This is a genomic window from Fodinibius halophilus (assembly GCF_011059105.1).
GTDB classification, from domain to species: Bacteria; Bacteroidota; Rhodothermia; order Balneolales; family Balneolaceae; genus Fodinibius; species Fodinibius halophilus.
Map to the genome: position 1 here is coordinate 57,672 of NZ_JAALLS010000017.1, position 41,544 is coordinate 99,215.

35 protein-coding genes (1 of these 35 cut by a window edge) are annotated in these 41,544 nt (G+C 43.0%); 22 read left to right on the forward strand and 13 right to left on the reverse strand.

What is annotated here, in order from left to right; translation table 11 throughout:
• A protein-coding gene (locus G3569_RS12805; protein WP_165269755.1) for a DUF58 domain-containing protein crosses the window boundary here: on the forward strand, window positions 1-533 show its 3' portion. Its footprint begins 388 nt before the window's first position; 533 of the gene's 921 nt are visible here — the last part of the coding sequence; its start codon lies beyond the left edge, outside the window; the stop codon is at window positions 531-533.
• Window positions 534-1,342: 809 nt separating this feature from the next.
• On the opposite strand, the gene G3569_RS12810 is transcribed toward G3569_RS12805, so the two are convergent.
• On the reverse strand, window positions 1,343-2,137 hold the full coding sequence (locus G3569_RS12810; RefSeq protein WP_165269757.1) for an SDR family oxidoreductase: 795 nt from the start codon (window positions 2,135-2,137) through the stop codon (window positions 1,343-1,345).
• Between the two features lie 176 nt (window positions 2,138-2,313).
• Between G3569_RS12810 and G3569_RS18970 the strand changes: the two genes are divergently transcribed.
• From G3569_RS18970 to G3569_RS12865, 11 genes are all read left to right on the forward strand, one after another.
• A complete protein-coding gene (locus tag G3569_RS18970) occupies window positions 2,314-3,015 on the forward strand; it encodes a response regulator transcription factor (RefSeq protein ID WP_165269759.1) in 702 nt (233 codons plus the stop codon).
• A gap of 102 nt (window positions 3,016-3,117) precedes the next feature.
• Window positions 3,118-4,515 carry a sensor histidine kinase gene (locus G3569_RS12820; RefSeq protein WP_165269761.1) on the forward strand — a complete coding sequence of 466 codons (1,398 nt, stop codon included), beginning with the start codon at window positions 3,118-3,120 and terminating at the stop codon, window positions 4,513-4,515.
• Between the two features lie 161 nt (window positions 4,516-4,676).
• Window positions 4,677-5,798, forward strand: a complete 1,122-nt coding sequence (hemH, locus tag G3569_RS12825; protein WP_165269763.1) for a ferrochelatase — start codon at window positions 4,677-4,679, stop codon at window positions 5,796-5,798.
• Entirely contained in the window at window positions 5,799-7,064 is a 1,266-nt protein-coding gene (gene hemA / locus G3569_RS12830) for a glutamyl-tRNA reductase (RefSeq protein WP_165269765.1), read from the forward strand.
• Window positions 7,057-7,986 carry a hydroxymethylbilane synthase gene (gene hemC / locus G3569_RS12835; RefSeq protein ID WP_165269767.1) on the forward strand — a complete coding sequence of 310 codons (930 nt, stop codon included), beginning with the start codon at window positions 7,057-7,059 and terminating at the stop codon, window positions 7,984-7,986. Before hemA ends, hemC begins: the two co-directional genes overlap by 8 nt.
• A 74-nt stretch (window positions 7,987-8,060) precedes the next feature.
• Complete coding sequence (locus G3569_RS12840) at window positions 8,061-8,783, forward strand: uroporphyrinogen-III synthase (RefSeq protein ID WP_165269769.1); 723 nt, start codon at window positions 8,061-8,063, stop codon at window positions 8,781-8,783.
• A gap of 94 nt (window positions 8,784-8,877) precedes the next feature.
• A complete protein-coding gene (hemE, locus tag G3569_RS12845; RefSeq protein WP_165269771.1) occupies window positions 8,878-9,927 on the forward strand; it encodes a uroporphyrinogen decarboxylase in 1,050 nt (349 codons plus the stop codon).
• Window positions 9,928-9,988: 61 nt separating this feature from the next.
• Complete coding sequence (gene hemF / locus G3569_RS12850; protein ID WP_165269773.1) at window positions 9,989-11,326, forward strand: oxygen-dependent coproporphyrinogen oxidase; 1,338 nt, start codon at window positions 9,989-9,991, stop codon at window positions 11,324-11,326.
• Window positions 11,327-11,414: 88 nt separating this feature from the next.
• Window positions 11,415-12,410 carry a porphobilinogen synthase gene (gene hemB, locus G3569_RS12855; RefSeq protein WP_165269775.1) on the forward strand — a complete coding sequence of 332 codons (996 nt, stop codon included), beginning with the start codon at window positions 11,415-11,417 and terminating at the stop codon, window positions 12,408-12,410.
• A 74-nt stretch (window positions 12,411-12,484) separates the two neighbouring features.
• Window positions 12,485-13,780, forward strand: coding sequence for a glutamate-1-semialdehyde 2,1-aminomutase (gene hemL / locus G3569_RS12860; protein ID WP_165269777.1), 1,296 nt, complete (start codon window positions 12,485-12,487; stop codon window positions 13,778-13,780).
• A gap of 15 nt (window positions 13,781-13,795) precedes the next feature.
• Complete coding sequence (locus tag G3569_RS12865; protein ID WP_205720197.1) at window positions 13,796-14,107, forward strand: DUF6787 family protein; 312 nt, start codon at window positions 13,796-13,798, stop codon at window positions 14,105-14,107.
• A gap of 4 nt (window positions 14,108-14,111) precedes the next feature.
• Here G3569_RS12865 and G3569_RS12870 read toward each other — a convergent pair whose 3' ends face one another.
• From G3569_RS12870 to G3569_RS12885, 5 genes are all read right to left on the reverse strand, one after another.
• Window positions 14,112-14,477, reverse strand: coding sequence for an MmcQ/YjbR family DNA-binding protein (locus G3569_RS12870; RefSeq protein WP_165269781.1), 366 nt, complete (start codon window positions 14,475-14,477; stop codon window positions 14,112-14,114).
• Window positions 14,478-14,791: 314 nt separating this feature from the next.
• A complete protein-coding gene (locus tag G3569_RS12875; RefSeq protein ID WP_165269783.1) occupies window positions 14,792-15,166 on the reverse strand; it encodes a DUF423 domain-containing protein in 375 nt (124 codons plus the stop codon).
• Window positions 15,167-15,420: 254 nt separating this feature from the next.
• Window positions 15,421-15,657, reverse strand: coding sequence for a hypothetical protein (locus G3569_RS18430; RefSeq protein ID WP_205720198.1), 237 nt, complete (start codon window positions 15,655-15,657; stop codon window positions 15,421-15,423).
• 932 nt (window positions 15,658-16,589) lie between these two features.
• Window positions 16,590-17,237, reverse strand: a complete 648-nt coding sequence (locus G3569_RS12880) for a CDGSH iron-sulfur domain-containing protein (RefSeq protein ID WP_165269785.1) — start codon at window positions 17,235-17,237, stop codon at window positions 16,590-16,592.
• Between the two features lie 95 nt (window positions 17,238-17,332).
• On the reverse strand, window positions 17,333-18,148 hold the full coding sequence (locus G3569_RS12885; RefSeq protein WP_165269787.1) for an SDR family oxidoreductase: 816 nt from the start codon (window positions 18,146-18,148) through the stop codon (window positions 17,333-17,335).
• Window positions 18,149-18,302: 154 nt separating this feature from the next.
• On the opposite strand from G3569_RS12885, the gene G3569_RS12890 reads away from it, so the two are divergent.
• The 6 genes from G3569_RS12890 (at window position 18,303) to G3569_RS12915 (ending at window position 26,168) form a co-directional block, all read left to right on the forward strand.
• Entirely contained in the window at window positions 18,303-18,737 is a 435-nt protein-coding gene (locus tag G3569_RS12890) for a sll1863 family stress response protein (RefSeq protein ID WP_165269789.1), read from the forward strand.
• Between the two features lie 218 nt (window positions 18,738-18,955).
• On the forward strand, window positions 18,956-19,540 hold the full coding sequence (locus G3569_RS12895; protein WP_165269791.1) for an RNA polymerase sigma factor: 585 nt from the start codon (window positions 18,956-18,958) through the stop codon (window positions 19,538-19,540).
• 117 nt (window positions 19,541-19,657) lie between these two features.
• A complete protein-coding gene (locus G3569_RS12900; protein WP_165269793.1) occupies window positions 19,658-20,725 on the forward strand; it encodes a FecR family protein in 1,068 nt (355 codons plus the stop codon).
• A 62-nt stretch (window positions 20,726-20,787) separates the two neighbouring features.
• Window positions 20,788-24,147, forward strand: a complete 3,360-nt coding sequence (locus G3569_RS12905) for a SusC/RagA family TonB-linked outer membrane protein (protein ID WP_165269795.1) — start codon at window positions 20,788-20,790, stop codon at window positions 24,145-24,147.
• A 31-nt stretch (window positions 24,148-24,178) separates the two neighbouring features.
• Window positions 24,179-25,657 (forward strand): RagB/SusD family nutrient uptake outer membrane protein, encoded by a 1,479-nt coding sequence (locus G3569_RS12910; RefSeq protein ID WP_165269797.1) that lies wholly within the window; start codon window positions 24,179-24,181, stop codon window positions 25,655-25,657.
• Between the two features lie 25 nt (window positions 25,658-25,682).
• Window positions 25,683-26,168, forward strand: a complete 486-nt coding sequence (locus G3569_RS12915) for a DUF4843 domain-containing protein (RefSeq protein WP_165269799.1) — start codon at window positions 25,683-25,685, stop codon at window positions 26,166-26,168.
• A 108-nt stretch (window positions 26,169-26,276) separates the two neighbouring features.
• On the opposite strand, the gene pruA is transcribed toward G3569_RS12915, so the two are convergent.
• Window positions 26,277-27,908 carry an L-glutamate gamma-semialdehyde dehydrogenase gene (gene pruA, locus G3569_RS12920; RefSeq protein WP_165269801.1) on the reverse strand — a complete coding sequence of 544 codons (1,632 nt, stop codon included), beginning with the start codon at window positions 27,906-27,908 and terminating at the stop codon, window positions 26,277-26,279.
• Window positions 27,909-28,010: 102 nt separating this feature from the next.
• Window positions 28,011-29,381: a protoporphyrinogen oxidase gene (gene hemG, locus G3569_RS12925; protein WP_165269803.1), complete on the reverse strand. Its 1,371-nt coding sequence runs from the start codon at window positions 29,379-29,381 to the stop codon at window positions 28,011-28,013.
• Window positions 29,382-29,522: 141 nt separating this feature from the next.
• Between hemG and G3569_RS12930 the strand changes: the two genes are divergently transcribed.
• Window positions 29,523-30,578, forward strand: coding sequence for an iron ABC transporter substrate-binding protein (locus G3569_RS12930; protein ID WP_165269805.1), 1,056 nt, complete (start codon window positions 29,523-29,525; stop codon window positions 30,576-30,578).
• A gap of 487 nt (window positions 30,579-31,065) precedes the next feature.
• Here the strand turns inward: G3569_RS12930 and G3569_RS12935 are convergent, their stop codons facing one another.
• The 5 genes from G3569_RS12935 to G3569_RS12955 form a co-directional block, all read right to left on the reverse strand.
• A complete protein-coding gene (locus G3569_RS12935; protein ID WP_165269807.1) occupies window positions 31,066-33,549 on the reverse strand; it encodes a TonB-dependent receptor domain-containing protein in 2,484 nt (827 codons plus the stop codon).
• A 2-nt stretch (window positions 33,550-33,551) separates the two neighbouring features.
• Window positions 33,552-34,934, reverse strand: coding sequence for an HTTM domain-containing protein (locus G3569_RS12940; protein ID WP_165269809.1), 1,383 nt, complete (start codon window positions 34,932-34,934; stop codon window positions 33,552-33,554).
• Window positions 34,935-34,959: 25 nt separating this feature from the next.
• On the reverse strand, window positions 34,960-35,967 hold the full coding sequence (locus tag G3569_RS12945; RefSeq protein WP_165269811.1) for an imelysin family protein: 1,008 nt from the start codon (window positions 35,965-35,967) through the stop codon (window positions 34,960-34,962).
• A gap of 195 nt (window positions 35,968-36,162) precedes the next feature.
• Window positions 36,163-37,311 (reverse strand): DUF4856 domain-containing protein, encoded by a 1,149-nt coding sequence (locus tag G3569_RS12950; protein WP_165269813.1) that lies wholly within the window; start codon window positions 37,309-37,311, stop codon window positions 36,163-36,165.
• Window positions 37,312-37,460: 149 nt separating this feature from the next.
• Window positions 37,461-38,972: a hypothetical protein gene (locus tag G3569_RS12955; RefSeq protein WP_165269815.1), complete on the reverse strand. Its 1,512-nt coding sequence runs from the start codon at window positions 38,970-38,972 to the stop codon at window positions 37,461-37,463.
• Window positions 38,973-39,073: 101 nt separating this feature from the next.
• Here G3569_RS12955 and G3569_RS12960 point away from each other — a divergent pair, with 101 nt between their 5' ends.
• Genes G3569_RS12960 through G3569_RS12970 form a run of 3 tightly spaced genes read left to right on the forward strand, consistent with a single transcriptional unit; the run spans window position 39,074 to window position 41,380 of the window.
• Window positions 39,074-39,445, forward strand: a complete 372-nt coding sequence (locus tag G3569_RS12960; RefSeq protein ID WP_165269817.1) for a carboxymuconolactone decarboxylase family protein — start codon at window positions 39,074-39,076, stop codon at window positions 39,443-39,445.
• Window positions 39,446-39,460: 15 nt separating this feature from the next.
• Window positions 39,461-40,603 carry a ShlB/FhaC/HecB family hemolysin secretion/activation protein gene (locus G3569_RS18975; protein WP_165269819.1) on the forward strand — a complete coding sequence of 381 codons (1,143 nt, stop codon included), beginning with the start codon at window positions 39,461-39,463 and terminating at the stop codon, window positions 40,601-40,603.
• Window positions 40,604-40,633: 30 nt separating this feature from the next.
• The gene (locus G3569_RS12970) at window positions 40,634-41,380 is read left to right on the forward strand and encodes a uroporphyrinogen-III synthase (protein ID WP_165269821.1); all 747 of its coding nucleotides are present in this window, start codon (window positions 40,634-40,636) and stop codon (window positions 41,378-41,380) included.
• The last annotated feature ends 164 nt before the right edge of the window (window positions 41,381-41,544 follow it).

The following is a 41,544-nucleotide window of genomic DNA, read 5'->3' on the forward strand; positions in this document are numbered from 1 at the left end:
GTATTGAACATTTTATTCCGGCCAAGTCTTCCTATTCGCATCTGCGAATGTTGTTTTCGGAGTTTGAAAATTTGCTCCAGAAAGAAGAGGAGGGGGTAGAAGAGCATCGTAAGACCGCAACAGCCCAGATTATTCACGAGGTTGCTGAGCGTCTTAACCACCGAAGCCTGGTGGTAGTATTAACCGACCTCTTTGAAAATGTGGATAAACATGACCAGCTTATTTCATCGTTGAAGCACTTACGTCATCGCAAGCATGAAGTACTATTATTTAATGTGCTTGAGCAGAAGAGTGAGCGAGAGCTCGATTTTTCTGATCGACGTTTAATGATGCAGGATATGGAAACCGGCGCGCAGATGGAAGTAAAACCGGCACAGATCAGGGAGGAGTATAAAAGGAAAATCGAGGAGCTTACCCATCGATTTAAGATGGCATGCAGTGAATTTCAAATTGATTTCGATCAGCTAGATACGCAAAGTGAATTTGATCTGGCTCTGCTTTCATATCTAAATAAAAGAAAACGCCTGGGATGAGTTCATTGCTTTAGTTTAAGCACTTAAGTGCAGGATAAAGTCAGGTTAGGACATAGGCTTGCTCTCGAGCGAATTATCATATCTTTGTGTAGTTTCATCAATAAGATTAGCTAGCCGGCAGCTCGGTGTTTTAGTGATAGTTCTTAGCTTGTCATTATGGGTAGGTTGACCCACACCTGTCCTCTCCCTACTCGCCGCAGGGAGAGGGACGTCTGTCTGCATTCCGTGCTGGGCAAAAGCACATATCTTTTCGGGGAATCTCAGCCAAAATTCAAGCGCAAGACGTTTTTAAAAAGTCTCTTCCCCTACGGGTAGGGGAAGAACAAGAGGGGGTCAGAACCAACTCAATACTCCCAGTCTCACATCTCGGAGGCAAAAGAACAAGATGGGGTCCGAACCAACTCAATACTCCCAGTCTCACATCTCGGAGGCAAAAGAACAAGATGGGGTCAGAACCAACTCAATACTCACAGTCTCACATCTCGTAGGCAAAAGAACAAGATGGGGTCAGAAAATAACAAGCACCCGAACCTGCTAAATGTATAGCCCTTTCTTATCGCGCCCAGAATCCAACTTTTGATTATTGATATAAAAGGGAGCTTTGCAAAACTCGGTATGTCATCCTGAATTCAGTTCAGGATCTCGGTTTTAATGCTAATAACTGTATATGAGATGCTGATCCGCCAGCCGGCGGACAGCATGACAAGATGTGACTAGTTTCGCAAAGTCCCCAAATATTAAGTCGACATGTCTTAGTTCTTCCATTTCTCTTTGAAAACTACAGTGGATATTGGCGACCACTGTGATCACTATGTTACTTCCATTTGGCGAAGAATTTTATTGAAGATGGTGGGCACCAATCTCTTTAGATAGATTCCCCAAATTTCTTTGCCGCCGATATAGATCTCTTCCTTTTCGGCCTCAATTTTAGGAAGCAGCTTTTGGGCAAACTTTGTAGGTGACATGCCGTGCTGTTGTCCTTTACCCATCTGATTGTGCTTGCTGCCATCTCCCTCAAGTGCATTCTTGGTAACATCCGTTTTGATATAGCCCGGACAAACGAGAGAAACGCGGATGTTATCTTTATGCACTTCTTGGCGCAGGCTGTCAAAGTAGCCGTGCAGGGCATGTTTGGAAGCCGCATAGCTGGAGCGCAGACGGGTACCAAACTTTCCCATCACGCTGCTGGTAACAATGATATGACCTGTTTGGCGATCGATCATTGAGGGCAGTACGGTTTTGGTAAGCGCCACAGAGCCAAAAAAGTTAATCTCCATTACCTTTCTTGTGACCTCCATGTCAGTTTCTGTGACCTTTGAACGCTGGCTGATTCCACCATTGTTAAAGAGATAATCGATTTGTCCAAACGTATCGAGGGCTTGGCGGGCTTTCTCGGGAAGAGCCTCGGCTTCGGCAAGGTCTATGGGTAAAATATGGATATTCGAGGTATCGCCCCGGCAGTTGTCTTTGACGTTTTGTAGAACATTTTGCCGACGGGAGGATAAAATAAGCTTTGCTCCCTTTTCATGGAGAGCGTAAACCAGTGCTTCACCAATTCCCGATGAGGCCCCGGTAATCCATGCTACTTTGTTTTCAAAAGACATTTTAGTGTATGCAACTATAATTATGTGTTCTGTTTAAAATGCTGAATCCAAATCAGCATGACAAGGGCTTATTAAGTTCTGTTCAGATACTGTGTAAAGTTTCATATTTTATTGCGGACAACGATTTATTCATAACTCCTGTTTTGATCTCATTCTTCTAAGAAAAAAATATTATTGTGAAACCGAAGCACAGCATATTATTAGTTGAGGACGAAGAGGAATCGGCTGAGATGTTAGCCAATTTCCTTGAGATGAATGACTATGAAGTATTAGTAGCGCACGAAGGTAACAGAGCGCTAGAACTTATCGAAGAACATGCCGGTGAAATTCATTTGGCTATTCTTGATATTATGGTTCCCAATGTTGACGGTAAGGAAATTTGTCGACATATCCGAAAGCATCCGGTATTAAATGACATTCCGGTTATTTTTCTAACAGCCAAGGATGAGGAGCAGGATGAGATTGAGGGACTGGAGCTGGGAGCAGACGATTATATTCCCAAGCCGGCCAGTTTAAATTTGGTCAAAGCGCATGTCGAATCGTTGCTTCGCCGCCAAAATCCCCAAAAAGCTAACTGGCTGCAATATGGTGATACCTATCTGGACACCGATGCCAAAGAATTATATGTGGATGATGAGAAGATTGAGCTTACCTCTACGGAATACACCCTTATTGAGCTGTTCTATAAAAATCCCAAGCGTGTGTACACCCGCCAGGAGATTTTAGAGCATATCACTGAAGAAGATCGTTTTGTGTTTGATCGCACGGTAGATGTGCACGTAAAGAATTTAAGGCTCAAGATGGGAGATGCAGGAAAAGTAATTAAAACCTACCGTGGTATTGGTTATGGATTAAACCGTGAGATTGTAAAGGTATAGATGGGGCTGCCGGAAATCAGTTCCGGCTTATTCTTCTTCATAGCTGCTGAAGAGTTTTGTAATGAAAAGTAACTATTTAAATATGATGAACCCGGTATTTCAATGAGCATACGTTCGAAATTAGCATGGACTTTTATTTTGCTTCTGATTTTTGGAATCACTTCTATCAGCAGTTACTCTATTGTTTTTATCCGCGATTATTTACTTGAGGAGGGGCGCGAGGAGATGGAGCAGGATACGCGCTGGCTGTCGATCACGGTGGCAAATTTGGCCGAAAACGAAACTTTGGATAAGCGCCTTGCTTCTGCTGCCAAAACATCGGGTTACCAGCTGGCTGTATATGATTCTACGGGTACGCTACTGGATTCGTATAGTAATAATGACTCTGCTTTTAGTCCCGATCGCCAGCTGACGGCCGGCATCATGAAAAGCCTGGAAGCACGCGCAGCACTTCCGCTGTTACCTGCTGATGAAGAATCTGAAACCTTAACCAGCTATATCGCTATTCCGGCATCGGGGAGCTCAGTACAATACTTGCTTGCCAGCCAGCTTAAAGATCAAATATATGCCCCTATTAAAACCATTCGATGGATAATATATTATGGGATGTTTATCTCTATCGGCTTGGTGGTAATTGTAAGTCTTTGGATCTCGCGCTATTTGACGAAGCCGATAACGCAGATCAAAAATGCTGCCCAGGATATTGCCGACGGAAATGTAGATCGGCAGATCGATATTAAAAGGCGTGATGAATTTGGAACGCTGGCTGATTCATTAAATCAGATGGCTTCAAAGCTGCGGGCTGATACGCTGCAGATTAAGCAGTTTGCTGAAAAGCAGCGCCAGTTTTTTGCTGATATCACCCATGAGATTCGAAACCCCCTGCATACCATATCGGGGGCACTGGAAATGTTGCAGCTTCCCGATTTAGATCCTCAAAAGGAGAAGAAGTATATTCGATCTGCCAGGAGGCAAACAGATCGGATTTCTCATCTCTTTAAAAATTTGAAAAACCTACAGCGCTATGATTCGGATGAGTATTTCATAGAGAAGCAGGAGTTTGACTTGGCACCTATTGCTGAACATATGGAGGAGATCTATGATGAGCGTGCCGAAGTGAAAGGTATTGATTTGGAACTTGATCAACATTCGTGCACGGTTATCGGTGATCCGGCTAAGATAGAACAGGTGATCGATAACCTGATATCAAATGCACTGAAGTATACCAACGAGGGAACCGTACGACTACGGTACAAATCTGATAGCGAGAAGGTTAATATCGTTGTAGAAGATGATGGTATAGGCATCTCGGAAGAACATCTGAATAGGTTGTTTGATCGGTTTTACCGAACAGATAAGGCACGATCGCGTGACAAAGGAGGAACGGGGCTTGGCTTGGCCGTAGTAAAAAGTATTATGGACGGGCATGGAGCCGATATTAAGGTTGAAAGTGAAGTTGGTGAGGGTACACGATTTTCATTTGAGCTTCAGAAGGCTTAGTACTGCCAGTATGATAGACTCGTTCTAAATAAAATATGAGTCCTTTTCTTCAAATTCCCTTCATAAAGATTGAGTTTCTTTACCCTGATGAACAGGTGACTAGTATATCGCTTGAAGAAATTGATAATTGGCATTGGGTGCCAGAGTAAAAAAGAGTTAAAATGTCGACGGAAGAAAAACGTATTGGTGTAGTTTTAATGAATTTGGGCGGGCCAACGGCGGATTATGCCGTTCGTCCATTTTTGTATAATCTTTTTCGCGATGAGGATATCATAAAGCTGGGAGGCGGTAAATTCCAAGACTATTTTGCAAAGATTATATCCAAATTTCGTGCGCCAAGTGTTCAGGAAGATTATGAAGAAATTAATGGTTGTCCCAAAGGGTGCATGGGGAGCAAGCACTGCCTGAATCGCAAGAACAGCATCAAATCCACTTGTTGTTCTCCCATCAACAGTCTTACCGAAAAGCAGCGACGTGGTTTGGAGAAGCATTTGGGTAAGGTGATTCCGGATCATACCGTAAAGGTATATACCTGCATGCGCTATTGGCTGCCTTTTGCTGATACGACTATGGAAGACATGCAGGAAGACGGTATCACACACGCGGTAATGGTTCCGCTTTATCCTCAGTTTTCATGGACTACAACCGGCAGCAGTTACCGGGATTGGGAAACAAAGCGTGATGAGAAGTTTGGCCATGATACGCCCTGGAAAGAATTTCACGTGAAGAACTACCATCTGGATGAGAACTATCTGACTGCGATGAATGATCGCATCGATGAAGCTCTGGCTGAGATGGATGAAGAAACACGTAACAAAACACACTTCATCTTTAGTGCCCATGGTACTCCACTACTAGAGGTGCGAAGCGGAGATCCTTATACCAATGAGATCAACCAGACGATGGAAGCAATCATGGAGATGCGGGGATATGATTACGATTACTGGCTGGGATATCAGTCAAAGGTAGGCCCGCAGAAGTGGACCCAACCTAATACCGCTGAGCTGGTTGAGCGCCATATTGAGTATGGTATTAAGAACTTCTTGATGATCCCTATTGCTTTTGTTACTGACCATATTGAAACGCTGTATGAACTTGGTGTTGAACTGGTCGAAGATCTCGAAGAAGAGGGCTATGAGTTTGAAAACCTGAAAGTGATGCCGGGTATCAACGATCATCCCAAGTATATAGAGGCATTGGCCAGCCAGGTACTGGATAAGTTGGATCACGAGATTAGTGCCCAAAAACTGGAATCGGAATCTCAAAAAGTATCTGCCGAATAGATGTCAGTTGAAGCTCCCAAAATAACGGATTTTTGTGCAGTCGGTGTAAACCACTGGGAGGCGAGTATTGATGTACGCGAGCGTTTTAGTTTAAGCGATGCAAGAAAGAAGGATCTTATAGACGGAGCTCGTCGGGAAGGGATAGAAAGCTTTTTTGTGGTTTCTACCTGTAATAGAACCGAGATTTTTGCCCAAGATGTTACTGCCCAAGAGCTTATTCGCCTGTTGGTTACCTATTCGGACGGTACGCTTGAAGAATTTCATAATTACGGTTTCGAAAAAGAAGGACAGCATGCCGTTGAACACCTGTTCCAGGTAACGGTAGGACTCGACTCCCAAATTCTTGGTGATGTCCAGGTTGTTAATCAGGTGAAAGAAGGGTATGAGTTTGCCAGCGATCTTGATGCCGTGGGGGGAGAGCTCCATCGACTGATGCAGCACGTTTTTCGGGCTCATAAACGGTCCCGAAACGAAACCTCACTCGGAGAGGGAGCAGCAACTACGGCTTATGCAGCGGTAAAATTTGCGATCGAAACGTTTGATAAGCTCAAGAATAAAAATATCCTGCTTATTGGTACCGGAAAGATTGGCAAGGTGACTTGTAAAAATCTTATTAACTTGGGAGCCAAGAAGCTCACCCTTATAAATCGGACCCGGGATCGCGCTGAGTTCGTGGCCGACAAGTTCGACCTGAAGGTAGCGGATATGGAAGATATGCCTGAAGAGATTGCCGAGGCCGACTTGGTGATAGTAGCTACAGGGGCACAAGAGCCGGTGGTAACGCTGGATGATATGAAGCCGTCGGTGATGAATCCGAGTTTTAAGGTGATGGTGGATCTGTCGGTTCCACGAAATATCGATCCTCAAATCGGTGAGCTGAAATTTATCGATCTGGCGAATATGGACTTTTTGACGGATGTTACTGATGAAGCCTATCGGCGCCGCGAAGAAAATATACCGTTGGTAAAAAAGATTATTGACGATGAACTGACAGACTATAAAAACTGGCTCAGCAAGCAAAAGATTGTCCCTACTATCAAAGCTTTGACGAATAAGTTTGATTCTATCCGAGAAGATGAGTTCGATTTCTTTAAGAATAAAATATCTGATACGGATAAGGAAAAAGTTGAAAACCTGACTCGCAGAATTGTGAATAAAATTGCAGCTTACTCTATTGAACACCTGCGTGATCATCATGAATCGGAGCAGGTGACGAAAGTTGTTAATGATATGTTTAAGCTCGAAACAGAGACAGAAAATGAGTAAGAAAACGTCTATTCGAATTGGCACCCGCGATAGCCAACTGGCAACATGGCAAGCCAAACAAGTTGCAAAAAAGCTGCAGGATCTCGGTTATGAGACAGAGCTGATTTTTGTAAAGTCGGAGGGAGATATTGATCTTACGACACCACTTACAGAGATGGGGGGCAAAGGCGTATTTACCAAAGCCCTGGATGATGCACAGCTTAATGATGAGATCGATATTGCGGTGCACTCCTTTAAGGATCTACCAACAGAAAACCCTCTTCCGCTCAAAGTAGCAGCGATTATGAAACGGGCCGATGCGCGCGATTCGCTAGTGGCGCCCGATGGTACAGGTTTTTTGAATGATCCCGATTATGAAGCAACGATTGCCACCAGCAGCAATCGGCGCCGAGCGCAGTGGCTGCACCGCTATCCCAACCACAATATTGTCAATATTCGCGGCAACGTGAATACCCGCCTCGAAAAGGTAGAAAAGAACGACTGGGACGGCGCTATCTTTGCAGCTGCCGGGCTGGAACGTATCGATCTCGGCCATCATATCAGTGAATATCTGGACTGGATAGTGTCGGCTGCAGCGCAGGGGGCTATGGCTGTGATGATACGTGAAGGGGATTCTGAGATGGAAGAGATTATCTCTCAATTAGATCATGATGAAACGGCACTGTGTACAACAATTGAGCGTGATTTTTTGCACGATATGGAAGCCGGTTGTAGTGCCCCGGTAGGCGCTTATGCGTATATTGAAAATAGCCATGTGCATTTTAAAGCTATTGCTCTTACCCTTGATGGTATGGAGTCTTATGATTATGAAGAGGTCGTTTCTGTAGGAGAAGCGGGAGAGTTGGGCCATTCCGCGGCCCAGGCTTTGCTCAGCGAAGGAGCTATCAAAGTTATTGAAGAGATGAAGAAATCAGAAAAATAATTGAACACGGATGACGCAGATTACACAGTTACTGGAACTGTGAGAATCAGCTTAATCCGCGAAATCAGTGTTCCATGCGACAAAATAAACAGAATATTTTAGTTACACGTCCTTTATCTGCTCAGCAACTTGAATATGCCCGTATTTTGGGTCTGGAACCGGTTGTTGAACCGGCCCTGGAATTCAACTTCCCGGATTATTGGGATGGGGTGCTAAAAGTCATTACCGAACATCCCAAATCAGATTGGATCTTTACCAGTACTAACGGAGTTAAAGCGTTGGAAGAGCTGATGAATGCGGGTTTACAGGTTCGTCCGGAAATACAGCTTTTTGCGGTAGGGTCTAAAACCCAGGAGGCACTTCAGGATCTGGGGCTCGATGCCAAGATACCACGAACTGAAGACAGTAAACACCTGGCTGAGCTGATCATTGAAGAGGGGAAAATCAATTCAGTGATCTATTTCCACGGTAATTTAAGCCGCGGAGAGATGGTAGCCCGTTTAAAGGATGATGGTATTGAGGTTATTGAGCTGGAGGTCTATGAAACGATTATTAATCCGGTAGGGCTGCCTCATGTGCCTGTAAACGGGATCTTATTTTATAGTCCCAGTGCAGTAGAAGGATTTAAACAAGGCACCGGATTTGATGATGAGTTGCCCACTTTTTTTGCTATTGGCCCTACCACGGCGAAAGCATTAAAAGAGGAGACGGACCAACTGGTAGAAATTGCCAAGCAGCCTGATACAGAAGTACTTCTGCGGACGGTTTCGAATTATCTTTTTAGTGATGAGAATTAAAAAGAAAGTATTTAACAAATAGATGCTAAATAGTAGAACTTAGAACGATTGAAGGGGATTAAACTCCCGATATTTCCAGTAAATATTTTTATTTATGAGCAATGATTTTCCTGAGTTAAAGAATGATCTTTTTTTACGAGCACTGCGCGGCGAAGAAGTGGAACGTCCACCGGTTTGGATGATGCGTCAGGCAGGTCGATATCTGCCACAGTACATGAAGTTGCGCAAAAAATATACATTTTTTGAACGCGTAGAGACCCCGGAGCTGGCTTGTGAAATTACAATCCAACCAATTGACGAGCTGGAACCGGATGCGGCTATTATTTTTTCCGATATCTTAACGATACCCCAGGCCCTGGGAATTGATGTGGATCTGGTAAAGGGTAAGGGGCCGGTAATGGATAATCCTATTCGCAGCGTTGATGATGCTTTTGCCATACTGGCCGAAGATGTGCCTGAGAAGCTCCACCACGTGATGGATGCTATAAGCCTGACTCGGAAAGAACTCAACGGCCGTGTGCCGCTGATTGGTTTCGCCGGGGCACCGTGGACGCTTTTTTGCTATATGGTGCAGGGCGAAGGCTCTAAGAATTTTGCCAAAGCCAAGGCCTTTATGTACCAGCACCCTGATGCGGCGCGCCACGTGATGAAGGAGCTGACCAAAGCCACGATTGATTACTTGCAAGCACAGATCGATGCGGGTGCTCAGGCAGTTCAGCTTTTCGATTCATGGGCCGGTCTGCTGAGTCCCGAAGATTTTAATGAATGGGCCATGCCGTACCTGATGGAAATTTGTGATGCTATTGATGAGGTGCCTGTTATCCTTTTTGCCAAGGGAAGTTGGTATGCCCTGGAGCGGTTGAGCTTCAAAAGTAGCGCTGCTGCCCTGGGTGTTGATTGGACGATTACACCGGAATATGCACGTGAAAAAACACGAGGAGATATTGTTGTACAGGGTAATTTTGATCCATCGCAATTGATGATGCCTATTGAAGATATTCAACGACAAACCAAGCGGATGATCGATCGTTTTGGCCCCCAAAAATATATAGCCAATCTTGGACACGGTATTCTGCCGAATATCCCGGTTGATCATGCCCGCGCCTTTGTGGATACAGTTAAGGAATACTCAGCCACAGATTAACACAGATTTAAATGTCCCCCTTCGAAGGGGGATTAAGGGGGATGACCTAAACGAGAATTTTATGTCAACTGATTACGACAATTACGGTTATAACAAAGATTTAAAGGAGCTAGCTCGAAGGCTACGTAAGAATTCCACGGAGGCTGAAATTCGTCTTTGGAGTGAAGCTCTCCGAGCTGGTAAAATGCTGGGATTTACGTTTCTACGTCAGCGTCCGGTATTGAACTATATCGCTGATTTTATGTGCAAGGAACTAAAGCTAATCATAGAAGTTGATGGAAAAACACATGATGATAAAGATCAGTGGTATAAAGATCAAAGTCGACAGAAAGAGTTAGAGAATAAAGGCTTTACAGTATTACGTTTTACTGATGAGGAAATAATGGATGATTTAGAAAATGTAGAACGATCTATTAAAGGGTGGATCAAAGATCATCCCCCTGCGCCCCCTTCAAAGGGGGACTCAGGACGAGCCTCTATTAAAAGTCAGTTTGAAGCCTACATCCGGAACTTGCAGGATGAGATATGTGACCGATTTGAGCAAATTGATAATAAAGCTCGTTTTCGACACGATGACTGGGAACGCGATGGCGGTGGGGGCGGCCATACCCGAGTTATTGAAGATGGAGATGTATTTGAGAAAGGGGGCGTAAATATTTCTTCCGTGCATGGAGAGCTTCCCGAGCTTATCCGAAAGCGATTTGAAGTAGAGCAAGGTTGGTTCTGGGCCGGTGGCTTATCATTGGTCATTCATCCCCGAAACCCGATGGTACCCACGGTACATGCCAATTTCCGTTATTTTGAGCTTTATGATGATGAGGATATGAATGAAGTTCGCGACTGCTGGTTTGGTGGTGGCGCCGACTTAACGCCGTATTATTTGTGGGATGAAGATGCCGTTCATTTTCATCAGGTGCTTAAGGCTGCCTGTGATAAACATGGCAAGGATCTATATCCTGAGTTTAAAAAAGAGTGCGACGAATATTTTTATAACAGTCACCGCTCTGAGGCAAGAGGTGTCGGGGGGCTGTTTTTTGATTATCTGCGTCCCAATGAAGAACGATCAGCCGAAGATTGGTATGCCTTTACAACGGAGGCCGGAGATGCATTTATTGAAAGCTATGCCCCCATTGTAGAACGCCGGATGGATGAGCCGTATGATGAGCAGCAGCGATATTTCCAGGAAGTACGGCGCGGTCGTTATGTAGAGTTTAATTTGATTCACGATCGTGGTACCTTATTCGGTCTTAAAACGAACGGCCGAACCGAGTCGATCTTGATGAGTTTGCCGCCACGCGTTCGATGGGACTATGATTTTGAAATCGAAGAAGGAAGTGATGAAGCTTATTTAATAGAACGACTTAAAAATCCTATTGACTGGATAGCATACGGAGAATAATAAGCCGCGGATCTGCACAGATACACACGGATAAAACCTGTGTTAATCTGCGGGCTAAATATATTGTAATTAATACTATTTGTTGTTTATGACACACGGACAATTTCCATACATTCGCGGTCGTCGCCTACGAAACTCAGCAGCATTGCGAGCAATGGTGGCCGAACATAACCTTAAACCGGCAGATCTTATCGCCCCCGTTTTTGTCATGGAAGGGGAAGGAGAGAAAGTAGAAATTCCCTCTATGCCGGACTATTATCGGTATACCCTTGATCTGTTGCTTGAAGAAGTGAAACAGTTAAAAGATGTAGGTATACGTTCACTGGTTCTTTTTGCAAAAGTGCCCGACGAGAAAAAAGATAATAAAGGCACGGAAGCATTAAATCCTAAAGGATTGATGCAGCGGGCTGTTCGCGCGATAAAAGAGCAGTTTCCGGATATGTTAGTGATGACCGATATCGCAATGGATCCATACTCCAGCTATGGTCACGATGGTGTTGTTGAAGATGGGGAGATTCTGAATGATAAATCAGTCGAGATACTGAGCAAGATGGCAGTAAGTCATGCCAAAGCCGGTGCCGATATAGTCGCCCCCTCGGATATGATGGACGGACGCATTGGTGCCATGCGCGAAGCATTGGATGAGGCCGGTTTCGAACATACCGGTATTATGGCTTACAGTGCCAAATATGCATCCAGTTACTATGGTCCGTTCCGTGATGCCCTGGATTCCGCTCCCGGTTTTGGAGACAAAAAGACCTATCAGATGGATCCCGCCAATGTACAGGAAGCTATCAAAGAGGCCCAGCTGGATGAACAGGAAGGAGCTGATATTGTAATGGTAAAACCGGGCTTACCGTATATGGATGTTATTAGAGCAGTTAAAGAAAACGTCTCGGTACCGGTTTCTGTTTATAATGTATCTGGCGAATATGCTATGTTAAAGGCTGCTGCACAGAAAGGGTGGCTTGATGAAGACGAGGTTATGATGGAGACGCTGGTTGGGTTTAAGCGAGCCGGTGCCGACCTCATTGCTACTTACTTTGCAAAAGCAGCATCGAAACTGTTAAATGAACAAAGTTAGTAATTCAACGATTTGAGTAGGAGTCTGATGTAGGATATCCCTACTACGTAATTATTAAATTATTATTTATTGCTATGATTGAAACGAGTGAAAAATTATTTGAGCAGGCACAGAAATCCATTCCGGGGGGCGTAAATTCACCGGCGCGGGCATTTAATTCGGTCGGTGGTTCTCCTGTTTTCTTTGAGAAAGCCGAAGGTTCAATCCTTACGGATGTTGATGGAAATGAGTATATCGACTATGTCGGTTCTTGGGGACCGATGATTTTGGGCCATTCTTATGAGCCTGTAATAGAAGCAGTACAGGAAACGGCAGCCAAGTCAACGTCGTTTGGCGCACCTACTGAGATCGAAATTAAGGTTGCCGAGCTTGTCAAAAAGATGGTTCCAAACGTTGATAAGATCAGGATGGTGAACTCCGGTACCGAAGCATGTATGAGTGCTATTCGGGTGGCTCGCGGATATACCGGTCGAGATAAGGTGATAAAGTTTGAAGGAAACTATCATGGTCATGCTGACTCTTTCCTTATAAACGCCGGCAGTGGAGCGCTTACGCTGGGGCAACCCAGCAGTCCGGGGGTAACGAAGGGTACGGCAAAAGATACGCTGACAGCCAACTTTAATGACCTCCATTCGGTAAAGAAAATTTTGAATGAAAATGAAGGAGAGGTGGCAGCGCTGGTAGTAGAGCCGGTGGCCGGAAATATGGGATGCATCCCGCCCAAAAAAGGATTCCTGGATGGCCTGCGTGAACTTTGTGATGCCCACGATGTTGTACTCATTTTTGATGAGGTAATGACCGGATTTCGGATTGCTCAGGGTGGGGCCCAGCAGCGTTATGGTGTTGATGCAGACCTTGTTACCTATGGAAAAATAATAGGTGCGGGACTGCCGGTCGGTGCTTTCGGTGGCCGCCAAGAGATTATGGATGTTGTGTCCCCGGTTGGTCCGGTTTACCAGGCAGGAACGCTGTCGGGGAATCCACTGGCTATGGCTGCAGGGTATGCCCTGCTCTCAGAACTGCATACAAATCCCCATCATTATGATGAGTTAGAGGAAAAAACGACCTATCTCTTTGCAGGACTAAAAGATGTATTTCAAAATCATGATGTCCCCGTTTCCATTAATCGGGTGGGATCGATGATTAGTGTCTTCTTTACCGAAGAAGAGGTGGTGGATTTTGAAACGGCAAATACCACCGACCAGGAACTGTTTAAGAAATATTTCCATGCTATGCTAGAAAATGGGGTATACCTGCCGCCTTCACCGTTTGAGGCACTTTTTCTCGCCAATTCACTGACCGAGGAGTTGTTGGATAAAACGATAGAAGCAGCGGATAAATCGATCCAAAAAGCATTGGCCGAGGTTTAATTAATGAGGGTATTGATGGGCAAAATGATTGATAAAATGAAAAAGCGATGGGGAGTAGAAACCTTAGGCGGGGTACTTCTCATCCTGTTCATTTTTTCTATTACCGGGATGACAGCATTGTATGTGCGGAAGTTCGTTTTTGGATGGTTGGGCTTTGATGCGGAGACTCCTCTCTGGATAGAACTGATCGCATGGGTTTTGGTTGTGTTTCCATCCTACCAGATTCTGTTTTTAATTTATGGATTCCTGCTGGGACAATTTGAATTTGTCTGGAACTTTGAAAAGAAGAGTCTCCATCGTATTAAGAGTCTGTTTGTGCGCGAATAGTAGGCTAATCTTCCATCTTTTCTAGTTTCTTCTGCTTTTTCCGCGGCAGATCTTCTACAACCAAATTATAGGAATCTTTAATCCACTCCTTAAGCAGTTCATCATCCAACTCGCCCTCTGGATTAACCGTATTCCAATGTTTCTTATCCATGTGATAGCCGGGCTTAACATCCTCATATAAATCACGAAGCATGGCCGCTTTAATTGGATCACATTTCAGGTTTATGCTGTCAAAATCATCGACATCAGTGATTGCAAAAATTTTGTCCATGACTTTAAAAGCCAATGTGGTTTCATCATCATCAAAAGGAAAGCCTTCGGATACGCCGTTAAATGACAGGCAAAATTCTCTGAAGTCTTCTATATTCATGAAAGTTGTATCTTTGTGAAGAGTTAGATGCTAACTATGTAACGTAGCAGTGTGATTTATAATTTCAGAATGGGGCTAAGTTCGATATGGTATTGCCCTACCGTCTGTCAGATTTTTATGTGCCTTGATTACACACGATTGTAGTTCTGTGCTTGAGATAAGGCCTGATATAGGCCTCAAAGCTATTAAACTACTTTTTTATAATTAGTGTTAAGTTATAATAATCAAAGGGAACTGCAAGTTTATTTTTTCCAATCTTAGGCCGTTACCCTTTTATGGGCTAATATTAACAAAAGTAATGGAACCAATTGCACTTAAAACCCTTTCCAGACGGTCAGTGCCAGTAATATCCAGGCGGTGATAAAGCAGATGCCGCCAATAGGGGTGATCGCTCCCAGCCAGCGAATACCGCTTATCGAGAGAATATAGAGGCTACCTGAAAATATTAGAATTCCGGCAAGCATTAACCATCCCGACCAAGAAAGCAGACTGGAGTTTGGTAGATATTTGGCAATAATGCCCACGGCAAGCAGGCCCAGGGCATGATAGAAATGATACTGTACACCAGTCTCGAAGATCTCAAGCATCTCTTGGGTAAGTTTGCTTTTGAGACCATGAGCCCCAAAGGCTCCAAGGGCTACAGCGAGTGCCATAGCAATACTACCCAGCGTTAAAAATATTTTTCCCATAGCTCTTTAAAAGTCGAGTTGTATATGTTGTTATTGGTAATGAATAATTCTTGGTAAATCTACTATAACTAGATGAAGTAAATATAAACGAGCAAAAGAATATATGTAAGCTGTGTTCAAGTAATTACTGTAATACCGCGCGTTTTTTTTCACATGTTTGTTCTGATCCCATCTTGTTCTTCCCCTGCAAGCATGGGAAGAGACCTTAGTAATGGATATTTTGCCTGGAAGTTTGGCTAAGATCCTATGAAAGACTATGGGCTTTTTAACTCAGCAACTATTATAGATAAGCGTCCCTCTCCCTGCGACGAGTAGGGAGAGGACAGGAGTGGGTCAGCAGTCGGCAGTGAAGGTTTGGGATCTTCGAACTTTTGAGTAGCCAAATTCCCCTTTTCCCCAACCACCTCTTGGTCTCCTCCTTCATAAGGAGGAGAAATGGAAGAGCCAAGACATTTCGACTTAATATTTAGGGGCTTTGCGAAACTAGTCACATCTTGTCATGCTGAACCATGTACTGAGCCTGTCGAAGTATCTCTTTCAGCATCTCATATACAGTTATTAGCATTAAAACCGAGATCCTGAACTGAATTCAGGATGACATACCGAGTTTTGCAAAGCTCCCTTTTATATCAATAATCAAAAGTTGGGTTCTGGGTGAGAGAAGAAAGGGCTATACATTTAGCAGGTTCGGGTGCTTGCTATTTTCTGACCCCATCTTGTTCTTCCCCTACACATAGGGGAAGAGACTTTTTTATTAAGTATTCAGCTGGAAATTAAACTGATAGTCTCTGAAAGAATATGAGCATTTAAACCCAGCACATATTGCAGATAAGCGTCCCTCTCCCTGCGGCGAGTAGGGAGAGGACAGGAGTGNACATAGGGGAAGAGACTTTTTTATTAAGTATTCAGCTGGAAATTAAACTGATAGTCTCTGAAAGAATATGAGCATTTAAACCCAGCACATATTGCAGATAAGCGTCCCTCTCCCTGCGGCGAGTAGGGAGAGGACAGGAGTGGGTCAGCATGCCGGCAGAGAAGGCTTAGGACTTTCGACCTTTAACTAGCCTAATTCCCCATTATTTCCAACCTCCTCTTGGTCTCCTCCTTCATAAGGGGGAGAAATGGAAGAGCCAAGACATGTCGACTTAGTATTTTCTATTAGCAATCAAAAGTTGGGGTTCGGGCCTAGAGAGGAAAGGGCTATACATTTGGCAGGTTGGGGTGCCTGTTTTGACCCCATCTTTTTCTTCCCCTACCCGCAGGGGAAGAGACTTCTGTAAGGGGGATTTGGCTGTAGTTTAACTGCGATTCTCCGAGAGGATATCTGCTTTCAAAAATCAGCACAGATATCAGTCAGGCGTCCCCTCTCCCAGCGCAAAGTAGGGAGAGGTCAAGAGTGGGTCAGAATGCCTATATTGAAGAGTTATCCCTCAAATCCAACATCTTTATGGGTGCCATCACAAAACGGTTTGCTGCCGGATTCTCCACACCGGCAAAGAGCTACATTTTTGGAGCTATTAACGGATTGATTAGCAATAGAGTCGATACGGTAGGTACCATCAAGAAGGATAGGCCCATCATCCATCAACTTTAGTATTAATTTTTTGCTGGATGGATCGCCACTTTCGGTTGGTTGAAGTTTAGATTCCTTAAAAGAGGCCGGAGCTTTAAAATCGATATCTTGATGTGAGTTATCACAGAGGGGCTTATTTTCTGATTTTCCACAGCGACATACAGCTACTCGTGTATCTTCAAGTAGGGTTTCGCCTTCGGAGTTTTGAATTTCTATATCCCCACGAAGATATAGTGGTCCATCCGGTACAATAGTAATAGTATTTTTACGAGGGGGTTTTTCTTCTTCATCTTGATACTGTAACGCTCCTGTTGGACAGTGATGAACAATCTCCTTAATGTCATCAGCAGAGGCTTCATCAGGTTGGATCCAAGGTTTATTATCGGGGTTAAAAACAGAGGGCATGCCTTTTACACACTCTGCCGTATGGAGACATCGTTTACTGTCAAATTCTACTGTAATGTCATCAGATTCGTAGGTATGTATCTTTTTATCCATGATTTATACTCTGTTTTTATAGTAAAATATACGATTAATGCGGATCATCAAGTTTCGGCTGCAATATAGCAAACCGAAGTAACTATTTTAGATAATTAAAAATCCATTGGGTTTGGATGCTTGAATTTATACCCCAAAACTTCCGTGACTTTTTTGTTTGATACTACTTTGTGATTTTTGCTGTCATTCTCTTCAAAGGTGGGTGGTTCCAGATCCATAGCCCGTGCCGCAGCAGGGTAATACATATTTTTTGGGGGATGCCCGTCAGAAACCCCATTAAATATCTCACCTCTGATATCTTTATTAATAATGCGGTCAATGATACCTATACAGTCATCGCGATGAATAAGGTTTACAGGGGCATTTCCACCGGATACATTTTTACGCCCTGCCAAGAAGTTTGCAGGATTTCTATCGTAGCCGTAAAGGCCTCCAAAACGGATAACAGTAGTATCGAAAGAGTCTTGTTTCATCAGTAACTTCTCAGCTTTGAGCAGGGCATTTCCTGAAGGCCGTTTCGCATTTCCCTCTTCAGTATCGGGCTCTGCAACAATACCCGGTTTGGGGGGATATACTGAGGTCGAGCTTATAAATATTAAGCGCTCGACGGGAGAGCCGTTAATTTTTTTTACTATTGATTTGATCTGTCGAAGATGATATTCCACAATGTTGTCTCGACCGCGGCCCGGGGGAATATTCAGGACCAGGAGGTCAGAGTCCCAAAAATCATCACAGTTATTGCAATTGAGGTTTGGTTCAAGTTTTAATAAAAAGGGAATGATTTTTTTCCCTTTGAGTAGTTCAACCTTTTCTTCAGAGGTGGTAGACCCTTTGATGAGGTGTTTTTTATCACGGAGATGTTCTGCTAAAGGAAGCCCAAGCCACCCGCAGCCTAAAATGCTGATCGTCATAATTTATTTTTCATATTAAAAATGATGTTTAATATCTAAAAAGTGTTGTCCAATATCATTTGTTGCTGTTCGGAACAATAGCGTTAATGACATAGTACTTATAACCGTAACAGTTATTACTAACGAAAATGAATTAAATTACATTTCTATTATTATGAAGCGTATTACAATATTGATTACTATGATCTTGGCAGCTTTTATCGGTTGTTCAGAAAAGTCAGAAAATGAGATGGATCAGGCGAAAGAAGAGGCTCAAGAAGCTATTGAGTCGGCCCAGAAAGATCTTGAAGTTAGCAAGAAGGAGTTTGTTAACAAGGTCGAAGAAGAGCTGACAAAGATGGAAAATGAGATGGAGAAGATAAAAAGTAAGATTGACAGTAAATCCGGGGATATGAAAAAGCAACTTGAGAAGAAGTTGGAAGATCTGAAGGAAGAAAAGAAGGGCCTGAAGAATGATCTGGAAGAGTTGCGAGCCCGGTCTGGGGAAAACTGGCAAGAGCTGAAGGAAGGAGTTGATGACCAGCTTGATAGCGTTAAAGATTCATTTAATAGTTTCAAGAAAGAGTTGGGGCTGGGGTCTAACTCGTAATTTTTTAAAAAGTATAGCCAGAAAATGGTTTAGTCTCCTGCTGTTTTAGGTGACCATATTTTCTGTTGAAGGCCCGCTTGAGAAATGCCGGGCCTTTTTTTATCGGGGGTTATGTTTTTTAAAGTCTGTTTGATTACTAGTATCGAATTGTATAAAATGGCATGATTAGGAATCAGTCACGGGTGAGTAGGTTCCCCCTTTAGGAGAATTAGTTGGTGATGAGTGTCGATAATAGTGAATCTTTATTAATAAAAAAGATACGTGAAGGGGATGAGTATGCCTTCGAAATTGTCTTTTTAAAGTATTATTCGCCGATGTGTAAGTACATATGGAAGTATGTACGTTCCGAAGCACTTGCCAAAGAAATAGTACAAGAGGTTTTTGCTACTGTTTGGGAAACAAGATCTGATCTTGACCCTTCAGGGCATTTGCGTGGGCTTCTGTATGAAATGGCTCGCAATAAAGCGCTAGATTATATCAAGCATCAGAAAATTGTTGATCAATATTTAGAAGAGAGACGAAAAGAAAATCGAAAGGATACTGTTGAGCATATAAAGGTTGATGAGGATCCTATCCGGGAGCGTGATGTAGAGCAAGCCATTGATGCGTTACCTCATAAAGCACGTTTAGTCTATAAGTTAAATCGTGAAGAGGGACTTACTTATAAAGAGATCGCAAAATACCTTGAGATTTCTATAAAAACTGTTGAATCGAGGATGAGAAGAGTGTTTCAGATATTACGAGATCGCCTTTCGAAGTATTCGCCTATCTTTATACTTGTTTGCCTATTCGTAGAAGCTTAACAGGGCTTCTGTAGGTAGAATAAAACGGATTTTATCCCTTTTAAATTTTTTCGAAAAAATTTAAGGGTATCGAGAATTTCAATCGTATTCCTAACTAATCACGGAACAAATATATCTATGAACTGGCAAATTCTACGGAAATATATACGCGGACAATGTTCTGAGCAAGAACTCAGACAGCTGGGGGAATGGCTGCAAGAGCAACCGGCGAATGAAGATTTTTTTGAATTTTTTATTGAACATTGGCAGTCCAATGAGGAAGTCGATTTTGAAGTTGATGCCCAGGAAGCATGGAAGCACTTTAAGAGGAAACAAGATATTGCTTCCTCTTCGGATACCAGAGAGTTCCCTGCTGCTATTCAAAGTAAAAGATCGTATGCAGTTCATGGAAATAGAAGTAAGCAGAGAAAAGGATATTGGTATTCTCTTGCGGCAGCTGCTATAATTCTTATCGCAGGACTTTATGGGGTTAGTCAATATGTTGTGGATTTACAGTCGTCAGATGTTAATAAAATGGAAGCCCAAGAGATAACGACCTCAAAGGCACAACGTATTAAATTAAAACTGAGTGATGGAACCTTGGTGACATTGAATGCTGAGAGTGTATTAAAAATACCAGAAGATTATGGAATAAGCTCTCGGACATTGCACCTGCAAGGAGAAGCCTTTTTTGATGTTAAGCATGAAGAGCACAGGCCTTTTGTGGTTCATACCCCCAAAGGTTATGTGAAGGATTTGGGAACTCAGTTTAATGTTATGGCTTATGATTCAAGTAGAATAGAAGTTGCAGTCAAAGAAGGGTTGGCATCAATAGGAGAGATAAAAAAGGATAAAACCTTAAATGATTTAGTAGAGTTGACGCCTAATAAACTAGGAGTGCTGGAAAAAGAAGGAGGGCTTACGGTATCTGATATTAAGGATATGAAGCTCTTTACCGGTTGGGCAGAAGGTCAGTTGGTGTTTCGTAAAACACCCTTTCCGGAAGTTGTAGAACGGTTAGAGCGCTGGTTTGATATCGAGAGTGTTATCAAAGATTCCTCATTGAGGAAGCGAACGCTAACAGCAACGTATGATAACATGCCCTTGAACGAAGTTCTCCAGGTGGTTGCAATATCTATTCATGCTTCATATGAGAGGCACAATGGTACGGTAACCTTCCGAGACGAAAATATTAATACTAATTGATAAGAAGCGGGATTATGATAAATAACAGGATACGAATTACCCACTTGTATAGGAGTGCATTGATGCTACTTATAATGTTGTTGGCAATATGCACTAATGGTTATGCCCAGAATATGGAAGCAACGTTGGCAGAGCTATATGATGGCGAGGTTTTGGTTCAGACCGCCGAAAATAGAGCTTCAGCAAAGCTTCAAAAAGAGGTTCGCCTGCAAGAAGGGAAACAAAATTTAGTTGCGGTACTTAAATCAATTGCTCAGCAAGTTGGATTAAAACTATCTTACAGTGAACAACTGATTCCCTCAGATAAAGAAGTGCATATAACAGGTACTAAAAATACTGCTGAGCAAGCATTGTGGGATGTATTGAGTGGTACCCCTTATCGTTTTGGTGTTTCTGCCAGTGGTCAGCTTGTTTTAATGCGAACAGCGGGTACTCAGTCTAAAAAGGAAGTTCAAACTGGTACTATATCTGGAAAAGTAGTGGTCGCAGAGAGTGGAGAAACACTACCTGGTGCAAATGTTTTTATTAAAGCAACGGGGCAGGGCGCATCAACAGATGCAAATGGCGAGTTTTCGATATCTAATGTTGAGAGCGGTGTTTATGAAATTACAGCAACCTTCATAGGATATCGTCGCAATGTTAAAGAAGTTGAGGTGGTAGACGGTGAAACTACTGAGCTGGTCTTTAAAATGGTACAAAGCAACCTTGGTCTTAACGAAGTAGTTGTCACAGGATATTCTTCGCAAACAAAACGTGAGTTTACGGGGTCTATGAGTACAGTAGGTTCAGAAGAACTAGAAAATGTGTCTCTTCAAAATGCAGAAGCATTGCTTCAGGGGAGAGCTTCTGGTGTACAGTTAACAACATCAAGTGGTAATCCTGGTGGGGGATTTGAGATACGTGTTCGTGGAGAGGGTTCTATAACCGCAGGTAATGGCCCCCTTTGGATTGTTGATGGAGTTCAGATTAACTCAAATAGTAATACTGAAGGCAATGATGTTTCACCACTTAATAGTATCCCTGCATCGGATATTGAGTCTATTGAGGTATTAAAAGATGCTTCTGCAGCTGCTATTTATGGGGCACAGGCTGCAAATGGAGTGGTTCTTATATCAACGAAACGTGGACGAAAAGGTGATGCTCAAATCACAGTAAATTATGAGACAGGTATTCGAAAAGATATTAAACGATTAGAATTAATGAATTCTCAAGAATGGGTTGAATACCATTTTGAAGCTCAGGGCGAAAGTGAAACACGTGGAGATGTGGAGGACTTTGGGTATGATCGTAATTTTGATCCGGAAAGTTTGCCCACCTTTGACTGGCAGGATTATATCTATAGAAATGGTGTTTCAAATAGTGTAAATGTATCTGCAAGCGGGGGTAATGAAAATACCACTTACTATATTGGTGGAGCATGGGAGAATACTGAAGCTCAGGTAAAAGAAGTAAAGTTCGAACGGTTCAACTTGCGAACTAATTTTGATCATCAATTTACTTCTAAATTTTCGTCAAATTTAAATATAAACTTAACGAGTTCATCTGCGCCAGGAGTTTGTCAGGATGGGTTTTACGTTAACTGTCCCTTTTACCAATCAATTGAAGAAGTACCAATGTCTTTTCCTTATATCGATGCTGATGGAAATCTGACAGGTAGTAGGACAATTGAGAAAGGCGGCCGGTATAATCCATATACGGAACAAGGTCTAAATAATAATCCTGCTGTTATTCTTAATGAGGAAGAACGTTCAACAAAAGTAACTCATATTCTTGCCAATATGGCACCTACCTATGAGTTTGCTGATTGGCTTTCATTAAGTGGTATGTTAGCAATGGATTACCGCTTGGAAAAAGAAAAAGATTGGGAACGTCCTATTGCAGATCCCGGAAATGATGGGAGCGTAAATCGCAGAGTTGGTACCGTAAGTAATTTTAGCACAAATATTCGTCTTAATGCATATCGAACGTTTTCTGAAAATCACAATGTTTCGGGGCTTTTAGGAGCAGAATATCGGAGAGAATATGTCGATGAAATTGAGGCAACACAGATAGGCATTGGAAATTCTTTCTTAGGGGTGATAGATGCAGCTGCCACACCTGAGTCGGGGCAAGGGTTCAATACAGAATTTCGTATTGCCAGTTATTTCGGGCAGCTAAAGTATAATTTTGATGAGCGTTATTATGCTACTGTTACTTCCCGTTATGATGGGTCTTCACGTTTTGGTAAGGATAAACGTTGGGGCTTTTTCCCTTCTGCATCGGTAGCTTGGCGCATTTCAGAAGAATCGTTCTTTAATATTGATGCTATTAATGAACTTAAGTTACGGGCAGGTTATGGTATTACCGGAAATGCAGCAATTAATAATTTTGAAGCCCGGGGACTTTTTGGAGTTGCTGGAAGCTATAAGGGTACTACCGGTTTAACGGCTACTCAATTAGCCAATAACGCTCTGACTTGGGAAGAGGCCAGTGAAATAAATTTGGGTCTTGACTATGCTCTCTTCAACAACAGGGTATCGGGTAGTATAGATTTATATAAACGAATAAATACTGACCTTCTGTTAGACCGACCGTTGCCAACAGATAGTGGCTTGGGGTCTATCACTGAGAATATAGGAGAAGTAGAAAATCGGGGTATTGAGTTCGAAATTAGAACTGTAAATATGGATTTATCTGATTTCTTATGGTCCACAAGGTTCAATATTGCTATCCAGCAGAACGAAGTGAAAGACCTAGTTAAGGATAGCAAAATGTTAGATCCAAGTGATGATGATCCTATTGCGGTAGGTCATTCGTTAGAAGCATTTTGGATGCCAAGGTGGGCTGGAGTTAATCCTGCTGATGGACGACCTATGTGGTATGATGCTAATGGAAATATTACATATCGCCCTACCACTGCAGACAACGTATTTTTGGATGGCGGAGAACAAGATGTTATTGGGGGTTTTGGAAATCGTTTTTCTTACAAAGGCCTTTCAGTGGATATATTTTTCCAATACAGTTTTGGGCAGACCGTACAGCCAGAAACAGAATTTAGCTACCTATTTTCTGATGAAGAAGGTGTGTTGAAGGATGTACATACAGATCGTTGGCGAGAAGCTGGAGATATTGCAAAATATCCACGGGCAAGTGAAAATGGAACAGGCTATTTCGAGGCTTCCGGTTGGTCAGATGTTAACAGTAGTAATTCACTATTTGATGCTAGCTATATACGATTAAAGAATGTGAGTGTAAGCTATACACTACCAGCACGTATTTCGGATAAGCTTGGACTGCGAAGCGTGCGAATTTACGGTTCTGGCTTAAACTTGATGACCTGGACTGCTTACCCTTATCTGGATCCTGAAACAGTAGGTAATGAATCTTCAGCATCCTTTCCTACAGCCTTACAGGTAAATGGTGGAGTTGAACTCCAATTTTAGAAGAATTTTTAAAATATAAATGGATTACAGTATGAAATATTTATTAAAAATTTTGATTGTTTTTTATGGGTTTTTATTGCTACAAGGGTGTAATGATCTGCTTGAAAATACAGAGCCAAGTACCTCGGTTTCACAAGAGTTAGCTCTTAATAACCCAGATGCTATTCGGGGGTTAAGAGCAAGAATGTATGCGCGGTTTCAGGCTGCACCCGAAATGAACACTACATGGTTACTAGGTCCCAGTGCTTTGGCTGATAATACTGATATCGGATCTGGTACTCGTTTCGAATCACTTAATAATAACGAGTTTGAGTCGGGGGTAGGTACAGCAGCTTGGAGCGATCTTTACGACATGATTAATGATGCCAATATCTTGCTTAAAGGTGTTCCAGAAGGGGTAGTCACGGATGAGAATTTGACGAAATATCATGGTGAAGCCTATTTTATGCGAGCTTTAGCACTACATCACTTGGTACGTATTTTCGGATATGAGCCTGGAATGGCGCCGTCTTCCGGTAAAGCAGCCGGCTTTGATCTCGGTGTTATTATTCGAACGGAACCGACGTTAGATGTTTCGGATGCTGATTTCAAGGAACGAAAAACGGTTAGTGAGGTTTATCAACAGATTGAATCAGATCTTAATGATGCATTGACTAAACTTAAACAGCATTCTTCTGACGGACCTTTTTATGTTACGCCAGCTGCTGCGCAAGCCCTGTTGGCTCGAGTTCATTTATACCAGAAAAATTATGAAGAGGCAAATACTGCTGCTTCAGAAGCTATTAGTAGTTCAGGGGCACGTTTAGCCACAGCTTCAGAAGTGTCTTCCATGTTTGATGAGACTGTCAATAATCCAGAAGCAATTTTTACTGTAGATGTAGATCCGGCGACTGAATCCGGAGGAACTAATGATGCACTTGCCGCTTATACTTCTATGCAGTGGTTCGGGCAGATCCCAACTCAAGATTTAATTGACAGCTATGATTCCAATGATGCCCGGTTAGATGCTTGGTATACTCTCTGCTTTAATGATGTAACTGAGGAAGCAACAAATGATTGTGCAGGGGTAAATGCTGGCAATTTAGAACTGCATAAGTATGCTGCTGAACAAGGGCAGTTTGCTGATGATTATGTGCATTTTAGGGTTGGAGAAATGGTTCTTATCCAAGCTGAAGCATTATTAGATACAGATGGACCTTCCGCTGCTATTGCGAAGCTTGATGAGCTGCGTAGTCATAGAGGACTCGGAGCATATTCAGGTCCTACTACTGAACAAGCGGTGTTGGATGAAATTCTGGCCGAGCGTCGTCGGGAACTTGTTGCCGAAGGACACCGCTTTTTCGACCTCAAGCGATTAGGGCGTGACCTGAGGAAGGTAAAGTTTGATCCCGATAATGGTACTACCACAGTGAGTTATCTGCGATACGATTCCTACGTTTATCTTGACGATTTGCCCGATGGAGAGGTTGAACTAAATCCTAAGCTGGTTGAGAATCCATTTTTTGACTAACAGAACCGGGTGAGGAAAAATTGATATGATGAAAGATAAAAATATTGAAATTATGAAAGAGCATATAGTTTATAAGTTATTTGTTATTACGTTGGTTTCACTGTTTCTAACGGGTTGTTTGAATGATCTGTTTGAACAGAAAAAATTAACCTTCGAGGATGATCCTAAATTGGAGTTTCGTCCTCAGGATGATACCTATTCTGAGGATGAGGGGGAGATCGAAGTGTTAGTCCAACTTATTGGATCACAACGTGAGAAGGATTTGTCCGTTGGGTTCTCAGTCAACAGTGATACGACAACGGCTGTAGCTGGAACACATTATGAGCTTAAGACTACATCCCCTGTTACAATACCAGCAGGTTCAAGCTCAACTACTGTAACCATTGATCTAAACGGGACTTCTCTTGCAGGTGGCGAGTTTAAGATATTAGGACTTACCATCGATAGCGGAGGAGAGGTAGAACCGGCAGAGAATCTAAAATCTTATGTTCTTACGATCGAAGGAGAGTAAGTTTTATGGTATAAAGAATAACTAACTTAAATCTAAGTTAGTTATTAAGAAAAAGGCTGAGCATAACTGCTCAGCCTTTTTTAATTGAAGGAATATTTCCTTTGACTTTTACTCTTCACCCATAAATGGATAGGTCCAGTCTTTAGGTGGTTCTTGTGTTTCTTTGATAGAACGGATAGAGATCCAGCGCATCAGGTTGGCAGCACTTCCGGCTTTATCGTTGGTTCCGGATTTTCGTGCTCCGCCAAATGGTTGCTGGTTAACAACGGCCGCGGTAGGCTTGTCGTTAATATAGAAGTTGCCGGCTGCCTGACGCAGACGATCGGCCATCTTATTGAGAGCATAACGGTTTTGAGAGAAGATTGCCCCCGTAAGTGCATATGGCGAAGTATTATCGCAGAGTTCGAGCGTTTCATCAAACTTATCATCTTCATATACATAGGCCGTTAGTACAGGACCAAAGATCTCTTCTTCCATTGTTTTGAAGTGTGGATCTTTAGCATGTACAAAAGTAGGTTCAATAAAGAAACCTTCCGAATCGTCGTAATCACCGCCAAGTAACACATCGGCATCGTCAGCATCATGGGCAAAATCGATATATTCAGTGATGCTGTCGAAAGCACCCTGGTCGATAACTGCAGTCATAAAGTTGCTGAAATCTTCCGCTTCGCCCATCTTAATTTTTTCAACTTCAGCAGTGAACTTGTCTCGGAACTCATCCCACAAAGATTCTGGAATATACATGCGAGAAGCAGCAGAGCATTTCTGTCCCTGGTATTCATAGGCTGCACGCAATGCGGCAACAACCAGTGCATCGACGTCTGCTTCATTGTGTGCAAAGATAAAGTCTTTACCACCGGTTTCACCAACAATACGTGGATAGGTGTTGTACATTTCGATATTGTCAGAAATACTTTTCCACAAGTGCTGGAAAGTGCCGGTAGAGCCGGTAAAGTGCAGTCCCGAGAGATGTTCGCTTTCAAGAACAGGATCTCCGATATCAGCACCGTTGCCGGGCAAGAAGTTAATAACGCCATCGGGCAGTCCTGCTTCTTGCAGAAGCTTCATAATAAAGTAGTTGGAGTAGACCGAAGAGGTTGCCGGTTTCCAGAGGGCAACGTTTCCGCAGATAGCCGGGGCAGAAGGCAGGTTCCCTGCAATAGAAGTAAAGTTGAAGGGGGTAACTGCAAATACAAATCCTTCCAGTGGACGATACTCCGAGCGGTTCCACATGCCTTTGGGTGAATCAGGCTGATCTTTATAGATCTGTGTTAAGTAATAGGCATTGAATCGGAAGAAATCAGCAAGTTCTGCTACGGCATCAATTTCTGACTGGTACGCTGTTTTAGACTGTGCCAGCATGGTGGAAGCATTGATCTTGTACCTCCAGGTACCGGAAAGCAATTCCGCGGCCTTCTTAAAAATAGCAACGCGGTCTTGCCAATCCATCTTCGCCCATTCCTCACGAGCTTCCATAGCGGCATCAATAGCCATCTCTACTTCTTTTTCACCACAGAGGTGGGTAACACCCAGCTTGTGGTCATGGTTATCGGGGATCACGAGGTCAGTTGTATTCCCTGTCTTTACTTCTTTACCGCCAATAATTGCAGGAATCTCTATCTGCTGTGCTTTCAGGCGTTCTATTTCTTCTTTCAGTTTTTCTCGTTCGGGTGTGCCCGGGGCATAAGAATAAACCGGTTCATTATCCGGTTCCCGGAGTTCAAAAAATGCATTAGCCATAATACTGTCTTACTTTGTTTTCAGATTTTCTTTGCTACAAAAATGGTTCTTTTATTCCGTTTAAGAAGGTACTAAAATTTTAGCAGAATTGGCGAAGCAAGCTTATCCCTTTTTATTACGATCTCTTAAGAATGAACTAATCTTTTCAGCGGTTTCTATTCCTGTTGAAATACAGTCCGGTACCGATACTCCATTGCGGTAATTGCCATCCAGAAAAAGGCCGGGATACTCTTGTTCGATATTCTGCATCTGGGAGATAAAGCGATCATATCCAACTTCATACTGGGGAATGGCTTTATTCCAAAATTTGTGATGACTGAACACAGGGTCTCCCGTTACACCCAAGAGTTCATCCAGTTCGTTTGTTACGATAGAACGCAGTTCTTCTTCGGATTTGAATGCAAGGCCTGGATTACGTGCACCGCCAATGAAACAGGTTATCAGATGGTGACCTTCTGGAGCCCGGTTTTCAAAAAGGGTCGAAGAGAACAGGCACCCCAGCAATTTATACTCTTCAACTTCAGGGACGAGCATACCAAATCCGTTTAGTGGATGGGAGACCTGTTCTTTTTTATAGCCCAAAGCCAACACGCTGAGTGGGGCGTAAGGGAGTTCTGAAAGTTCATCAAAAAGAGCGCTCTCAAAAATAGTTGTTGTTGCATAAGCTGGTATGGTAGATACTACACAGTTATGTCGGTTTGTAATATTTTCTGCACCGGTTTGTGTTTTAACCTGCCAACTATCGTCTTTGGGGATGACAGATGTAACTGTTGTGGATGTTTGAACGGTTTCGGGCAGTTTGCTTGCCAGTGCTTTTGGAAGTACCTGGTTCCCTTCATCAAAAGAGAGTAATGCTTTTTCGGGTGTGTTATTAGAGCGATCTTTTTTAAACATACCTTTGACCAGGCTTCCATGTTCTTGCTCCATTTCCCAGAGTGAAGAAAATGTGTGCTTAACAGAAAGCTGTCTGGGATCACCGGCAAAAATTCCCGATACAAAAGGGTTTACTCCGTAATCAAGAGGTTGTTTGCCTAGCCGGCGTTCAATAAAGTTGGCGATACTGTCATCTTCTTTTGTAGGAGCTTCAATAAAAGGTTCTTTCAGGAGTCGCAGCTTTGCGCCCGCAGTAAATAGAGGAGTGGACAGAAAACTCCCGAGTGAGTTCGGCAGGGCAACGGGAGTTACATTTTTAACGATAAAGCGTTTTTGAGCGGCAGCGTTTGCTTCTCGGATGCGTTCACCGAGTTCCAGTTCTTTAAGTAAATCCCAAACTTCTTGTGTGCGCACCATTAAGGTATTGGGACCTTCCTCAATCAGCCAGCCGTCTTGCTGTGTAGAATGGATGGCACCACCTACTTCGTCCCGTTTTTCATAGACCGTAACAGATATATTTTTCTTGGCCAGGGCATGGGCAATTGTTAATCCGGAAATACCCGCTCCAAGTATAGCAACTGCTGATTTTTTATTAGTCATTGTATTATAAATTCAATACCTTCTGTTCCTTAATTAGAATTGATCTAATTAAGGATAGCGTTTCCACGGGACTTGATTGCTTACGGCCCCAGATGATACGCTTTTAATATAAACGAAAAGTGAAGATTTCGGATCGATATTATGAAGCAGTTAACAAAAGTATTTATTACCGTACTAACGGCCTTTCTAATTGGTTCTTGTACCCAGTCTTCTTCCGATCAATTGGTGGTTTATTCCGGACGAAGTCAGGCGCTGGTAAAACAACTGGTTGCCGACTTTAAAGAGCAGACAGGCATCGATATACAGGTAAGATATGGTAACGATGCAGAACTGCTTGCTGTATTGAATGAAGAGGGTGAACAGAGCCCGGCCGATGTATATTGGGCAAATACAACCGGAGCCCTTGCCCAGGCAAATGAACAAGATATGTTAACAACCCTTCCAGACTCTTTAACAACTAAGCCCGATGCCTATCAATCTGCTACCGGAAAGTGGGTGCCAGTAACAGCACGGTTTCGGGTATTAGCCTATAATCCTGAGAAAGTAAATCCGGAAGAGTTGCCCAAGTCGGTGTTAGATTTACCAACAATGGATAAGTTTGAAGGACGTGTGGGATGGACCCCAACCTATTCTAGCTTTTATGATTTTGTTACGGCTCTTCGACTGACAAAAGATAATGAAACTGCCAAGCAATGGCTTAACGATATGCAGTCTCTTGATCCCAAAGCCTATAGTTCTAATACGCCCATGGTGCAGGCTATTATGGCGGGAGAGATCGATCTGGGGCTTACCAATCACTATTACGTAATCCAGACAAAGCATGGGGGCAAGGAAGGATATTTTGAAGACCATGAGCACTATGGAGAAGAAGGACCTAACCCTGATGCTAATATTGAAACTTATCACTTTGAAAATGGGGATATCGGAAACCTGGCTCTGGTAACAGGGGTGTCACAGCTTAAAACAGCGGATAACCCAGAATTAGCCCAGAAATTTATGAGTTTTCTGTTATCTAAGCAGGCGCAGGAATATGCAGCACAGTCTGTAAATGAATACCCGGTAACAGGAGAGGCCGAACTCCCCGACTATATGCTGGAAGCTAAAGAGGCCTTAAAGTTAAGCCCCGATTATGATTACGAACAGCTAAAGCAGCTGGAAGGTACGCTTAACTTGCTGCGTGAAGCAGGATTGATTTAATATACTCTACCCCTTAGTTATTGGGACACTTTAAGAAATTTTGGAATCCTCGGTATTTACAAAGTGCCGGGGATTTTTTAATTGTTTCTATTTAACTGGGGATACGTGCTGTTACTGTTTGGCAAGAGATAAAACCAGTTGAAGGATCTATTGCACGTTATCTAAAACAGGGGATATACAGGGAAGAATAGCGTTCCTAAATACGGAATATGTGGCTACTCCTGGCAGTTTTGATTTAATCAAAGAATTCCCCGACGCTTTGCTTCGGGGGGCGGATAACCTTGTCATTCCGAACCATGTACCGAGCATGCCGAGGTATCTCTTTCGGAATCTCACTAACAGAATTTTGGGTTTTGATCGTTAGGTCAAAATGGAGCCGGCAAAATACTCTGCAGGCTTGCCTCGGAGATTGTTGGGGGCAAGAAATTCTTTATTCATAGGTACAAGTGTACTTTGCATCTACGTTTAGACAAATCTGTCGATGAGATTAAATCTCTATTCCCAAAGTCACATAAAAGCTTCTTGCTTTAGCCGGTATAATGCCGGGACCAGGATAACCGGTGGCTCTACGAGTAAAGTATCGGTTGTCAGTAAGATTGTTAACGCCTGCTTCCAGGTTGAAGCGATTATAGGAGTACTGGGCAGACAGATCCATTATGTAGTAAGCCGGAATAGTACCTTCAATAGCCGTTGGGGTTTGACGGGCATTGGTAGCATCAGAAAAGTGTTCTCCTACAAATGAATATTGATAGGTTGCTTCAAAGTTGTGGTGCGAAAAGGTAAGTCCCGTCTTGAAATTAACATTTGGCACATGTTCAACCTTATTATCTTCAATTCCGGTAACTTGTGCATCAGAATAGGTGGCTGTGATAAGTGCCAGGTTCGTAAAAAGCGATAGCTGAGTTTCACTATATTTCTCGATGAATAATTTATATAGATCTACTTCAGCAAAAGTTTCGAGGCCATAAATCTTAGCATCAGCAACGTTTGTGCGATAACGGAAGGTACGGTCTACCAAATTATTAAACTTGGGATTGGGCTCCGTTTTTAAAACGGTTCCAATCCTGTCTTCATAAGAAAGATGGAAGAGACTTAGATCATAATTTAGCAGTTGTGTAACATTTCCTCGAATCCCCAGGTCGGCATTAAAGCCGCGCTCGTCTTTTATATTGGGATCTACTTCGAGGTTACCAACATCAACTCGGATATCATTAAAGTTGATGGCGCGGTAGTTCTGTGAAAAGTTACCATATATTTCCAGCGATTCACTCTTCTTATAGCTTAACCCAACGCCAAAAAGTGCAAAGGAACGTTTTTTGTCACGTTCTTCTCGGATGGTCTCATCGAGCAGGATGTTACCGGCCAAATCTTTAACGATATTTCTATAGTACCCATCAGATTTTGTTCGAATATATTCTAATCGGATGCCCGGAGTGATGCTAAACTCGGGGGTGATATTGAAAATATTTTCTACAAAAAAGGCACGGTTTTTACTGGGCAGGTCAAAGTCTGATCCCGTTAGATTATCCGGATTTTGATAATTGAAATCGGCATCGCTGCCGGCTGATCCTTTACCCTGCCGCCGATGCGTAAAGCCATCGTAATAGCGAAAGCCGGCCAGAAATACGGATATATTATTTGCAAAATTATAACGATGGATGAGTCGGGTTTCGTTACCCCAGTTTAGATAATCATCTCGTAAAAGATTTCGAGGTCCACCAAAATCAAGGCGATCAATTCTGCTGAGATTCCCAACGGCATCTCGACTCGCTTTAAGTCCAAAGAAGCGAGTGTTGAGGCGAGTCATAGATGAAAACTGATAATTTGCCTTAAGGGCCAGTAGATTCCAGTTAACACGAAACCAATTACGCTCACGATTAGATTGGCTGGGATCTTGTTCGAACTGCGTGTCTGTGAGTCCGCCCGGTTGTTGTGCAAGGTAACGCATATAGGTAAACTCCGGGGTGATAGAGAGTTTTTCTGTTAGGTCCAGTTGTACTGACCCATAGGCCGTATGCTGGTCAAGGTTCGAATTGGGCCGCCAGCCTTTATTGGTTTTATACTGGTAGAATCCATAATAGTTAACTTTATCAGTGCTGCCCCCAACACTGTTAAAAGAGTTGAAGAGTCCGTATGAACCATATGTTTGATGGGTGTTAAGCTGAAAGGTCTCGTCTTTGGGACCATCTTTGAATTTAAAGTTAAGCATCCCACCGAATTGTGTTCCATATTGCAGGGAAGCCGCTCCACGGATTATTTCTATACGTTTTAGTGCCCGGGTAGGCGGGGTGTAATAACTTTCAGGGTATCCGAGAGCATCAGCAGCAATATCATAGCCGTTTTGGCGGGTATTAAAGTTTGAGTTTCTTTTAGGGCTTAAACCCCGACCACCAACGCTTGTTTGTACACCGGCGCCGTCGCTTTGCCAAATGTTTAATCCGGCTACTTTGGCATATACCTGCCGGCTGTTATTGGTGGCCAGATTTGCTGAGAGGTCATCAAGTACGATAACCTCATTCTTTTTTCCTTCATTAATAGTTACTCCTTCAACAGATCGCAGACGTCGAATACCAAAGGTCTTTTGCCCCTGCCCGCCCACGATAATTTCGTCAAGGGAGCTTTTAATAACCGATAGCTCAAAGTCTACATTTTTGTTCGCCTGTTTTAGCTGGACCCTTTTTTTAACCACCTGCTTTCCATTATAGTAAGCGGCCACTATATAATTACCGGGTTGAAGGTTGGCAATTTTATATTGCCCTTTTGGGTCTGTCAGATCTGAAGTTTCGCTACTGTATCGGATGAGGTTTCCATCTTTCTTTTCATTCAATTCCGAAACATAGATATTAGCAAGCTCAATAGGGGTTCCCTTATCATCGGTAACAGTTCCTTGTACAGAAAATGTTTGCGCAAATAGTACGTTTGAATTGCCAAATGTAAGCAGGAGGAGTAGTACGTAAAAAAAGTGTTTCATTATTAATTATTGGTAAACCAGTTCGTTTGATTCTCATTATAGGGGGTGATCCAGTCTTTATGAGTAAATCCTCTTTCGATTTCGGTCAGATCAACGTCCGGATCAACTAAAAGGGTGCTTCTTCTGCCATTGAGAGTCACAAAAGATTCCGCTCGGATTTCGACATCATCCATACCCTTTTGCTTATATTTCTTTTCAAGATGGTGAGCAAATTGCAATATCATATCCGGTTGGGTAGCCATCATTTTTTCTTGGTAGGGCGATAGATGTTTCCAGTTTGAAACTTGCCAGTTTTTCCCGGTTTTGGGGTTGTGAACATGGAAGGTGGCATGACCGGCTTTTTCCATCAGCATAACTCTCCAGGAAAAGCGGTATCCCTGTTCGGTCCAAAATAGGTTGCCGGGATATAGTGTAAAGCGAAGCGGTACTAGCAGCTGAAGAATAAAGTGCAAGATCAGAATACCGGCAAGAATAGGATGCGTTTTTTTGGATAGGGTAATTTTTTTTGAGGACTGAGCCCCGGCTTCTTTTTGATTTAACTTAAAGAAGGTTCCGAGCTTTTGTACTTTTTGGATGATATTCTTGTGAAACTCGGGGGAGAAAAAGATAAGCGTGCTCAAAATCATAATAAACGGGAACATGCCGATCTGAAAAAGGAAATAAGTAAGCATGTGGAAGACAATAACGCTTATATAGGCCCAAATGCGGGTAGGCCTGTACAGAAGAAAAAAGGCGATTGTCAGATCATAAACAGTGCCCGCCCAGCTGAAAATATAAGCTGAAATTTCATAGTTCAGCAGTTCGCCAATAACGGGCAAATGTGAGTTAGCCGGCAGCCATATTTTTAGCGGCATGGCGTTGAACAGCCAATCCGGATTCAATTTTGCAGCTCCGGCATAGAAGTAAACGATGCCCAGCTGTAGCTTGAAAATATTGACCATCCAGGCTGGTACGGTTTCCCGTTTCAGGCTTGGTTTTCTGATGGTGTCGATAGAAAAACTACGATGAGCAGGAACCAGTGTCAGTAGAAAGCTGATAATACTGACAAAGTAATAGTGGTTCAGGTAGTTGGTTTTGTCAATGAGTTCTACATAGGTAAAGGAGAGAAAGAAAAGTACTGCCGCAAGCCGATAAAAGCTTCCCAGCATGATGCCGAGGGCGGCCAGCCCCATTACAAAAAAGAGGGCGTACATCCCAAACTCTCCGAGTGGGGCAACCCAATCGAATCCGTAAAAGGTGAAAAAGTAATCGGGTTTTATATATAAGTCGTACACCCAGCCATTGGCAACAAACCGGATAACACTTACCAACATTATAAATCCGAATAGCGCCCTGAAAACAGCGAGGGGCGCTATCGAAGTTTGTTGGGTGAGGTACTTTTCCATTGTGATTATCTGGTAGCCTTTACAGTTAATCTCCGTCGTTATCCTGGTAGGTAATAGTAATACCCAGGGCCGAAGTCATATCCGCTTTAACCAGCGTAACGACCTTTTGCATCGCCTGGAAGGCCTCGACAACGGGATCGTTGTTACTATCAACCTGTTGCGAAAGGGGATCGTTTAGTGCGTTAAGTTTGTCGAGAGATTGGTCAATATTCGTTTCTATCTCATCGGCTAGTGTGGCTGTACCTACCGCATCGAGGTTTTCTTGCAGTCCTAATCCGTCATTACTATTTAAATCAATACCCAAATAAAGTCTTTTAAATGCCTGCATGTTTTCAATAGCCAACTCCACAGAATATCCACCGTAAAGTGCTTCAGTAGTAGATGGGCGTGGGATGCCTGCACTTCGTACGCCAGACGGAATACCAATTTTACCGTCTCTAAGAAATCGCTCGTAATGAAGTACCATCGCGTTAATAAGCATACCCATTGAGCTGCCTATATCTGTTCCTGAGTTTTCTTCACTTAAAAAGGTACTTGCGTAATTATCCCCGTCAGCTTTCCATTTGGTAACAACCGCATCTACATTTTCTTTAATGAAAGCGATGTTATCCAGCAGGTAATCCATCCTGTTTTGGGCATTTGTTTCATTAGTAAATTGAGAGACAATTTCTGAATCAGTTTTGTTATCCCCATAAACCAAGAACCCTACTGCCGGGAACCCAACGGCATCTTGGTTGTCGAGGCTACCCAGGCTATAGTTACCGGAATTAATATTATCATTAATTTTGGTAGTATCTGTTGGATAGGTATTGAGAGAGGTGCGGAGCAACTGCATTTCGGCAGGGCCAAATTCGAATAAACTGGCATTTTGCCAAGCCAATCGCGCCCCTTTAAGGCTCTGCTGCAGGACTTCCAGGTTTTGAGTATTAGGGGTGTTAGAAAATGTTGTGGCCGAACTGTTTAGCTGATCGACAGAGTCTTGCAGCATATTGTAGGCCGGCAGAATAACATTTTCGCTATAGTTTTTTAGCATCTTTGGCCTGTCAAAATTACTATCCTCTGAATCGGTATTGCTTTTGCAGGAGCTCAATAGCGTGACAGAGCCAAGCAGGAGAACGAAAAATAAGATGTGATTGAACTTTTTCATGATCACAATATTAGGTGTTAAAAATAACCAAAGCTTTGACGGGGACTCCCGCCAAAGCTTTTGATTAGGAAAAAGAATTGATTACAGCTGATCTTGAACATCCTTCAGTTCAGGATAGATCTCTACAAGTGTAGATTTAGCTTTGTTTAATCCTTTAGAGTCAACATTCCAGAAGTTGCCGTTGTCACCAAAGTCGGTTTCTTGTATGGTGGTAAGTTGATCAACCGTTATCTTGCGGCGCGGACTATATTTTAATGCGTTGGCAAATGCCCATGCCTCTGAAAGCGTGTGGAACGCCTCACCTTGTTCTCCGGCACTTAGGTGGTCAAGCGTAGAGTTTATATAGTGAATAGTAGTCGCTGCGGCAAGGAGTTCCAGCTTTTCATAAAGGATATCAACTTGCTCAGTTAGGGCCGTTTGATCCTTGTTTACAATAGCAGTACGGCCTTTGATGAAAGCATCCATCAGAATATCGTTGAAGCCGAGCTCAGCGTCGGATCCGTTAGAGTAATCTGCCCAGAATTTAGCTTCACTTTCGCGGGATTCGGGCCAGTCAGATTCAAAATCAACGGGAGCTCCGAAATATCCGAAGGCTTCGTCGAAGTGGTGTTCTTTGGCAGTGTAGTTTTTACCTTCTTCAAGGTTGCTGTTATCAACATCGGGACCAATACGGTCATCAGTTAAATAGACATTGAAGATCTGGTGATAGAAAACAGATCCCATCAGTCCTTTTTCGATAAGCTGTCCGAACTCTCGTCCGTTAGCATCCACTAAAATATTATCGCCATCTGCGCGCGCAATCAGTCCTGCCTGGCCATTTGATGCCTGGGTACCTTTTTTACTGGCTGCTGAAGCCTGGGCAAAAAGATTTTCGTAAAAGTTGTTGTCTAAATCGTTTGGGAACGTTTTGTTCTTAAGCTGACGGTCGGATGTGAAGTCAAAATTTCCGCCACCGTTGCCGTCTTTATTTTCGTACATATCAAGCAGTGCTTGCTCCGATAGTTCCTCGCCTTTATCACCTTTGCCGACGTACGAGTCGATTTCATCCAGCATTTTTAGACGATCAGTTTGCCCGGGGTAGGCTACCGAAGAGGAGCCGTCTCGGCTGAATTCATAATTGTCAGGTGGGCTTATGGTCTCATTATCGTCGCCATCATTTACATTACACCCAAATGTAAATGCTGTAAGGGTAACAGCTATTCCAATGTTTACAACTTTCTTAAAAGTCATGTTTGTAGTTCTATACAGGTTAGATTTGAAATTTTAGAGCTGAAGTATAAGACTATTTAGACTAATTATAAACAAATACCGATAGGTTTTTTCTATCCTCTGAAAGGGTATCGAAAATGGAAGGTATAAAGCCGCTCTGAAGGTGAGTATTATTCCCCAGAGGCCTCTCGGTTAGAAAAGATATTCATCATTTGGTTGAGTACGCCATTGCCAACAACTGATATTTTATCTTGGTTGCCGAGCGATAAAAAGCGCAGGAACTTCCGCAGATCAACCAGAAGGTAGGGCGGGTCTGTTATGAGGGTATCGCTGGAAATAATATGGTCCCAGTTTAATGGTTGGTCAAATTTAACTCCATTTTTCTCCATTGCTTCTTTGTAAACATAGGCGATAAGCCCATAGCCGATTGTGGTGGGGTGAATACCGTCGAGGCTGAATATTCCTCCCTTATTCACTTTGCCACTCTCTTCATTGATGCGAATATAGTCGGTACTTAATAGTGGGTTTTCTTCATTTTCTACCAGATGTTTCGTCATATCGTGACGCATCATTGCCTGGCGAAACTCTTCAGGATAGGGCAGGCGATTTTTGCCTCCGAGACGTCTGCGTGCTATACCGCTCACATAACGGTTTAGCGGTGCGGTGATCCATCCGTACTCGCGGGCAACTTCTTTGATGATGGTATTGTATTCATCAACATGCTGATCGAGTTTAATGGCTTGTTCTTTGGTTAAGTGAGGATGCGTGTCGGGATGAAAATCCTCATCCCACACCCAAAAGCGAGTGTAGTAATCAAAGTAGCCGGTATGCCCTTTGCGTGACTTATCTGAGTTCACTCCTCGGGTAACCGGTGGAATCGTTACATATGGAATAGTTTGTGTAATCACCCGTTGTGCCCCCACTTGACTCACTCGCTCTGCAAGTTTCCGAAACTCTTGTTCAAAATGTTCAGGTCGGTAGACCGTATAACTGCGTTCGGTAGGGAATTTTTCAAGATCCTCTTCTTCAGAAAGTATATATCGAAGATCTGACACTGCGCCAATAACATTGTTGTGTCCCATGCTAACGATGAGGTTCTCAATGCCCCCATTTTTTTGTAGATAACGGACATTATCGAGGAGAGTATAATCTCGGAACTGTTCGTCATAGGAAGGGTTTAACACCAATCGAGCAGTGACATACATAGCGTGGTCAGGAAGCATATCAAAAACCGAATAGGTCTCAGGCTGGGTTTCAATATGTTCTTTACTGTTGCGTTCGGTCACCATCCAGGCATCGTTCATGGCAAAGCCCCATACCGACTGATTGTGGTAGGGCATATCCCGATCCCTTTTCAATGGTTTAACTTTGCCCTCCCAATAGTTTTTTATGCGTCTCAGCGTTTTGTATAAGTGAGTTATAGCCGGCAGGTATTCGTTCCACTCTATAGATTCGCCAAATTCGTCGGCCATACCCCGGGTTAATATTTCGAGGTTGAGCGGAATTCCTGCTTGTGCAGTGAACAGGGGCTGATCAAAATCAGGGGTCGGTTCCCAGCATTGTCGCAGAAAGTTGGCATAGCTCAGGTCGGTGCGGTAGATGCCGCCATTTTGAAATCCTTGGCTTACACTGTCTCCTAAAACAACGAGCTTATGTTCAGGCGATGATTTTTTCTTGCTCACTATAAGTAAATAGGGTTAGTCACGGATTCTAAATTGTGATTAAACTTCCTGAGAATATGTCGTATCTTAAAGCGCATTTTTAATCAGAATGTAGTAAAAGGATGAGCAAAAAAGAAAATAACAGATTAGCAGAATTTCGAAAAGAACGAGAAAATGCCAATGAAAAGATATTGGATCTCGATAACCTCGGCATAAAACGTTTTTTCAATCTGGATACGAATACCTATAAAGAGGGGGCGCTGCCGGTAGAGACAAAAGAGTTGCTCGGTTTGGTGGCATCTACCGTGTTGCGCTGTAATGATTGTATCGATTATCATTTAGAGCAGTGCGCAAAAGCCGGATCTACAAAAGAGGAGCTGGTTGAGGCCTTGAATGTAGCGCTAGTTGTGGGAGGGAGTATTGTAATTCCCCACTTGCGTCATGCCGTAGAAACATTGGAGATCCTCGAAGAAGAGGAGATCTTAGACTCCTAAAAAAGTAGATTTACTGTGCAACGATATTTTATCCTTACGGCTATTTTGATCTGTTTCTGCTCGGGTTCTGCCGCAGCTCAACTGTTAGGGGGCAGTGTGGGGGCAGATTCAATCTCTACGGCATTGGTCCCTGCGTTTGGCTACAGTTCCAATGAAGGTTTTGTAGGGGGAGCTATTTTCAATCGCTATAACTATAAAGGCGGGATTGCCCCATTTAAGAATTACCTGCAATCTTCGGCTATTGCATCAACCAAGGGCTTTGTAGAAGCAGAAGTAAGATACGAACAAAGCAACGTTTTTAATCGCGATATCCGCTCTTCCATTGAAGGGTATTTTTACCGTTATACAACGGATCTCTTTTTTGGGGTGGGTAATAATACCACCTTCACAGAGAACCAATGGGATAACGATTATTATTTTTTTCGATCAATAAGTTTTGGTTTACAATATAAGCTTAGAAAGCCGGTCTTTCGTGATACCGACAGTCAATTTGATCTTCAGGCAGGGTTAAGTACGCAGTACTATATCCCCTATGAAACACAAGAACAATCATCCTTTACACAGTTAGCTCCCAATGGAATGAAGGGAGGCTGGGTTAATAATCTGAATACAGGCTTTGTTTGGGAGAATAGGGACAGTGAATTTGATCCAACAAAGGGAAACAGGGCAGAGCTGGAAGTCCGTTTTGCGCCTGGTATTATCAGTGAGTATTCGTTTACGACTGCCCGGTTGGAGCTGCGTCAATATTTTCAGCTTTTTAATTGGATAACGTTTGCCAATAAGCTGGAGGCTCGCCATGCTGCTGGGGATGTCCCGTTTTGGGAACTTTCAACACTTGGAGATGCATATACGCTTAGGGGATATCCCTTAAATAGATTCAAAGGTAACAGTTCACTTGCGTATACCCTTGAGCTCAGAACGTGGCTTATCGAATTTCCGGAACTGTATAATCTTAAATTCGGTGGGCAGTTGTTTACCGACACGGGTCGTGTTTTTACCGGTCAGGATGATATTAATGATCTGTTTGAGGGATATAAACAGACGATTGGGTTTGGCGGAGCAATGTCTGTTTTTACTCCTGACTTTATTTTGCGAGGTGATATTGGCTTTTCCGAAGATGTAACCCGTATTTATATTGGGGTAGGATACCTTTTTTAGAATTATTAACCAGAAATTTGTTTAGATATTATGAGTCGATCAGTAGTATTAACAGCTGCAATTGAGGATACTGAAGTCTTCCGTTCTGATTTGGAAGATATGCCCGTTTCTGTATTGCATTATCCGTTGGAGTGGTACGAGCCGGTTAAGGATAATGAGGATGTGTTGGATACACTGGAACTGCTAGATGAGTTTGAGAATATTGTCCACGGTAGTAAACGGAATGCGCAATATTTTGTAGATGTGGTTGAAGAGTATGATAAGATGGATGCTGTTCGTAACCAGCTGAACCTGACATTGAACCAACATACTGCCGATTTCTTAGAGGAGGCAGGTATACCGGCGGTACACCCTCATGCCGAGGGAAAGGCCATAAACCTGCTGGAGTTTATGCTTCGTATTAAGCGTATCGGAAATACGTTGTACCCATGCGGTGATAAAACCTCTGAAGATATGCCAGGCCTTCTAAGGGAGTTGGATGTTCCGGTCGAGGAGTTGGTCCTTTTTACGCTGGAAGGGCCTGAGGAGATGAAATTGCAGGAGTATCGCACAGATTTAGCTGCCCATGACCCTGCATTTGTTATTTTTCATTCTCGCCGCGCTGTTAACCGTATACCGGCGGCTTTTCCCAATCTGGATTTTAGTGATGCTCATATCATTACCGGAGACCAGGCTGTTACTGACAAGCTGGAAGCAGAAGAGATAGAGGTCGACACTCAGGCCGAAGGCAGTTGGGATTCTGTCAAGGAAATTATTAAAGAAGAGGTGGGGGTATGAGGAGTGAGTCGTGAAGACAGGATTCAGGATGCAGGAAGTTAGAGGTTGGAAGTTGGATGTTGAATAATTAGGAATTGAGAATTATAAATTCCTCTAGCTCCAAGGGAGTTGTACTCCCGATATTTTGAGAAACTGTAAGGTTTTAACCAAATAACAGTCTTACT

Excerpts from the sequence above, each read along its gene's own strand:
- pruA (WP_165269801.1), bottom strand. The coding sequence starts at position 27,908 with ATGGCTAATGCATTTTTTGAACTCCGGGAACCGGATAATGAACCGGTT.
- G3569_RS12945 (WP_165269811.1), bottom strand. The coding sequence starts at position 35,967 with ATGCTAAAAAACTATAGCGAAAATGTTATTCTGCCGGCCTACAATATG.
- hemE (WP_165269771.1), top strand. The coding sequence starts at position 8,878 with ATGAGCAATGATTTTCCTGAGTTAAAGAATGATCTTTTTTTACGAGCA.
- hemC (WP_165269767.1), top strand. The coding sequence starts at position 7,057 with ATGAGTAAGAAAACGTCTATTCGAATTGGCACCCGCGATAGCCAACTG.
- hemA (WP_165269765.1), top strand. The coding sequence starts at position 5,799 with ATGTCAGTTGAAGCTCCCAAAATAACGGATTTTTGTGCAGTCGGTGTA.
- G3569_RS12910 (WP_165269797.1), top strand. The coding sequence starts at position 24,179 with ATGAAATATTTATTAAAAATTTTGATTGTTTTTTATGGGTTTTTATTG.
- G3569_RS12865 (WP_205720197.1), top strand. The coding sequence starts at position 13,796 with ATGGGCAAAATGATTGATAAAATGAAAAAGCGATGGGGAGTAGAAACC.
- G3569_RS12880 (WP_165269785.1), bottom strand. The coding sequence starts at position 17,237 with ATGGATAAAAAGATACATACCTACGAATCTGATGACATTACAGTAGAA.
- G3569_RS12950 (WP_165269813.1), bottom strand. The coding sequence starts at position 37,311 with ATGACTTTTAAGAAAGTTGTAAACATTGGAATAGCTGTTACCCTTACA.
- G3569_RS12895 (WP_165269791.1), top strand. The coding sequence starts at position 18,956 with ATGAGTGTCGATAATAGTGAATCTTTATTAATAAAAAAGATACGTGAA.
- G3569_RS12940 (WP_165269809.1), bottom strand. The coding sequence starts at position 34,934 with ATGGAAAAGTACCTCACCCAACAAACTTCGATAGCGCCCCTCGCTGTT.
- G3569_RS12970 (WP_165269821.1), top strand. The coding sequence starts at position 40,634 with ATGAGTCGATCAGTAGTATTAACAGCTGCAATTGAGGATACTGAAGTC.
- G3569_RS12905 (WP_165269795.1), top strand. The coding sequence starts at position 20,788 with ATGCTACTTATAATGTTGTTGGCAATATGCACTAATGGTTATGCCCAG.
- G3569_RS12935 (WP_165269807.1), bottom strand. The coding sequence starts at position 33,549 with ATGAAACACTTTTTTTACGTACTACTCCTCCTGCTTACATTTGGCAAT.
- hemG (WP_165269803.1), bottom strand. The coding sequence starts at position 29,381 with ATGACTAATAAAAAATCAGCAGTTGCTATACTTGGAGCGGGTATTTCC.
- G3569_RS12875 (WP_165269783.1), bottom strand. The coding sequence starts at position 15,166 with ATGGGAAAAATATTTTTAACGCTGGGTAGTATTGCTATGGCACTCGCT.
- G3569_RS12840 (WP_165269769.1), top strand. The coding sequence starts at position 8,061 with ATGCGACAAAATAAACAGAATATTTTAGTTACACGTCCTTTATCTGCT.
- G3569_RS12930 (WP_165269805.1), top strand. The coding sequence starts at position 29,523 with ATGAAGCAGTTAACAAAAGTATTTATTACCGTACTAACGGCCTTTCTA.
- G3569_RS12870 (WP_165269781.1), bottom strand. The coding sequence starts at position 14,477 with ATGAATATAGAAGACTTCAGAGAATTTTGCCTGTCATTTAACGGCGTA.
- G3569_RS12900 (WP_165269793.1), top strand. The coding sequence starts at position 19,658 with ATGAACTGGCAAATTCTACGGAAATATATACGCGGACAATGTTCTGAG.
- G3569_RS12810 (WP_165269757.1), bottom strand. The coding sequence starts at position 2,137 with ATGTCTTTTGAAAACAAAGTAGCATGGATTACCGGGGCCTCATCGGGA.
- G3569_RS12915 (WP_165269799.1), top strand. The coding sequence starts at position 25,683 with ATGATGAAAGATAAAAATATTGAAATTATGAAAGAGCATATAGTTTAT.
- G3569_RS12960 (WP_165269817.1), top strand. The coding sequence starts at position 39,074 with ATGAGCAAAAAAGAAAATAACAGATTAGCAGAATTTCGAAAAGAACGA.
- hemB (WP_165269775.1), top strand. The coding sequence starts at position 11,415 with ATGACACACGGACAATTTCCATACATTCGCGGTCGTCGCCTACGAAAC.
- G3569_RS12885 (WP_165269787.1), bottom strand. The coding sequence starts at position 18,148 with ATGACGATCAGCATTTTAGGCTGCGGGTGGCTTGGGCTTCCTTTAGCA.
- hemH (WP_165269763.1), top strand. The coding sequence starts at position 4,677 with ATGTCGACGGAAGAAAAACGTATTGGTGTAGTTTTAATGAATTTGGGC.
- G3569_RS12820 (WP_165269761.1), top strand. The coding sequence starts at position 3,118 with ATGAGCATACGTTCGAAATTAGCATGGACTTTTATTTTGCTTCTGATT.
- G3569_RS12890 (WP_165269789.1), top strand. The coding sequence starts at position 18,303 with ATGAAGCGTATTACAATATTGATTACTATGATCTTGGCAGCTTTTATC.
- hemL (WP_165269777.1), top strand. The coding sequence starts at position 12,485 with ATGATTGAAACGAGTGAAAAATTATTTGAGCAGGCACAGAAATCCATT.
- hemF (WP_165269773.1), top strand. The coding sequence starts at position 9,989 with ATGTCAACTGATTACGACAATTACGGTTATAACAAAGATTTAAAGGAG.